A 56,825-nucleotide genomic window follows, 5' to 3' on the forward strand; every position below is an offset into this window, starting at 1 on the left:
GCAGGTACGCACGGGACCCAGGTGATCCAGGGGGCCCGAAGGTGACCCTCCGTGGCCTGATCGGGTCACTCCCTCTTCCCGCATCACGCTCCGTGCGGGACGCTCGCAGATGGCGGCACCGTTACGAGGAGGCATCAAGTGGTCGACGCGGATCAGACATTCGTCATCGTCGGAGGCGGTCTCGCCGGCGCGAAGGCGGCCGAGACCCTCCGCGCGGAGGGCTTCAGCGGCCGCGTCATCCTCATCTGCGACGAGCGCGACCACCCCTACGAACGCCCGCCGCTGTCCAAGGGTTACCTGCTCGGCAAGGACGAGCGCGACAGCGTCTTCGTCCACGAGCCCGCCTGGTACGCGCGCAACGACGTCGAGCTGCACCTCGGCCAGACGGTCGTGGCGATCGACCGCGCCGCGAAGACCGTCCACTACGGCGACGACGGCACCCATGTGCGCTACGACAAGCTGCTGCTGGCCACCGGCGCCGAGCCGCGCCGCCTGGACATCCCCGGCACCGGCCTCGCGGGCGTCCACCACCTGCGCCGCCTCGCGCACGCCGAGCGCCTCAAGGGCGTCCTCGCCCACCTCGGACGGGACAACGGCCACCTGGTCATCGCGGGCGCCGGCTGGATCGGTCTGGAGGTCGCCGCGGCCGCCCGCGAGTACGGCGCCGAGGTCACCGTCGTCGAGCCGTCCGCCACGCCCCTGCACGCCGTGCTCGGCCCCGAGCTCGGACAGCTCTTCGCCGAGCTGCACCGCGAGCGCGGCGTCCGCTTCCACTTCGGCGCCCGGCTCACCGAGATCGTCGGGCAGGACGGCATGGTGCTGGCCGTCCGCACCGACGACGGCGAGGAGCACCCCTGCCACGACGTGCTCGCCGCGATCGGCGCCGCGCCCCGCGTCTCGCTCGCCGAGGCCGCGGGCCTGGAGATCGCCGGCCGCGAGCACGGCGGCGGCATCGTCGTCGACGAGCGGCTGCGCACCTCCGACCCGGACATCCACGCCGCCGGGGACGTCGCCGCCTTCCCGCACGCCCTCTTCGACACCCGGATGCGCGTCGAGCACTGGGCCAACGCGCTCAACGGCGGACCGGCCGCGGCCCGCGCGATGCTCGGCGAGGACGTCACCTACGACCGCGTGCCCTACTTCTTCTCCGACCAGTACGACCTGGGCATGGAGTACTCCGGCTGGGCGCCCCCGGGGTCGTACGACGAGGTGGTGATCCGCGGCGACGCCGGGAAGCGCGAGTTCATCGCGTTCTGGGTGAAGGAGGGCCGGGTCCTCGCCGGGATGAACGTGAATGTGTGGGACGTCACAGAGACCGTGCAGCGGCTGATCCGTGCCAAGGCGCCCGTGGACACCGAGGCGCTCGCCGACCCGCACGTCCCGCTGGACAGCCTGGTCCCGTAGCGCGGGGAGTGTCCGTCCCGCCCCGTAGAATTCACGCGTGGCAGGACGGATCAACGACGAGGACGTGAAGGCGGTACGGGACGCGGTCCCGATCGACGCCGTGGTGTCCGAGTACCTCCAGCTGCGGAACGCGGGCGGCGGCAACCTGAAAGGCCTGTGCCCGTTCCACGACGAGAAGTCCCCGTCCTTCCAGGTCAGCCCGAGCAAGGGGCTCTTCCACTGCTTCGGCTGCCAGGAGGGCGGCGACACCATCACGTTCGTGATGAAGATCGACCACCTCTCCTTCTCGGAGGCGGTCGAGCGCCTGGCCGGCCAGGCCGGCATCACCCTGCGGTACGAGGAGGGCGGGTACAACCCCTCCCACCAGCGCGGCGAGCGCATCCGCCTGGTCGAGGCGCACAAACTGGCCGCCGAGTGGTACGCCGAGCAGCTCGCCACCGGCGCCGAGGCCGAGACCGGCCGGGTCTTCCTCGCCGAGCGCGGGTTCGACCAGGCCGCCGCCCAGCACTTCGGCGTCGGCTACAGCCCGCAGGGCTGGGACCACCTCACCCGCTTCCTGCGCGGCAAGGGCTTCACCGACAAGGAGCTCCTGCTCTCCGGCCTGTCCCAGGAGGGCCGCCGCGGCCCGATCGACCGCTTCCGCGGCCGCCTGATGTGGCCGATCCGCGACATCGGCGGCGAGGTGGTGGGCTTCGGCGCCCGCAAGCTCTACGAGGCCGACAGCGGCCCGAAGTACCTCAACACCCCCGAGACCGCGATCTACCGCAAGTCCCAGGTCCTCTACGGCATCGACCTGGCCAAGAAGGAGATCGCCAAGTCCAGCCGCGCCGTCGTCGTCGAGGGCTACACCGACGTCATGGCCTGCCACCTCGCCGGGGTGCCCACCGCGATCGCGACCTGCGGCACGGCCTTCGGCGGCGACCACATCAAGATCCTGCGCCGGCTGCTGATGGACAACGGCTCGGCCCGCGTGATCTTCACCTTCGACGGGGACGCGGCCGGCCAGAAGGCCGCCCTGCGCGCCTTCGAGGACGACCAGAAGTTCGCCGCCGAGACCTACATCGCGATCGCCCCGGACGGCATGGACCCCTGCGAACTGCGCCTGGCCAAGGGCGACGAGGCGGTCGCCGACCTGGCCGAGCCGCGCACCCCGCTGTTCGAGTTCGCGCTGCGTCAGATCGTGGCGCGCTACGACCTCGACACTCCCGCGGGCCGCGCGGCCGCGCTGGACGAGGCGGCGCCGATCGTGGCGCGGATCAAGAACAGCGGCGCCCAGCACGAGGTCGCGGTGCAGCTCGCCGGGATGCTCGGCATCCTCGACACCCAGTTCGTGGTCAAGCGGGTGGCCCAGCTCGCCCGTTGGGCCCGTGAGGGCGGCCGGGGCCAGGCGCCGGACCGGCAGCAGCAGCGCTCCCCGCAGCGGTACGCCGCCGCCGCGTCCCCGGCCCGCGGTCCCGCCCTGCACCTGCGCAACCCCGTGCACGCCACCGAGCGCGAGCTGCTGAAGCTCGCCCTCCAGCGCCCCGAGCTGGTCTCCCCGGCCTTCGACGCGTACGGCGTCGACGAGTTCACCGCCCCGCCCTACGCCGCCGTACGCCAGGCCGTCCTGGACGCGGGCGGCGCGGAGTACGGCGTCCAGGACCCCCAGGAGTACCTCGTGCGGGTCCGGGAGCTGGCCCCCGACGACAGCGTCCGCGCGATGGTCACGGAACTGGCCGTCGAGGCGATCATGATGCCCAGGGGAGCCAAGGGGGCGGACGAGGTCTACGCGGGCGCCCAGCTGGTCACCGTGCGCCGCCGCGCGGTGGAGCGCCGCGTCCGCGACATCCAGTCCCGGCTCACCCGGCTGGGCGCCGGCGGCGACCCGGCCGAACTGGCCGCCGTGCAGAACGAGTTGTGGGTGCTCCAGCAGTACGACCAGGCGCTGAGGGTGCACGGCACCGACGCCCTGTGACCCGCCCCCGAAGGGCGGGGCGACGGCACGGGCCAGCCGGTCGACGAACCTCTGCTCGTCGTCCCGGTACCGCGGGCACTCCACGACGACGTGCCTCCACTCGACGTACCGTCACATCGGCTTTCGTACCGGGAGGCGGGCGCCCGGGGGTCTCGCCGGATCAGTACGGGTCGGGGAATCCGGGTCGGCCGTCACCGTAACCGCGCGGTCACGGGCCGATCGCAAAAAGTCACCGCACGCCCCTCGTGGCAGTGATGTGTCGTACCCCACACTGGGTCCGGTGCCTGAGTCCTCGGAGCGCGGCCGATCCGTCCCCCACGGGTCCGACACCCCCGCGGTTCCACTCATCGCGTACGGGACGGACAGCGGCGTGGCCGCCGACTCCGCCCCCCGAGTACCGCTGCCGCTCCCCCTGGCAGCGATCATCCTGGAGGTCGCCCCCGTGCAGACCCAGACCCTCGCCCAGACCGACGCCGCCGGCGGCCTCGCGGTCGCCGCCGTACCCCCGCAGGACCGGGTCACGCTCCACCCGGATGCGGAGCCGGACGGCCCGGCAGCGGATCCCGCCGGACCCGCCGACCCCGGGGAACCGCCCGCCGGCGCGCTGGAGGAACCCCCCGCCGACGCCCTGGAGGGCGCCGGTGCCGCCGAGCCGGCCGAGCCCGCCGCACCGGCCCCGACCCGCACCGAGACCGGCGGCCCCTCCTCGGACCTCTTCCGCCAGTACCTGCGCGAGATCGGCCGGATTCCGCTGCTCACCGCGGCCGAGGAGGTCGAACTGGCCCGCCGGGTGGAAGCCGGGCTGTTCGCCGAGGAGAAGCTGGGCAGCACCCCGGACCTGGACAGCCGGCTCGCGCTCGACCTGGACCGGCTCGTGGTGCTGGGCCGAATGGCCAAGCGCCGCCTGATCGAGGCGAACCTGCGGCTCGTCGTCTCCGTCGCCAAGCGGTACATCGGCCGCGGGCTGACCATGCTCGACCTGGTGCAGGAGGGCAACCTCGGCCTGATCCGGGCGGTGGAGAAGTTCGACTACGCCCGCGGCTACAAGTTCTCCACCTACGCCACCTGGTGGATCCGCCAGGCGATGTCCCGCGCCCTCGCCGACCAGGCCCGCACCATCCGCGTCCCGGTCCACGTCGTCGAACTCATCAACCGTGTCGTCCGCGTCCAGCGCCGGATGCTCCAGGAGCGGGGCCACGAGCCCACCCCGGAGGAGGTCGCCGGCCAGCTCGACCTGCCGCCCGAGCGGGTCAGGGAGGTGCTGCGGCTGGCCCAGGAGCCGGTCTCCCTGCACGCGCCGGTCGGCGAGGAGGACGATGTCGCCCTCGGCGACCTCATCGAGGACGGCGACGCCGCCTCACCCGTGGAGTCGGCCGCGTTCCTGCTGCTCCGGGAGCACCTCGAGGCCGTCCTGTCGACCCTCGGCGAGCGGGAGCGGAAGGTGGTCCAGCTCCGCTACGGCCTCGTCGACGGCCGTCCGCGCACCCTGGAGGAGATAGGGCGCATCTTCGGCGTGACGCGGGAGCGCATCCGCCAGATCGAGTCCAAGACCCTCAGCAAGCTGCGCGACCACGCCTTCGCCGACCAGCTCCGCGGCTACCTGGACTGACCGGGGGGCCGCTCACCCCGGGCGAGCGGCCCCATGACGGCGTACGGACTCACGCGGCTAGTCGACCTCGGCGACCGCCTGCGCGAACTGGGCCTTGTACAGCCGTGCGTAGGCCCCGTCGGCGGCCAGCAGTTCGTCGTGCGCGCCCTGTTCGACGATGGACCCGTCCTCCATGACGAGGATCGTGTCCGCGTCCCGGATCGTGGAGAGCCGGTGCGCGATGACGAACGACGTCCTGCCGTGCTGGAGTTTGGCCATCGCCTTCTGGATGAGCACCTCGGTACGGGTGTCGACGGAACTGGTCGCCTCGTCGAGGACCAGGATCACCGGGTCGGACAGGAACGCCCGCGCGATGGTGATGAGCTGCTTCTCGCCCGCGCTCACCCCGGAGCCCTCGTCGTCGATCACGGTGTCGTAGCCGTCGGGCAGGGTGCGGATGAACCGGTCCGCGTGCGCGGCCCGCGCCGCCTCCTCCATCTCCCCGCGGGTGACCTCGCGGGAGGCGCCGTAGGCGATGTTCTCCGCGATCGTGCCGCCGAACAGCCAGGTGTCCTGGAGCACCATGCCGATCGCGGAGCGCAGTTCGTCCCGGGACATCCGCGCGACGTCGACGCCGTCGAGGGTGATGCGCCCGCCGGACACCTCGTAGAACCGCATGAGCAGGTTGACCAGCGTGGTCTTGCCCGCGCCGGTCGGGCCGACGATCGCGACGGTGTGGCCGGGCTCCGCCTTCAGGGACAGGTCCTCGATCAGCGGCTTGTCGGGGTCGTAGCGGAAGGAGACGTGCTCCAGCGCGACCCGTCCGCGCAGTTCCTCCGGCCGCGCGGCCGGCACCGGATCCGCCTCCTGCTCCTCCGCGTCCAGGAGTTCGAAGATCCGCTCGGCCGAGGCGACGCCCGACTGCACCAGGTTCGCCATGGAGGCGACCTGCGTCAGCGGCATCGAGAACTGCCGCGAGTACTGGATGAAGGCCTGCACGTCACCGATGGACAGGGCGCCCGAGGCGACCCGCAGCCCGCCGACCACCGCGACCAGCACGTAGTTCAGGTTCGACACGAACATCATCAGCGGCTGCATGATCCCGCTGTTGAACTGCGCCCGGAACCCGGCCTCGTACAGCGCCTCGTTCTGCTCGGCGAACTGCCGCGCCGACTCCGCCTGCCGCCCGAACACCTTCACCAGGGTGTGTCCCGTGTACATCTCCTCGATGTGCGCGTTCAGCGTGCCGGTGGAGCGCCACTGCTGCACGAACTGCGGCTGCGACCGCTTGCCGATACGGGTGGCGACGACGAACGACAGCGGCACCGTCACCAGGGCGACCAGCGCGAGCAGCCAGGAGACGTAGAACATCATCACGAGCACGCCGACGATGGTCAGAACCGAGTTGATGAGCTGCCCCATCGACTGCTGGAGCGTCTGCCCGATGTTGTCGATGTCGTTGGTGGCCCGGCTGAGCACCTCGCCGCGCTGTCGCTTGTCGAAGTACGACAGCGGCAGCCGCGACAGCTTCGCCTGGACGTCCTCGCGCATCCGGAACATGGTCCGGTTGACCGACCGGTTCACCAGCCGGGTCGCCACCGCCATCAGCAGGCCGGCGAGGAGGAACGTGCCGAGCGCGAGCAGCAGCACGTTCCCGACCGCGCCGAAGTCGATGCCCTTGCCGGGGGTGAAGTCCGTGCCCTTCAGCATGTCGGCGATGCCGCCCTGGCCCCGCTGCCGCATGGAGTCGAGGACCTGCTCCTTGGTCGGCCCGGACGGCATCCGCCGTCCGACGATCCCCGCGAAGACGAGGTCGGTCGCCCGGCCGAGGATCTTCGGGCCGATCACGCTCAGGGTGACGCTGAGGACCACGCACAGGACCAGCCCGTAGATCGTGACCCGTTCGGGTCGGAACCGGGCGACGAGCCGTGCGCCCGACTTCCTGAAGTCCATCGAGCGGTTGTCGGGGCCGCCCCCGGCCATCATGCGCCCCATCGGCCCGGCCATCAGGCAGCCTCCGCTTCCGTCAGCTGGGAGAGGACGATCTCCCGGTAGGTCTCGTTGTCCGCCATCAGTTCGTGGTGGCGGCCGGTGCCGACGACCCGTCCCTCGTCCAGGACGACGATCCGGTCGGCGTCCCGGATGGTGGCCACGCGCTGGGCGACGATGACGACGGTCGCCTCCGCCGTCTCCTCGGCCAGGGCCGCCCGCAGCGCCGCGTCGGTGGCGTAGTCGAGGGCGGAGAAGGAGTCGTCGAAGAGGTAGATCTCCGGGCGCTGCACCAGGGTGCGGGCGATGGCCAGGCGCTGGCGCTGGCCGCCGGAGACGTTGGTGCCGCCCTGCGCGATCGGCGCGTCGAGGCCGCCCTCCAGCGCGGTCACGAAGTCCTTGGCCTGCGCCACCTCCAGCGCGTGCCACAGTTCCTCGTCGGTGGCGTCCGGATTGCCGTAGCGCAGGTTGGTCGCCACGGTGCCGGCGAACAGGTACGGCTTCTGCGGCACCAGCCCGACGGTCCGGGCCAGCAGTTCGGGATCGACGGTCCGCACGTCCACCCCGTCGACGAGCACCTCGCCCTCGGTGGCGTCGAACAGGCGGGGCACCAGCCCCAGCAGCGTGGACTTGCCGCTGCCGGTCGAGCCGATGACGGCCGTCGTCTCACCGGGCCGGGCCACCAGGTCGACGGCCCTCAGCACGGGCTCCTCGGCCCCCGGATAGCGGAAGCCGCCCGCGCGGATCTCCAGATGGCCGTGCCGGCGCAGCTCGGTGACCGGGGCGAGCGGCGGCACCACGCTGGACTCCGTGCCGAGGACCTCCTGGATGCGCTCGGCGCACACCTCCGCGCGCGGCACCATCATGAACATGAAGGTCGCCATCATCACGGACATCACGATCTGCATCAGATAGGCGAGGAACGCGGTCAGGTCGCCGATCTGCATCCCGCCGCTGTCGATGCGGTGCGCGCCGAACCACACCACGGCGATGGACGACAGGTTCACCACCGTCATGACGATCGGGAACATCAGCGCGAGCAGCCGCCCCGTGGCCAGCGACATGTCGGTCAGGTCGGTGTTGGCCCGGCGGAAGCGGTCCTTCTCGTAGTCGTCGCGGACGAAGGCGCGGATCACCCGGTTGCCGGTGATCTGCTCGCGCAGCACCCGGTTCACCGTGTCCAGGCGCTTCTGCATGGAGCGGAACAGCGGGCGCAGCCGGCGCACGATCAGGGTGACGCAGACGCCGAGCACGGGAACGACCGCGACCAGCACGGCGGACAGCGGCACGTCCAGGCCGAGCGCCATCACGATGCCGCCCACGCACATGATGGGCGCCGACACCATCAGGGTGAACGTCATCAGCGCCAGCATCTGCACCTGCTGGACGTCGTTGGTGGTCCGGGTGATGAGGGAGGGCGCGCCGAAGTGGCCGACCTCGCGCGCGGAGAAGGACTGCACCCGGTCGAAGACGGCGGCGCGCACGTCCCGGCCGACCGCCGCCGCGGTCCGGGCGCCGTAGTAGACGGCACCGATGTTGCAGACGACCTGCGCCAGCGAGATGCCGATCATCAGGGCGCCGTACGTGAGGATGTAACCGGTGTCGCCCTTCACGACGCCCTCGTCGATGATGTGGGCGTTCAGGGTGGGCAGGTAGAGGGTGGCGCAGGTCTGCACGAACTGCAGCAGCACCAGCACGGCGATGGGTTTTCGGTACGGCCTGAGATAGGTCCGCAGAAGTCGTATGAGCACGCTGGGTCTCTCGGAGTCGGCGGTGGGGAGTGGTCGATGTCCCTTGGCCCCTATCGTCGGACACTCCACCCGTGTTACCTCAACCGATTAACCCGACAGCGTGCCGAGGACCGACGGCCCGTCAGCCATCGGTCCCGGGTCTCCGGTTTCCGCTTTGCCCCTGAACGGGTGACCGTAGCGGAGGGAAACGTCCCCGTAAGGGTGACCGCCCGCCCGGTCCGGGCCCCGGCGCTCAGCCCGAGGCTCGGCCCTTCGCCCCCGGGTTCACGACCGGAGCGCGCCCGGGTGGGTCTGCTCGCGCACCGACACGTACTGCTGGCGCACCGCCTGGCCCACCGCCAGGTCCTCGCCGGGCTCCAGCACCTGGGCGACCGCGCCCTGCCAGGCCGGCGGGGTGCGCGGGTCGAGGGCGCCCTGCGAGACGCCGAGCGCCCAGGCGGCCTGCCGGGCGGCGCCGATCGCGGCGTAGTCCGCGGGCTGCGGCACCACGACCTGCGTCCCGAACAGCGGGGGCGCCGCCGCCTGCACGGCGGACAGCTCGGCGGCCGGCCCGAGCAGGAAGATCCGGCGCACCTCCACGCCCCGGCCGCGCAGCACGTCGAGCGCGTCCGCGAGCCCGCACAACATGCCCTCGAAGGCGGCCCGCGCCAGGTGCTCCGGCTTCATCGACTCCCGTCTCAGGCCCGCCAGCGTGCCGGCCGTGTGCGGCAGGTTCGGCGTGCGCTCGCCCTCCAGATAGGGGAGCAGGACGAGCCCGTGGGACCCCGGCGTGGACTTCATCGCAAGGTCGGACAGGCTCTCCAGGTCGGGCAGGCCGAGCAGTTCGGCGGTGCCGCGCAGGGTCCGTACGGCGTTGAGCGTGGTGACGACCGGCAGGTGCATACCGGTGGCGTCGGCGAGCGAGGTGATCATTCCGCTCTGGTCGACGAGCGCCTCGGGATGCACGGCCATCACCGACCCGGAGGCGCCGAGCGACACCACCGCGTCGCCGAGTCCCAGCCCGAGCCCGAAGGCGGCGGCCATCGTCTCCCCGGTCCCGGCCGAGATCAGCAGGCCCTCCGGCGTCGTGCCGGCCGCCTCGGCGGGCCCGATCACCTCGGGCAGCGAGACCTGCTGACCGAGCGCCAGCTCGACCAGGTCGGCCCGGTAGGCGCCGGTCGCCGCGGACCAGTAGCCGGTCCCGGACGCGCCACCGCGGTCCGTGGTCCGGCGGGCCGGCCGCCCGAGCAGCTGCCACACCAGCCAGTCGTGCGCCTGCAGCAGGCCGGCGACGCGCCGGGCGGCGTCCGGCTCGTTCCTGGCGAGCCAGCGCAGCTTGGTCACCGGCTGCGCGGCCTGCGGCACCGACCCCACCGCCTGCGCCCACGCCTCGCGCCCGCCGAGCGCGTCGATCAGGTCGGCGGCCGCCACCTGGGCCCGCCGGTCGCCGCCGACCAGCGCGGGCCGCACGGTGTTGCCCTGCGCGTCCAGCGGGATCAGCGCGTTCTGCTGCGCGGACACGCCGATGGCCTGCACGCCCTCCAGCAGGCCGCCGCCGGCCGCCTCGCCGAGCGACAGCAGCCACGCCTGCGGATCGACGTCGGCGGGCCGTCCGCCCTCGGGGTTCTCCACCGGATGCGGTGCATAGCCCTGCCTGAGCACGGCCCCCGAGTCCGTGTCGCAGACCACGATGCGAGTGAAATCGGGCGAACTGTCCAACCCGGCGACTATCCCCATGGCGAAAATTCTGCCGCACCGCGAGGGGTGGCCGTGCCGGGGCGGTGCCGCCGGGAGCGCCGGGGCGCGGGGTGCACCTGTGACGTACGTCTCGACGGGCCGCCCCCGTGTGCCGGGAGCGGCCCGTCGGTCGAGGCGTCGTGGGCGCTACGTGTCGCTGGTGCCCCAGTCGTCGGGGCGGTTGCCGTTGGTGTGGCGCCCGCGCAGGGAGTGCACGCGCTGGGTCACCGACTCGGGCATGTGCTCGCCGACCTTCTCGCTCACCGCGTGGTACGCCTTGCCCGCGAACTGGCGGCCCTGCTGTGCCGCCGACTCCGCGGTGTTGCGCACCGCCGGGTTCTGCGCGACCTGGCGGGCGGACTTCTTCAGCTGCTCGTAGCGCTCACGTCCGGCCTTCGTGCCCAGGACGTAACCCAGAGCGAGCCCGGCGATGAACGTGAGCCGGTAACGCATGGCGGCCACCCTTCCCTTGCGTCGTGGTCCAAGCCCGGGGATACCGATTGGCGGAGCACCCCCCTGCTTGCGCTAATGTATGTGTCGCAGCGAGCGCGCGCCCTCTGGCGAATACCCAGGTGGGTGCGTTCGATGCAACGAGGCATTCCTCCGTAGCTCAATTGGCAGAGCAGCCGGCTGTTAACCGGCAGGTTACTGGTTCGAGTCCAGTCGGGGGAGCTCGGTCCTCCGTAGCTCAATTGGCAGAGCAGCCGGCTGTTAACCGGCAGGTTACTGGTTCGAGTCCAGTCGGGGGAGCATGTCGAACGAGGGCCCTTCGGGGTCCTTTTTCATGTCGTCCTCATGCCCGCGGGAACCGCCGGACCCACGGTGAAGTCCTCGAGGTCGTGAGGGGCCGCAGGAAGCCGACCATGGCGAAGCAGGAGATCGTATGAGCGGCTATGCTGCGGCAGACGGCGCGCACACATGTACGCGACGCGCCGTTACGGGGCGGTAGCTCAGCCGGTTAGAGCAGCGGACTCATAATCCGTCGGCCGTGGGTTCGAGTCCCACCCGCCCCACCGCACGCTACGCGTGCAGAAGCGTTTCTAGCTGCGGCGACGCAGAATCGGGGGGACGCCGCTCCGCAGGGCGTCCCCCATTCACCCGATGTGATTACCCCGCGTACGGCGGACGGGTGAACCGCCCGCGTCTCAGGGCCGGCAGGACTCGATCGCCCCGCGCAGCGCCGTGCGGATCTCCTCCGGCGGCGGGGGAGCGTCCGGCTGGGTCCCGGCGGTGATGATCGCGGCCACCGCGCGCAGCTTGGTGTTGGACCGCTGGGAGACCTCCCGCAGGATGTCCCAGGCCTGGCGGGACGTGCAGCCGTGGGCGGCCATCAGGATGCCCCGCGCCTGGTCGATCACCGGGCGGGTGGTGAGCGCCTCGCGCAACTGGTCGAGTTCCTGGCGCAACAGCAGGAGCTGCTCCGTCCGCTCCGCGGCCACCACCGAGGAGACCGGGGGCGTGGACCGCGGCCGGGCCGGGCGTTGCGCGGGGTTCAGCGGGTCGGTGGTGTCCAGGCCCGCCAGTTCGAGGATCCGGCGGGGCTGGCCGGTCCAGCCGGTGGCCGTCACCGGGATCGCGTGCCGGCGGCCGTACGCGTCGAGGGTGTCCAGGAACTGCAGCCCCGCGGTGTCCATGTAGGTCACTCGGGCCAGGTCCAGGTCGATCCGGGGCGAACCCGGCGACACCCCGGCCAGGGCTCTGCTCAGCATGCCCGCGCAGCCGTGGACCAGCTCCCCGCGCGGGGTGAGCACGGCCCGGCCGTCCGCCTCTCTGCGGACGTCGATGACCAGAGTGTCGACCAGGATGTGCGTCCGCCGCATGAGCGGTGGTGATGCCGTTGAGGCCATGTCCCCGCCTTGTCGTCTCCCCGAACGTCCTCCTCGCGCGTCCTCGTGACGCCGCGTCCCCCGCCGCCGCCGGGCGGTGGCGCATCTGTGCGCCTGCCCCTTTCCGGGGGGACTAATCACCATGAGGAGGACGCCATTCCGCACCGCGGACCGCGTCCCCGGCCCGCGACGGCAGGCACGAGGAGGCGGTCGCGCCGCTGACGCGCGCGGCGCGTGGGCGCGACGGCGGGAGAGGTCGCGTGGTGGCGGGAGAGGACGTGTGGTGGCGGGAGAGGACGTGCGAGGGCGGGGATGAGGACGCGCGAGGTCGGGGATGAGGCCGCGCGAGGGCGGGCGATCCTCACCACACCGGACCCGCGGGCCCCGCGGGTCCCCGCCGACGCACGCATACTGGGTCCCACCTCCAGGTGTCCAGGAACAGCTAGGGAGACGCATGGACATCCCGGACCCCGCTCGCCGTCCGCCGCCCCCGCCGCGCCGGACCCCGCGGACGTTCTGCCCGGATCCGCCGGAGACCGGGGTGGCGGCGCCATGACCGGCGCCCCGACCGCCACCGACCGCGCCGGCGCCTTCGTCCATCCCGCGCTGTTCTACCGCAGCGAGGGGGAGTACCTCGCCGGGACGGTGCCCTTCGTGCGGGCCGGGCTGGAGTCCGGCGAGCCGGTGGCGGTGGCCGTGCCCGGCGAGCGGCTGCGGCTGATCGAGGCGGAGCTGGGCGCGGACGCGGCCGAGGTGCGGCTGCTGGACATGCGGGAGGCCGGGCGCAACCCCGGCCGGATCCTCCCCGGCGTGCTGCACGCCTTCGCCGACGCCCATCGGCCCGGACGCCGGGTGCGCATCATCGGCGAGCCGGTCTGGGCCGGGCGCACGCCCGACGAGTACCCGGCCTGCGCCCAGCACGAGGCGCTGATCAACCTGGCCTTCCGGGGCCGCGAGGCGACCATCCTGTGCCCGTACGACGCCGTGCGCCTCGACGAGCGGGCCCTCGCCGACGCCCACGCCACCCACCCCGTCGTGATCCCGGCCGGCACCGACGAGTGGCGGGAGAGTGCCGCCTACGCCCCCGAACAGGTCGTCGCGCATCGCAACGAGCCGCTGCCGCCCGCGCCGGACGCGCCCGTCCTCGGCTTCGCCGCACCGACGCTGCCGCTGGCCCGGCACGTCGCCACCGCCGAGGGCGCGCGGCACGGTCTCGCGGGCACCCGGCTGGCGGACCTGGCCCTGGTCGTCGCCGAGCTGACCACCAACAGCGTGGTGCACGGCGGGGGTTCGGGGGAGCTGCGGGTGTGGGCGGAGGGCGGACGGGTGCTGTGCGAGGTGCGGGACCGCGGCCGCCTGACCGACCCGCTGGCCGGCCGCCGGCCCGCCTCCCGCGACCAGCGCGGCGGTCGCGGCCTGCTGCTGGTCAACCTCGTCGCCGACCTGGTCCGCGTCCACACCGGCGAGACGGGCACCACCATCCGCTGCTGGTTCGACGGCTGACCGAAACCGGGCGGCCTCAGGCGCTCAGGGGGTCCAGGACCAGGGGCTCGATCCTGCCCTCCAGCATCTCGCCCAGCCCCTGTACGGCGCACACGTCGGGGCGTTCGGCGATGTGCACCGGCACCCCGGTCGCCTCGCGCAGCATCTGGTCGAGGCCCGGGAGCAGGGCGGAGCCGCCGACCATCATGATCCCGCGGTCGGCGAGGTCGGCCACCAGGTCCGGCGGGCACTCCCGCAGCACCCTGCCGATGCCGTCGAGCACGGCCGTCAGCGGGGTCTGGATGGCGTCCCGCACGGCGGCGGTGTCCACCCGTACGGAGCGGGCGAGCCCCGTGGCGACGTCCCGCCCGTGGATCTCCGTGGACTGCGGGCCGTGCGGGGTGAGGCCGTTGCCGGACAGCGCCAGTTGCAGGGGCCGTACCGACTGGCTGGGCAGCATCAGCGCGTGCTCGTGGCGCAGGTGCTGCACGATCGCGTGGTCGACGGCCTCGCCGCCCACGGGGATGCGCTGGGCGGTGACGATCGAGCCGAGGGAGAGGACGGCCACCTGGGTGGCCGCGGCCCCGCACACCATGATCATGGTGGCCTCGGGCTGTTCCACGGGCAGCCCGCAGCCGACGGCGGCGGCGATCAGGGTGTCGACGAGCTCCACGCGCCGGGCGCCGAGCCCGACGAGCGTCTCGATCGTGGCCCGCTGGGCGAGCGGATCGGCGTCGTGCGGGGTGCAGGCCGCCGCCCGCAGCCGGGGCCGGCGGCGCAGCGACCGGCGCAGGCGGTCGCCGAGCAGCTGCCGCAACATGCGCTGCGCCATCTCGATGTCGACGACGGTGCCGCCGGAGACCGGGCGCATCACGCGGATGTAGTCGGGGGTGCGGCCCGTCATCTTCTCCGCGAACTCGCCCACGGCGATCAGCGCGCCGTTGCGGGTGTTCATCGCGGCGACCGAGGGCTGGTCCACGACCAGCCCCGCGCCCTTGACGTACACGCGGGTCCGGGCCGCTCCGAGATCGACGGCGAAGTGGCAGCGGCGCAACTGCTCCAGATTGGCGGTCATGGCGGATCCTCCCGAGAGCACGGACCGTGAGGGCCGCCGGCGGTCGGGGCCTCCCTGGCATCGTGCGGGGGAGCGGGGCCCTGGCGCCTTCTGGAGGGGGCCGGGCGGGGGCCGCCGAACGGGGGTGTTCGGCCGTTCCGGTGACGGTGGCCGTGGTGCTGCCGGGACGGCCGGGGTCACGGCGAGCGGCCCGTGTCCGGCCGCCGCGGCCGCAGCAGGGCCTGCCGCTCCGAGGTCAGCCGGACCGCGCACGTCACGGTGAGCCCCGGCACCGGCCAGTGGCGCACCCCGTGCTGCGCGGCGCGCTGGGCGGCGCTCGCGTGCCGGACGGGATAGCGGCGGGTGATGCGGGACGCCTCGTCGACGAAGCGGCGCAGCAGCCGGGCGCCGACGCCGGAGGGCCGGCCGTGGACCACGGCCACCGGATCGTCGACGTGCCAGGACAGTTCGACCGTCGCCCGGAAGGCGCCCTTGCCCGCACTCGGCAGGGACACCTCGTGGGTGGCCCGGTGGGTGGTGAGGTCCACCTCGTAGTACGTCGTGACCCGCTGCGCGCGGTCGCCGCGCGGCCGCGCCGGGTCCAGCAGCGCCGGCGGGCCGCTGGGCGGGGCCATCACGAGGGCCGTGCCACCGGGGACGCGGTGATGGAGCCGGGCGGGGTCGCCGGTGCCGAAGGGGCCGCGCACCAGGTCGCCGCCCTCCGGTCCGGCCGCCCCGCGTACCGGGAGGCACCAGGCGAGCGGCGGATCCTGGGGGGTGCCCCCGTACAGCGGCCGGAAGGACGGGAAGCCGGGCGCGGCGGAGCTGCGGGCGTACTCCTCGTACAGCGCCGGGCACACGACGACCACCGCGTCCTCGGTGACCCGCCGCACCGCCGACCGCGCCGAGCGGGACAGGACGGACAGGTCGGGATCGCCGGTCCAGGGGGCCCGCCAGAACGACACCCGCAGCCGCGGGACTCCGGCGGTCGGGCCGCCCGCGCCGGGGAGCAGGCGCAGTACGGCGACCAGCAGGGGCAGGACGGAGACGCCGGGCTCGGCGACGACCACACAGCCGTTGCGGCGGCCGAGGACCGCGCACCGGCCGGGGTCGAGATCGCCCCGGGCCACCAGCCCGGTGACGGTGCGGACGAGGGCGTCGCGCAGCAGCGGCCGGCCGGGCAGGGCGTCGGACTCGAACGCGATCACGGGGCGGACGCGGTCCCCGCCCGGCGGGCCGGTCTCCGCCGGTTCGAGGTCCTCGGGGCCGGCGGTGAGCGAGCGGTGCAGGGCGCGCAGCCGGGCGCGGGTGGACTGTGCGAAGGGGCCCGGGACCCCGTCGAGGGGGTCGCCGCGGAAGAGGCCGAGGGCCTCCTGGGTCAGGGCGCGCCGGGCCCGCAGGTCCTGCCACGGCGTACGGCGGCGGCGGGCGAGGAGTTCCTCGCAGTGCGCGACGTCGAGGTAGCCGCCGGCGGTGTGCAGGGCGTAGCCGTCGGGGAGCGCGGCGAGGGTGCCGGGGCCGAGGTGCCGCACCAGCTCCTCGGCGAGGCGGGCGACGCGTTCGCGGGTCGCGGGCCCGGTGGGCGCGGGCGGGTCGGACCAGATGCCGTGGGCCAGTTCGTGCCAGGTCACCCGCCGTCCGTGCCGCAGCAGCAGCACGCACAGCAGCGCCCAGGCCTCGGCGGACTCGGGGCGCGGACCGGCCGGGAGCCGTCCGCCGGAGAAGACGGCGGGCCGCCCGAGCAGGGTGAAGCGCAGCCGGTCGGCGTGCTGGGCCGAGTCCAGCAGGGCCGCCGCGGAGCGGGCGGTCAGCCGGCGGCCGTCGAGCTGGGCCAGCAGCGCGAACTCCCGGGGCGCCCGCACGGTGGGGAGCAGCCGGCGCAGCAGCCGGTCCAGGACACGGAAGTCCCGCGCCGGGCTCATGCCCTCGGACTCCTCGCCCAGCGCGAACCGGCTGAGCACCACGGTGCCGTCCGGCCGCAGCAGCAGCCCGTCCGCCCCCGCCTGACCGCGTACCAGACCGCGCGCGTGCAGCGCCTGGAGTCCCGCGACGGTCTGGCACGCCAGCCGGGCGAAGACCCGGAAGCAGACCCCGGGCCCGCTGCCGGCCTCCAGCTCCGTCAGCGTCACCCCGTCCACGAACTCCGCGACGAGATAAGGGGTTTCACCCTCGACGCCGTACGCCGTCACCGGCACCACGTGCGGGCTGTGGACCGCGGCCAGCTCCCGGGCCTGGCGCAGGAACCGCTCCGCGGACGCCTGCTCCGGGTACAGGTGCACCACCACCGGGCGGCCGGTCCGCTCGTCCACCGCCTCCCACACCCGCTCGCCGGCGCCCCGCCGGTCGACCAGCCGGTACCGCCCCCCGATCAGCTCGCGGGAGTCGTCCGCGTCCGTACCGCCGAGCCGCCGTACGCTTCGCCGCCGCACGGCGGCGATCGGGTCCCCGGCCGCGTCCTGCCCGCCGCCCGGCGCCAGCACCCGCAGTTCACCGGCCCGCACCCCCGCGCGCGCGTCGATCACCGCGCCCACCCGGGCCAGCAGTTCCGTCGTACGGGAGCGGTCCGTGCGCGGCAGGGTGCGCAGCAGGACCTCGCGCACGCCGGGGCGGAAGGCGTACGACCCCGGCGGGCCGTCCGCGGTGGTCAGGACCCCGCTGAGGATCACCTCGGCCAGGTGCTGCGGGTGCGGGGCGTCCTCGATGGCCGCCTGGACCAGCCGCATGACCGGCAACTCCGGCCTGCCCACGGCCAGATGGCCGGCGAGCCGGAAGGCCTGCGGCGAGGCGATGGAGCGGAAGCGCAGCACCAGCTCCTCCGGGGACAGCCGGGCCACGTCGCCGCGGCCCTCCTCGTCGACCGGGGCGGGCGGCGGCGCGCCGCCCAACAGCCCCACCGCACCCGGCAGCGCGGCCCGAGAGGCGGACCCCACCAGCTCCGCCCAGTGCGCCAGCCAGGGCGCCGACGCCTCCAGGACGGGCAGCGGCAGGACCCCGTCGGGCAGCTCCCCGGACCCGTAGGCGTCCACGGCGCAGGCCGAGTTGGGGGCCGCGCGCCCGGGTGCCGACAGCAGGGCCGGCACGGTCGGCAGGGCGGTCGTCCGCCACAGGCGCTCCGGCAGCGGCTGGACCACCGCGACCGGCATCGCGGCCGCCCAGCGGCGCAGGGTGCGGTACCAGCGGCTCCCCTCCGGGCCCTCCCGCCACTGCGCGCCCATGCAGTCGCTGACCACGAGGGCGGCGCTGCGCCCCGCGGTGTGCAGCGGCGGCGCGTTGCCGTGCCGGACGGTGCCGTCGGCCGCCAGCCGGTGCAGTTCCACCGTGCGGAACACCCCGGACTGGCCGAGAGCGGTGTGCAGTTCGCGGATCAGCGGGCGCCACACGGGCATCGTCGGCCCGGCGTCGTACACGAGGTGCAGGGTGAGCCAGCGTTCGGTGGCGGGGCGCAGCACGGGCAGCCAGCAGCGGGGGTGGGCGCCGAGCCGGGCGATGCGGTGGGCGGTCGCCTCCTCGTCGACCTCCCGGCCGTGGGGGGCGGGCACCAGGCGCTTGAGCGGACGCAGGGCGCGCTGGAGCGCCAGCGGGTGGGACAGCATCGGGGGAGCGGGGGCGAGCAGCGCCCGGTGGGCGCCGGGCCGGTCCAGGGCGCCGGGCAGGCTGAGCGGTACGCGCCGGCCGGGCTGCCGGTGCGGACGGTCGGCGGGCGGCCGCGGGGGGCCGTCCGGCGGGAGCGCAGGCCCCGGTCCGTCCTCGGGAGGGGGCGGGAACGGTCCGCGCTCCGCGGGCCGTTCGGCCTCCGCCGTCGGCTCGGGCGTCCCGGGGCCCCGCAGATGTCCCGCCAGCCACAGGACCTCCGCCAGTTCCACCGATGTCGGCCGGTGGCCGCCGCTCGTCTCGGCGAGCAGGTCGGCCAGCCGGGCCACACCCCCCGGCGCCCCCTCCTCAGAAGGCATCCGCGTCGTCCCGGGTACGGCTCAGATACGGCATGACCCGCTCCGCCAGCTCGTCCAGCGAGCCCGCTTCGGCACCGGCGGCGCCGGTCAGGTAGATCGCGTTGAGCAACTGGTCCGTGGCCAGCTCGCCCTCCGTCCCGCGGGCCAGGAAGCGGTCGATGAGCTCACGGGCGTACGGGCCGGGCTCGCCCAGGTGGGCGCGGACGATGCTCTCCAGGTGGGCGTCGCGCGGCTGGTGCAGCTCCAGCCGGACGCAGCGGCGCAGGAAGGCCGGCGGGAACTCGCGTTCGCCGTTGCTGGTGAGCACCACGAACGGGAACGCCCGGCAGCGGACGCGGCCCCTGGAGACCGTCACCCGGTCGTCGGTGCCGTCGACCATCACCTCCGCGGCCGGGGTGTGGCGGGCGGCGCGGACCAGCTCCGGGATCTCGTACTGGCCCTCCTCCAGCACGTTCAGCAGGTCGTTGGGCAGGTCGAGGTCGCTCTTGTCGATCTCGTCGATGAGCAGGGCGCGCGGGCGGCCGTAGGGCAGCAGCGCGGTGCCCAGCGGGCCGAGGCGCAGATGGTCCTGGAGGTCGCCGTCCGGGGGCAGTTCGCGGGCGGCCGCGCGGCCGGCGGCGTACAGGCGGGAGAGCGGGTCGTACTGGTAGAGGCCGTCGCGCAGGGTGGTGCGGCTGGTGACGTTCCAGCGCAGCACCGGGCCGAGCCGCAGCTCCCGGGCCACCGCGTAGGCCAGGCTCGACTTGCCGCTGCCCGGCGGGCCGGTGACCAGCAGCGGACGGCGCAGGTAGAGCGCGGCGTTGACGAGCTGCACCGTCTCGTCGCCGGGGCGGTAGGAGCGGGCCCGGTGGCGGCGGTCGGGCGAGGCGGCCGCACGGTCGGCGTCCTCGGTGGGCGTGGGCAGGACCGGACCGCCGTCGAAGTCCCGCCAGGGCGGCGGCGCGGGAAGCCGGCCGATGCCGTCGTGGGGCGCGCTCGCGCCGGTGTACACGGGCCACAAGGACATGCGTTCTCCCTAGGGTCGCCGTGGCTCAGCCGACGGGCGAGTGCTGGTAGGCGACGGGGTCGGGCAGGCAGCGGGGGTCCTCCCACAGCAGTGCCAGGTCGTGCGCCCAGTGCGGTTCGGGGCCGTCGGAGGCGTACGCGGCCTCCCGCAGCTCGTGGACGTACGAGGGCAGTTCGCTCGGCGGCAGGTCCGCCAGGTGCTCGGCCAGGCGGTCGAGGAACTCCGCGCCCCGGCAGTCCTCGTGCGCCGGGCCGCCGCGGCAGCCGGAGCGGGGCCACAGCAGCACCGGCACGGCGGCGTTCAGGCTCGCGGTGAACAGCCGCCGGGTGCCGTCGGCGCGCGGCGGGGTGCCGAACCCGACGATGTCGGCGTCGTGCCGGCGCAGCCCCACGGTCAGCTTCACCGGGTCCTGGCCGAGCGCGCCGCAGCCGACCCGGTGCAGCCGGGCCGACCGCCGGTCGTCGAGCTGCCGCCACTTGCGCACCAGCTTGTGCTGGAGCCCGCCGCTGCGCCGCCGCTCCAGGTCCAGCACGACGACCGGCGCGAAGGAGCCGAGCGGGCTGTCGTCGTCGGCGCTGCGCTGCCAGTGCGCCACGTCCGTGTTGAGCCAGCGGCGCGGCAGTACGAAGGCGATCAGCTCCCGTGCGTCCGGGTCCAGTTCACGGTAGGCCTCGTCGATGCGCTCCAGCGCGTAGCCGCGCACGCCCCGCATCGGCAGGGTGCGCGAGCCCACCACGCGGCGGTGCCGGTCGGTGTAGGCGGACACCTCGACCAGGAAGCGGTCGTCGCCCAGACCGCTGGGCGCGATCTCGACGAGGATGGGGGACCACCCGGGCCGTGCGGCGGGCCGCGCCGCCGGGGCCGGGGCGCGGTCGGTGTGCGGCCAGGCGCGCAGCGCGTACCGGGTCGGCGCGTCCTCGGCGAAGTCGGCCAGGCGCAGGGCGAACCGGGTCACCGCGGCCGGGTCGGGCACCTCGGACAGCATGTACCAGGCCGCGTCCCACAGCGAGCGGAAGCCGTGCGCGGGCAGCTCCGGGCCGAGCGCGCCGACGGCCTCGCGGTAGAGCCGCTCCGGGGGGCAGGCCGGGGCGTCCTGCCGGGACACCGCGTCGATGAGCGCGCGCAGCCGCTCCTTGTCCGCACGGCCGAAATGCGGCGTCGGGATCAGCTCGCCCAGCCGCGGCCAGTAGCGGGCCATGACCTGCGCGGGCAGCATCCGGCCGTTGCGGACGTCGGGGCCGCGCGCGGCGGCGGACACCATGCCGACGACCTGGCCGGTGTCGGCGAGCGTCACCGCCGCGCCGCTGAAGCCGGGCGCCAGCGGCTGGCCGTGCGCGGCCCACGCCTCCAGCTGCACCCACTCCCCGGCGATCAACTGGGTGGCGGTGGCGCGGTATTCGGCGAGGGTGCCCTCGTCGTAGCGCTTGGGGAAGCCGTACGCGACCAGCCGGCGCGGGGGGTCGCCGTACGCGTCGCAGGGCGCGGCGAACTCGGCCGGCTTCATGGGCACGGGGCGGTCGAGTTCCAGTACGGCGAGGTCGCCGGGGTCGGTGGCGCGCCCGGCCCAGCCGCCGTGCCCCACCACCCGGGCCGTCCGCTTTTCGGCGCCGGCCGAGCCGTGGGCGAAGGTCACGCTGACCGCGTCCGTGTCCTCGTGCGCCACCACATGGGCGCAGGTCAGCACATGGCAGTCGGTGACGAGGAATCCGGCGCCCGTCTCCCGTCCGCAGCCGATCCTGGCGTGCCAGGCAGCGCTCGTCATGAGCCGGGCGGGGTCTCCGGGGAGCCGTCGGACCGCCCGGGGGACCAGGAGAGCTTGACCACGAGCTGCCCCTCGACCGCGCTCTTCGCGATCAGGGCGCCCGCCTCCGCCGTGAGTTTCACGCCGAACTCGATGTCGACCGAGTCCGGTTTGAGCGAGCCGTCCCGGAAGACGCGCAGCGCGGACTCGGCGGCCGCCCGCACCCCGTCCAGCGCGCCCTCGAAGGTGCGGGTCGCCTGGAGCGCGCCGTCGTCGCCTCGGGCCACCAGGCGGGAGCCGTACTCGTCTTCCGGGGTCTCGACCCGGACCACCGTGCCGTCGGCGGTCCTGAAGTCGACCAAGCCTTCCATCGTGCCCCCGTCGTGCTGTCTGTGAGCGTCTCCACCGTTACGGACGGTGCGGGTGTCGTCCGGGAGCAGATGATCCCGCAGATACGCCGCCCGCAAAAACGCGCCACGGCGTCGACCCGCCGGTTTCGGCCAACTCGCCCGCCTCACCGGCTCGTGGGCGGCGCGGGGACGCGGGCCCGCCGGGCGGGGAGCCGCTCAGCCCTGGGTCAGCGCCCGCTTCATGATCTTCCCCATGTCGTTGCGGGGCAGGGAGTCGAGCAGGCGCACCACCCGCGGCCGCTTGTGCGGGGCGAGCCGGCCCGCCACGTGGTCCGCCAACTCCCGTGCGGCGGGCGGGGCCTGAGGGTCGGCCGGGACGATCCAGGCGACGATCCGCTCACCGAGGTCGGCGTCGGGCTCCCCGGTGACGGCGGCCTCGCGGACCCCGGGGTGCTCGAGCAGCGCGTTCTCGATCTCGCCCGCGCCGATCTTGTACCCGCCGCTCTTGATGAGGTCCGTGGCCCTGCGGCCGACGATGCGGACGTAGCCGTCCGGATCGCGCACCGCCATGTCCCCGGTGCGGAACCAGCCGTCGGCGGTGAAGGCGGCGGCCGTCGCGTCCGGCCGGTTGAGGTACTCGGTGAACAGGTTCGGACCGCGCACCTGGATCTCGCCGACGCTCTCCCCGTCGTACGACGCGAGAGGCGTGCCGTCGTCCTCGACGAGCCGCAGCTCCACCCCCGGCAGCGGCACCCCGACGGTGCCCGCCCGGGGCTCCCCGTCCGCCCGGACGCTGGGCCGGGGGTCCGGGGGTGTCCACCGGGATGAGCACAGCATGAGGGTCTCGGTCATGCCGTACCGCTCGACGACCCGCCGTCCGGTCGCGGCGGCGATCCGCTCGTGGTCGTGCACGGGCAGCGCGGCGGACCCGGAGACCAGCAGCCGCGCCCCGGCGAGCGCCCGGGCGAGTTCCGGGTCGCCGGGCAGCGCCTCCGCGATGCGGTGGTACATGGTCGGCACGCCGAAGAGCATGGTCGCCCCGTCGCCCAGCTCCCGCGCCACGCCCTCCGTGGTGAACCGGCCCAGGTGCCGCACGGCCCCGCCGCGGCGCAGCGGTCCGAGGACGCCGAGCACCAGCCCGTGCACGTGGAACAGCGGCAGCGCGTGCACCAGCACGTCCGCGCCGGTCCACTGCCAGGCGTCGGCGAGGGCGTCCAGGGTGACGGCGACGGCCCGGCGGGAGAGGACGGCGCCCTTGGGCGGGCCGGTGGTGCCGGAGGTGTAGACGACGAGGGCGGGGTCGCCGTCGGCCGCACGGTCCTCCGGGACGGACCCGCCGCCGTGGCCCAGGGCGCCGTCGATGTCGACGTCGAGGCGCGCCAGGCCGGCGAGGGCGGCGGGCAGGTCGTCACCGGCCGCCGCCAGCACCGCCGTGGGCGCGCTGTCGGACACGATGTGCCCGAGTTCCTTCTCCCCGGATCTCGGGTTGAGCGGTACGGCGGGCACCCCGGCGAGCAGCGCGCCCACGACCGCGACCGCGGTCTCCGGCGCCGGGGTCGCCCACACGGCGACCCGGCCGGCTTCCCGGATCCGGGCGGCCGTGGCCCCCGCGGCGGACGCGAGGTCCCGGTACGTCAGCGTCCGGTCGCCGAACCGCAGGGCGACCCGTTCGCCCGGACCGTCCGTCAGGGCCGGAAAGAGGGAGGACACGCGAGGACTCCTCACACGCTCGAGGACGGCACCACCAGGCACCACCAGGCACCACCAGGCACCGTCAGGACCACACCGCGGCGCACCGCGAGTCGGGCGCCCACCCCCGTTCCTACACCAGACCCCGCCCCCTCGACCGCCCGGCACCCTCGCCCGGCGCCCACCGCCCACCGCCCGCTGCCCCCGCCCCGCCGGTTGTTAGCCTGCGAGGCGGTCAGCACCGCACCGGACCGCACGGGACGGACCGCACGGACCGGCCGCACCGGACCGCACCCGGCCGCACCCGGCCGCACCGCACCGCCGTACGAAAAGAGGGGGAGCCCGTCGTGCCCCGCATCGCGCTCGTGACCTGCCGGCCCGGACCCGAGGTCAGCGCCGACCCCGACCTGCCCACCCTGGTGGAGGCGTTCGCGGCGGCCGGGGCGCAGGCGGCGGCCGTGGAGTGGGACGACCCGGAGGCCGACTGGGCCGGATTCGACCTCGCCCTCATCCGGTCGACCTGGGACTACAGCTGGCGGGCCGCCGAGTTCCTGGCCTGGGCCGAGCGGTGCGGCACGCTCACCCGGCTCGCCAATCCGCCGGAGGTCGTGCGGTGGAACACCGACAAGCGCTACCTGGGGCAGCTCGCCGCGGCCGGGGTGCCCACCGTCCCCACCCGGTACCTGGCCCCCGGAGAGGCGGCCGGCCTCCCGGACGGCCACGAGTACGTCGTCAAGCCCACCTCCGGGGCCGGCGCCCGGTTCGCCGCCCGCTACACGCCCGCCGAGCGGGACACCGCCGTACGGCACCTCGCGCGGATGCACGCCGAGGGGTTCACCGCGATGGTGCAGCCCTACCTCCGGGGCATCGACGTCACCGGCGAGCGGGCGCTGCAGTTCTTCGGCGGCCGGCTGCTGCACGCCAGCCGCAAGGGCGCCGTCCTCGCCCCCGGCACGCCCTACGACCACAAGAAGGTGGCCCACCCCGAGCTCCGGCCCTGGACTCCGACCCCGGCCGAACTCGCCACCGCCGAACGCGCGCTGGCCGCCGTGCCCGGCGCGCCCGACCTGCTCTACGCCCGCGTCGACCTGGTGGACGGGGAGGACGGCGAGCCCCGGGTGATGGAGCTGGAGCTGGTCGAGCCGAACCTGTTCCTGTTCCTGCACCCGGACTCGCGGCCGCGGGTGGTGCGGGCGACGCTGGCGGCCGCTACCCGCCGACCCGGGTCCGCTGCATCAGCCCCCAGGTAAACTCCGCCACCACCTCGTGGGGCGCGCCCTCCGCGTCCGGGGCGGTGAACGCCAGCCCCCAGCGCGTGGGGGCGGTGCCCTCCAGGGGGCGGGCGGGGGCGAAGGCGCGGGCCGCCTCGTCGACCGTACAGGACCAGGGGGCGAGGTCCTCCACCGTGCGCAGGCGGGGTGCCGGGGCGTCCGGGGCGCGCACCAGCCACTCGTTCCAGACCCGGCCGTCCGGCCCGGACAGCACCTCGAAGCGCAGGTCCGGCCAGAGCGGTACGGGCCAGCGCCGGGCCTCGCAGTCCAGGTCGCCGATCCGGCGGGCCGCCACCGACTCGGGGCTCCCGAGGACCGAGCGGTACCGGGCGGCGGCGGACCTCGACCGCGGTGAACGGACCATGGCCTGCCACCGCTTGTTGGCCTCGCGCATCTCGGTGAGGGACACGCCGAGCCGGTGGCGGGCGTCCTCGACCAGGTCCGGATTGTGGTCGGCCATGCGGCGCAGCAGCACGAGCTGAAAACCGAGCGGGCCGAAGGAGCCGGCGGGGCCGGCGGGGCGCGTTCCGGAGGACATGCCCCCATCGTCGCCCACGCCGCCCCCGCCCGGGTCCGGGCCCTCCGGCCCATTGCCCGGGTCCCCCACGGTGACTAGCCTGTGTTCGTCATGCCGATCGCCTGTTGATATTTCGAACATAGGCCTAGACGCAAGGGAGGGGGCCGGTCGTGGGACGTCTCGTACCTGCTGTGACCCGGGCTCTCGACATCCTCGAGCTCTTCCTCGACGGGGACGGCACGCTCTCCGCCCCCGACATCGTGCGCAGGCTCCAGCTCCCGCGCACCACCGTGCACGAGCTGGTCACGACGCTCGCCGCCCGCCAGTACATCGTCCCGCTGGCCGGGCAGCCGGGACGCTACCGCCTCGGCGTGCGCCCGTATCAGCTCGGCAGCCGCTACGCCGAGCAGCTCGACCTCGCCGCCGAGGGCCAGCAGGTCGCCCGCTCCGTCGCCGAGACGTGCGACGAGACGGTGCACGTGGCGATCCTGGAGGACACCGACGTCATCTACATCGCCAAGGTGGACTCCACGCACGCGGTGCGCATGGTGTCGGCGGCCGGCCGCAGGCTGCCCGCGCACTGCACCTCGGTCGGCAAGATGCTGCTCGCCTCCCTTCCCGAGCAGGAGCTGGCCGCCCGCGTCCCCGACGACGCCGACCTGGCCGCCATGACCCCCAACAGCATCACCGACCCGGCCGCCCTGCGCGAGGCCCTGGGCGAGATCCGGCGGCGGGGCATCGCCGTGGAGAGCCGCGAATCCAACCCGGACGTCAGCTGCGTGGCCGCCCCGGTGCGCGACCGCACCGGCCAGGTGGTGGCCGCCCTGTCCATCTCCGTGCCCATGATCCGCTGGAGCGAGGAGCGCCGCGCGGAGCTGGAGCAGCTCGCCGCGAAGGGGGCCGCCGAGCTGTCGGAGCGCCTCGGCCACCGGGGCGCCGCGTGACCTGGGAGGCGGCGGTGCGCGCCGAGGCCCTGCTCGGCGAGGGGCCGACCTGGGACCCGGCGGCCGGGCGGCTGATCTGGGTGGACATCCTCGGCTCCCGGGTGCACACCTACGACCCCGGGTCGGGCCGGCGCTCGGTGCGCACGACCGGGCAGCACGTGGGCGCGGCCAAGCCGCGCGCCGCGGGCGGGCTGGTGCTGAACCTGCGGGACGGCGTGGGCCTGCTGGACCCCGACGGCTCCTTCCGCTGGCTGCACCGCGACCCGGTCCCGGGCCGCCGCGGCAACGACGCCGCCGTCGCGCCCGACGGCTCCCTGTGGGCGGGCACCATGCGCTACGACGAGGCCCCGGGCGGCGGCACGCTGTCCCGCCTCACCGGTGACGGCTCCGCCGAGGTGGTGCTCGACGACGTCACGGTGAGCAACGGCACCGGCTGGAGCCCCGACGGGCGGCTGATGTACTACGTCGACTCGCCGACCCGCCGGATCGACGTCTTCGACCACGACGGTGAACGGGTCGCGGGACGGCGGCGGTTCGCGGTGGTGGAGGAGGGCGCCGGGTTCCCGGACGGCCTCACCGTCGACGCCGACGGCTGTGTCTGGGTGGCCCTGTGGGACGGCGGCGCGGTCCGCCGCTACGCGCCCGACGGCACGCTGGACCGCGTGGTCGAACTGCCCGTCCCCCGTCCGACCGCCTGCGCCTTCGGCGGCACCGGCCTGACCGACCTCTACGTCACCACGGCCCGCACGGGCCTGTCCGCGCCCCCCGCCCTGGCGGGCTCGCTCCTGGTCCTCCCGGGCGCGGGCGAGGGCCTGCCCCAGCCCCCGTTCAGGGGCTGACGGCCCGGTCGTCCCCCCGCTCGTGTGCCGACCGCGCGGGGCCGCCCGTTCCCGGTTCCCCGGCCGCCGCGCCGGGGGCGGCGGGTTGGGCCGGTGCCGGGGCTGGGGCGGCGGCGCGGGCGCGGACGCGCGCCAGGCGGTCGGGGTCGCCGAGGGCGCGGGAGACCGGGCCGATCTCCCGGAGCAGGTCGGTCGGGTCGGGGCCCGCGGCGCCGTCGCCCTCCGGGCCCCGGGCGCGGGCGTCGGCGGCGTCCAGGATCGCGACCGCGGCGGCGGCCGCGCGTGCCGCGTCGGGCGCGTACCCGAGGGCGAGTGCGGCGTCGTACGCCCGGCGGCGCAGATCCTCGTCGATACGGCGGGCGAGCGGCAGCAGCACGTCCCGGATGAACGTCTCGCGCCGGGTCAGCCGCAGCTCCGGGCTGGCCCACAGCCCCACCGGCACCCCGCCGCCGCCCACGGTCCGGGTCAGCGCGTACAGGTGCCGCAGTTCGTGGTGGGCGAGCCGGACGCGCCAGCGTTGCTGCAGGAACTGCCCGGCGTGCGGCAGGATGAAGCCGACCGCGATCAGGATGGCCGACAGGCAGGCGACCGGCGGCGCGAGGGCGGTGCTGAGCCAGTCCAGGTCGTGTCCGGTCCAGCGGGTCACGACGGCGGTGAGCTTGGAGGCGTCGAAGATCAGGTTCAGTCCGTAGCCGACACCGAGGGACTTCAGCCCCCACCGCAGCCAGGCGTCGAGCCCGTCCGTGCGCACCCAGTTCCAGATCAGCCGCCCGGTGATGAGGACCGCCACCGCGTGCGCGACGAGGTAGAGCAGGATCTCCTCGCGCATGAACGGCGTGTCGGCGTAGTAGGTGTCCAGGTCCCGCAGCCGTTCCACGGGGGTGTCGGCGAGGGCGAACAGCACCCACAGCGCGACGATCACGCCCGCGTAGGCCGAGACGACCCAGCGCCGGGCGCGGCGGGTCGCGGCCGAGCGGTCCGACAGGCCGTTGCGCCAGGCGATGATCAGCAGCAGACACGAGCCGCAGAACGCGGTGAGCAGCGAATACACCCAGGGCGCGGCGATGTTGGGCACCCCGGTGACCCGGTTGGTCCAGGCGATCGTCGGCGGCGCCACGAACACGAACACCGCGCAGGCGAGCAGCAGCAGCCCGCCGACCGCCCGCAGCAGCGGGTCCTTCCACAGCCGGATGATGGTGGGCAGCTTGATCGCCAGGGCCGCGGTCAGCACCGCCGTGGGGATCCAGAAGGAGATGGAGAACCGTCCGGCCAGCGCGGCCGGGTCGAGTCCGGCCAGCGCGGACACGGGCGTCACCGGGGGCCACCTCCCCGCACGCCGCCGGTCTCGCGCACGGCGTCGCCGCCGCGCCCGCCGCCGGTGCCGAGCCGGGCGTCGAAGATCCCCCGTCCGCCGGCCGGGCGGCCGCGGTACCCGAGGGTGCGCTGGAGGGGGTCGAGGGTCCGGCCGGCGTCCGGCGCGGTGAGGTAGGGACGGAAGGCGGTCGCCAGGCGGTGGCCGAAGTCGTCGGCCTCGGCCTCGTCCCGCTCGCGCGAGCCGTCGCGGGCGGCCACGGGCGTGCCGCCCTGCTCCAGCGCGGCCGAGAGTCTCGGCCAGAGCCCGGGGCCGCGCCCGCCGCGCTCTGCGGCCAGTGCCCGGGCGGCCGCGGCGCGCGTGGGGTGGAGATGCCGGTGCCCGGCGTGCAGATGCCACAACTCATGGCCCAGGATCACCAGTTGCTGCACGGATTCGGCCCGCTCCTCGACGATGACCAGGTCGAACTCCTGGAACTCCACCCACAGCCCGGTGACGTCGAAGTCGTCCGGGATGCGCTCGAAGCGCAGCTCCACGGGACGGCCGCCCCGGCGGGCGGTCATCTCCTCGCACAGGGCGTGGCACAACTCGCGTGCTCCGGACGGAGGGTGGGGGCGGGATGCCAGCGCGGTGACGAGGTGGGCCGTCAGGGCCCGCATGCCCGAGGTCTCCCGGGCGCGGAGGGACCGCCGTCGCCGCAGCGCCCCGGCGAGCCGGGCCGCCGTACCGCGCGCGCCCGCGAACGCCATCACCGTCACCCCTTCCGCTGCCCGTGCCGAGGCAGGTCGTCCGAGCCTACGCGGCCGGAAGTGTTCGCGTCATGCGATCCGGCGACCGTTGTTCAACCCGGAACGACCGTTGTGCTCGACTCCGCCCGTCCGCTGTCTGTGCACCGAAGTTCACATGTTGCACACTTGCGACCGAAGGTGAGCGCCGTCACACCTGTACGGCCGCCGCCCCGTCCCGTGGGGGGATCCCGTCATGAACCATCCCGGCAGACGCGCGGGCGGACACCGGATCGGCACCGCCGTGCGGTGGGCGGGGCGCCTGCTGTGCTGGACGCTGGCCGTCGCCATGGCGGCCGCGGCGGTCGACGCCGTCTTCGCTCCGGCGGCCGGCTGGTGGCGGGCCGGGTGGCCGCTGCCCTGGTGCCTGGTCCCGGTGTGGGCGCTGCTGTGGGCGGTACTGCGGGCCCGGGAGAAGCGGGTGCGCGGAGACGGCCGGTGCACCGGTGAGGGCGTACCGGCCGACTTCGGCCGCGCCGCCTGACGCGGCCGCGTCCCGCCCGCCTCAGCGTCCGGGCGAGGCCACCGGTGTCACGGGCACCCCGCCCGCCGCGGCGCCGAGCAGCGTCAGCCGCACCCGGCCCGGTCCCGACAGCGTGGTGGACTCGGACAGGACCGCCAGGGCCAGCGTGTTGGCGCCCCGGGTGCGCAGGATTCCGTTCGGCAGTACGAAGGTGTGCTGCGGGCCCACGTCGTTGACGTACTGGCCCATGTTCCAGCCGTTCAGGAAGATCTGCGCGCGGTAGGCGCGGGACGGTTCGTCCTCCAGGACCAGCCCGACGGAGGCGTCGACCCCCGGCGGCACGGCCAGCGGGAAGGTGGTCCGGTACCAGGTCACGCCCTGGCGCCGCTCGGCCCGCGGGAGGTCCACCGGCTCCCAGTCGCGGTCCGGGAAGCCCGGCAGGTGCCAGCCCTCCCGCTCCCCGAACAGCCCGCCGTTGTTCATCGGCCCGCGCACCGGGTCGGGCGCGGCCTCGCCCTGGATGCGCCACCGCACCGCCGGGGACGCGCCGGTGAAGGAGGCCGCGGTCAGGCCGCGCGCCGCCTTGTGCGTGTCCTGGGCCCCGCCGTCCTGGTCGTGCTGCATCCGCCGGACCAGGACCGACAGCACGTGCCGGCCGGGCGTGCGCCGTTCCGGCCGGACCGGGAGGACCGCCGTGCCGGCCCAACTGCCCTTGCGCATCGTCCCGCTGTCCGGCACGGGCATCCGGTGCGTGCCGAGCGGCTCCCCGTCCAGCCAGGCCATCAGCAGGCCCTGGGTACCCGTGCTGTAGGCGAGTTCGACCGCCTCGACGCCGGTGGAGTCGGTGAAGGTGCCCCGGTACCAGACGTCCCCGTAGTGGAAGCCGTAGTCGTCGGCGAAGAGCACCGGCCGGCCCTTCGGGACCTCAGTGGTGCTGTACGAGGCCGACTTGTCGGCGAGCCGCCACGCCGAGTCGTCGAAGTCGGGTTCGGACTCCGGGTTCTCGGTGCGCGCCCGCCAGCCGCCCAGCGCGGGCAGCTCCACCTTCGGCACCCCGGGCAGCGGCGCGGCGGTGCACAGGCTCGCGGAGCCGCTGACCGAGGTCCGCAGCGCGCCGCCGTTCCACACCACCCGCTCGACGCCGCGCGGCCCCCACACCTCCAGGCCGGCGGCCTCGACGGTGTCGCCGGTGAGGTGCACCGCGGAGTCGCGCAGCGCGGCGGTGCGCAGCAGTTCGGGGCCGTACACCAGCAGGGAGCCCGACGGGGTGTCGCGCGGCCACAGGCGCACGGAGGCCGCCTCGTCGGCGAAGAGCAGCAGCAGCGGCCGGTTCTGTTCGTCGCCCTGTACCAGCATCCGCAGCAGCCGGCCGCCGCCGAGGGGAGCGGTCACCCGCATCAGACCCCGGTCGTAGACGTAGGCGACGTCCGGGTCCAGCCGGGTGGCCAGCGGCTCCTCGGCGGCCTCCAGGGCCAGGCTCACCATCTCCCCGCTCCGCCCGGTGAACACGGCGATGTCCTGCCGTCCGGCGGACATCAGCAGCATCGGCTGCGCGGTGGAGTAGCGCAGCCTGCGCTGCCCCAGCGGCAGCCCGGCCACCATCAGCCGGGCGTCCCGGGCGGGCACGGTGACCGGCAGGTCGGTGCCGCCCACGGGCAGCGTCGAGGTGACGTCCTTGTCGTGGTCGTTGCGCAGGACGTGGACGTGGGCGCCGGTGTCCGGGTTGGTCAGGTGGTACGTGGTGAGTCCGGCCGCCTTCACCTCGGGCGCCCGGTCCAGCTTGGCGAAGTCGGGGACGCGCTGCAGCATGTGCCCGATCTGGTGCAGCGGCACCAGCTTGTCGGTGGGCTGCCGCCCCTCGTCGAGGGCCGCCCCGTAGTCGTACGACGTGTAGACGACCGGCGCGGGCAGCCAGCCCCAGGAGGTGCCGCCGAAGGCCATGTAGACGTTGTGCAGGGTGATGCCGTTGGCGAGGTCGGTCAGGTGGCAGCGGCGCTCGTAGGCCGCGTCCCGGGTGCGCCGTGCCTCGGCGTACCCCTTGCCCTGGAAGAGGACGCCGCCCCACGGGTCGAACCAGCCGCCGCCGGACTCGGGCATGAAGCCGGGCGTGTGCGGACTGGCGGTCGCCCCGCCGGTCCTGCCGCCGGTTCCGAAGTGCCCCCAGTCGGGCGGGGTCCGGGAGGGCGAGGGGGATCCGTCGAAGCCGTACAGCCAACGCCCCTTCTCCCCGCCGGTGTCGAAGGAGCCGGGGACCCAGTGGCCGTTGCGACCCTTGTCGTTGTGGAAGAGCGGCACGTCGATGCCGTCGCGGCGCACCTTCCGGTACAGGTGCGCCATGTAGGCGCGGCCGGTCGGCTCGTCGACGTGGGAGTCGTACTCGTTCTCGATCTGGTAGAGCAGCACCGTGCCGGTGCCCCGGGTGTACAGGTGCCGGGACACGATGGCGTCGACGTGGGTCAGCCAGGTGTCGACGTGCCGCAGATAGTCCGGGTCGGCGGTCCGGGCGGTGCCCGGCGCGACCGTCAGCCAGCCGGGGAAGCCGCCCCCGTCGACCTCGGCGCCGATGTAGGGGCCGGGGCGCACGACGACGTAGAGGCCGGTCTCCGCGGCCGTGCGCAGGAACAGGTCCAGGTCGCGCACGCCGGTGAAGTCGTACCGGTCCGGCGCGGGGGAGTGGTAGTTCCACGCCACGTGGATGCTGACGGCGTTGTGGCCGTGCGCCCGCATCTTCTGGAGCACGTCCCGCCACAGGGACGGGCTCGGCAGCCGGAAGGGGTGCATCTCGCCGGACCACAGCACCAGCCGCCTGCCGTCCACCAGCAGGGAGTAGTGGTCGAAGCCGACGGTGTGCCGCCGCCCGTCCGCGTGCGGCTCGGGGGGCGGGGGGCCCGTGGGGACGGAGCGCGCGGCGTAGGCCGCGGGTGCCCCCGGGCCGCCGCTGCCGCCCAGGGCCAGTCCGAGCGCGGCGGTGCCGGCGAGGGCGCTGAAAGAACGTCTGCTGAGCGCCAAAGGTGTGCCTCCCGGGCGGCGATCTTACGGGGCGCGGGCCCGGCCATTCTCCACGGGTCCGGGACCCGCCACGGGCACACGGGGTCGCCGCGCGGCCGGACGGCCGCGGGGCACGGGGGTGTGAATGGCCGGACAGCGACCTACGCGCCCCCTGACCGGATGCGTACGATGCGACCGCTCCCCGCCTTCACCGCGCATCCATGGTTTCTCCATGGGCGGGGGCACGCCCGTGCCTGCGCTTGGCATGGACACGCTAGTTCACGTCCCAGCACCCCCCACGGACCGAACGGATGGGAGAACCATGGCTGGTGGACTGCTCTTGAGCGGCGCGGTAGCCGCGCTCCTGACCTCCGCGCTGCCCGCGCAGCCCTCGTCCCCGGTGGTCACCGACCCGCCGCCGGACAAGATCGTCATCGACGTCGCCACCGTGAACGGCTCCGGCTGTCCGCAGGGCACGGCCGCCGTCGCCGTGTCCCCGGACAACACCGCCTTCACGGTCACCTACAGCGAGTACCTCGCCCAGGCCGGGGGCAACTCCGACCCCACCGCGTTCCGCAAGAACTGCCAGCTCAACCTGGTCGTGCACGTCCCGCAGGGCTTCACCTACGCCATCGCCAGCGCCGACTACCGCGGCTTCGCCTCGCTCCAGTCCGGCGCGAGCGCCACCCAGAAGGCCTCGTACTACTTCCAGGGGTCCCCGAACACCGCGGTCGAGACCCACCCGTTCAGCGGCCCGTACAACGACGACTGGCAGGCCACCGACAGCACCGACTGGGCCCAACTGGTGTGGGCACCCTGCGGAGTGCTGCGCAACTTCAACATCAACACCGAGCTGAGAGTCAACGCGGGCACCAGCGCGCCCGGCAAGGTCAGCTTCATGACCATGGACTCCACGGACGGCGACATCAGCACGGTCTACCACCTGGCGTGGAAGGAGTGCCCGAAGGCCTGACCCGGCGGCCGGAAGGGGCGGCCCGCGGCCGGACCGCCCCCTCCGGCAGGCAACCCTGCCGCGTCCCCGGGCATCTCCCTTCATATGGGCGGCCGGTGGAGAACGAGGACGTGGTGGTACACGGCGGTGGTGTGCGCCGTGGCACTGGTGGCGGCCGGGGCGGGGCTTCTCGCCGCACTGCGGCCCGATTCCGGCCGGTCCGCCGCACCGGCCGGGGAAGCCGCCGGAGTCCTGAGCATCCGGTCCGCGCCGAACACCTACTACGTGCCGCGGGACACCCGCTCCGGCCCGGAGACCCTGCCGATCCAGTACCAGGTCGACCTGGGTGCCACGGCGGCCTCACCCGGCACGGCCCGAGGAGCGGTCCGGGGCATCCGGGTCACCTTCGGTCTGGCCGCCCTCCTCGGGAGGACGGAGATCTGGGGCGTCAACAAGGGCTACGGCTGCGTCCGTTCGGGCGCCCGCGTCACCTGCTCGCTGCGTGACATCGACTTCGGGGAGGGTGCGCTCCTCGTTCCCTTCAACGTGAAGCCCGTACCCGCGGCGGAACGCGGTCCGGCCGGAGACGTCACGATCACCGTGCGCAGCGCCAACGCTCCCACCGTCCACCACACCACCCGCGTGATCGTGGGATCGCCGTTCCTGACCGCGCGGCAGAACTCCGGGACGGTGACCGGGGTGCGACCCGGCGGCGAGGTGCGGCTCACCCCGGCCTTCGGCAACAAGGGGGACACCGACGTCGACGGCGGCGTCAGCGTCCTGGTGTCGGTTTCGGACGCCACGCTGCTGCCCCGGTACGGCAACTGCCGCTACGACAAGCCGAAGGGCGCGACCGAGGCCCAGTGCGACTTCCCCGGGCCGCTGCGGGCGGGGACGGCGTACGAGGCCACCGGGCCGTTCACCGCCGTGGCCGGCCGGACGGCGCGCAACGGCAGCGTCGGCTACGGCGTGTGGCGCACCGGCGACCTCGACCACCGGTCACGGCTGCCCGCGTCGGCTCCCCGCGGCAGCGGTGCCCCGTTGCGGCTGCGCCCCGTCGACGGGACCCGGTTCACCGGCGTCCGGCTGGACGCCGCCCAAGTGGGCACCGCCTCACTGGACTTCGAGACCACCCAGCTCAACGACCTCGAACCCGTCGGCTTCGCCATCAAGGGCAGGATGGGCCAGGTGGTCGACACCCAGGTGCCGTACCCGAGGAGCTACGGGCGCGCCGGGGTCGGCAACCCGACGATGTGGGTGACCCTCCCGGAGGGCGTCAGCCTGGTCCCCGTGGACCCGGAGAGTCACTCCGGCGACTTCCTCTACTGCGTGCCCGGCCCGAAGAAGGGCGGCCCCGTCGCCTGCCCCGGGCCGGAGGTCGGCGGCACCTTCCTGCGGGTGCGCATCGACAGGCGCGTCGAGGGAGCGCGCGGCAGCATCTCGGTCGCGTCCGATCCGGCCGTCGACCCGGACCAGGAGAACAACACGGCCCCGGTGACGGTGGAGTACGCGGGCTGATCGACCGGACGAACCTCCGTGCGGACGGTTCACGGCCCTTGCCGGGGCCGGTCCGGCATCCGGTCCGGTCGTCCGCGGGAGCGGCCCGTGCGCGGCGCGCACGGGCCGTCGCGGCTGTCAGTGGTCGTTGACGAAACTCACGAAGTAGGAGCCGTTGTTGGCCCCGCCCTCGAAGTTGAGGCCGATCCGGTCGTACTCGATCATGTTGTATCGGTAGCCCTCACTGGCGAGGTGCGAGGCGCACGACCCCTTTCCGCCGCGGGCCGTGAGCTTGTAGCCCGCGAGGTTGGCGTCCATGTCGGTGACCGTCACCCAGGCCGCGTGCCCGTTCGCGGACGTGTCGCACACGGAGACGATGTCCCCGCGCTCCTTCACGTAGACCTTGACGCCCGCGCCGGAGTAGACGTGGTCCCACGAGGTGCCGCTGGGCGGCGCGACGGCGGCGACGGCGGACGGCGCGGTGACGGTGGTCAGCGTGGCCAGGGCGGCCGCGCCGAACAGGGCGGCGACGGTGCGGGATGCGCTGGTGTGAGGCATGGGCCCTCTCGGATCGTTCTTCTGCTGAAGTGATCACTCTACGATCCCGGCGATACCGAGTCATCCGCATAAGTGCCGTACGGCCGACGTGTGTTGGATTTCTCCTTTCGGGTGTCCTGGAGCAACCGCGGGGGCGTGTGGGCCGTCTTACGGCGTATGAGCCGATGGCGGGGGAACGGGTTGTGGCGGCACCTGGCTGCGGGAGGTGCCGCGCTCGTCGTGCTCGTGGTGGTCCTGGCGCTCGTGGTGAACGGCGGCGACGGGCAGCGCGCGGGCGGCGCCGACGCCGGTCGCACGAGTCCCGCACCCTCGAGTCCCGCCCCGATACGGATCGCGTCCGCGCCCGCGGCCCCGAGCACGTCCGGCCCGGCCGTACTCACCCTCCGGTCCGCGCCGAACGTCTACTACCTCCCCCGCTACGGGACCAACCGGAAGCCGCCCTACGCCGCCGAGTTCGGGATCGACCTGGAGTCGTCCACCGCGCCGCCCGCCTCGGCCCCGGGCCCGAGCCTCAGTCCCGAGGTGACGATCGACCTGTCGTCCCTGGCCGGAAAGGCCGAGATCGACTGGGTGGCCAAGGGGTGGGGATGCGTCCGTACGGGTCTCCGCGTGCGGTGCAGGCCGCCCGGCGGAACGGATTGGACGTTCACTCCCTTCAATCTTCGGCCCGCTCCCGGCGCGGTCCGGGGCGCCACCGCGACGGTCACGATGACCGCGCGGGCCGCGCACACGCCCACCGTCCGGCACACCACCCGAGTGATCGTCGGCGATCCCGTCCTGACGGCGCGGCCGCGCTATCCCGCGCTCACCGGTGTGCGTCCTGGAGCGAAGGTGGGGATCGTCCCGGCCTTCGGCAACAAGGGGGACATCGCCGTCCGGGGCGGTGTCAGCGTCTTGGTGATCGCCGAGGGGGCCACCTTCGCCGAGCGGTACCGGAACTGCCGCTACGACACGGTCGGCGATCGCATCAGCGCCCAGTGCGACTTCCCGGGGCCGCTGGCGGCGGGGACGGCCTTCGAGACGGACGCCCCGGTGGTCGCCACGGTCGACGACGACGCGCACAGCGGACACCTGGGCTTCAGCGTGTACCGCACCACCGACGTGTTCGCCCTGGCCGCCGTCCCCGCCTCGGCCCCGCACGGCACCGGCCGGCCGCTGCGGCTGCGGCCGGTCGACGGCCGCGCTTTCGAGGAGATCGGCGACCCGCGGCACAGCGAGTATGCCGACAGTGACGGGGTGCGCTTCGCGACCACCCGGGTGCACGACGTGGAGGCCGTCGGCTTCACCGTCCGCGGCCGGGTCGGCCAGGTGGTCGACCTCACCGTGCCCTACCCCAAGGGCGACGACTGGGGGGCCGGCGGCCGCACCACGATGCGCGTGGTCCTCCCGCGTGGCCTGACCCTGGTCGAGGTGGGCCCGGGGGAGCACGAGAGCGACATCCCCTACTGCTACCGGAACCCGTCGGGGGACGGCTCCGTGCTGTGTCCCGGCCCGGCGGCGCCCGGCACCGTGATGCGGGTGCGCATCGACCGGCGGGTGGACGGCGCCCGCGGCAGCGTCACGGTGACCTCGAACCCGGCCACCGACCCCAACCAGACGGACAACACGGCGCCGGTGACGGTGGAGTACCTCAGCTAGCGGCGGCCAGGGCGAGGAAGTCGCCCCAGGCGGTGGGGGAGACGGCGAACCGAGGACCCTGCCGGTCCTTGGAGTCACGGACGTGGACGCTGGCGGGGGTGAGGGCGACTTCTACGCAGTCGTCACCGGAGCCGCTGCTGTAGCTCGACTTGAACCACTTAAGTTCACTCGTGCTCATAACGCTCCTCGCATCCGCTGCAACAGGCTCACGGAGTCATCGAGAGTGAGAGCCTGTGCACGCATCCTGGCATAACGCCTCTGGAGCACGCTGGCCACCTTCGCGTCGGAGACGAGCTGGCCGCTTTCCTGGCCCTCGTTGTACGCGAACCAGCGATTCTCCGGAGTCTCCAGCAAGCGAATGGGCCCGTGCAGCCCCGCGTGCGACCAGCGCACCAACGGCATCACCTGAAGCTCGACGTTCCTCAGCTGACACATCGCCAGAACATGATCGATGAGGCCGCGAGTCACCTCCGCCCCGCCCGTGCGCCGCAGGAACAACTGCTCCTCCAGGATGAATCCGAAGGCCGTGTTCGGACGTTCCCGGAGCAGTCGTTGCCGCTCCGCCCGCGCGGTCCACTGAGCCTCGATCTGCTCGTCGCTCAGCGGGGGCAACTGGTCCACGAACAACTGCCGTGCGTACGCCTCCGTCTGCAACAGCCCCGGAATCAACCGGCACTCGTACGTGTACAGGGTGATCGCCGCCTGTTCCAGCCGCGCCCACTGCCGGAACCAAGCCGCCAGTCCCGGCTGCCGGGCCAGATGCCCCGCCGCCCGTCGTAACGCCCCCGTGTTCCCCAAAGCCTCCTCCGCCCGTTCCACGAAGGCGGGGTCCGGCATCCGCCGACCCAACTCCACCGACGCCACCGTGTGTTTGGAGAAGCGCACCAGCTCGCCGAACTCCTCCCGGCTCAGCCCGGCGTGCTCCCGCAGCCCCTGGACCACCGCGCCGAACGTCCGCAGACTGTCCGAGGACACCGGCTCGCCCCCCGTGCCCGTACCCGTTCCCACGCCACCATCGACCACTGTCGGTCACCTCCCGCACTCATGGTCACGTCGGGTCACCGGTACTGTCCATTCCGTGACCGCGTACGCTGCCCCCGCGTACGCGGCTCCGACCTGGTGAAGTGCCCCGCGCGGCCGCCAGATTGGGCGCATGGCACCGCACATCGCCGCCCAAGGGCCGGTCACCGTACGTATGTTCAGCCAGCGCCTCAGCCCGACTCCGCGAGGCGCCCGCCTGGCTCGGCACCTCGTGCTCGCCCAGCTCGACGAGTGGGGCGTCCCGCGCGACTCGGAGGCGGCGGACGCCGTCGCCGTGATCGTCGCGGAGCTGGCCGCCAACGCCGTGACCCACGGGCGCGTACCGGGCCGCGACTTCGAACTGCTGCTCGCCCTCCTCCCGGGAAGCGTCCGCATCGAGGTGACCGACACCCGCGACGATCGGCGCCCGCCCGGCGCCCGGGACGTACGCGAGCCCGCGCCCCTCGCGGAGGCGGGACGCGGCCTCGTACTGGTCGACGCGCTGGCCGACCGCTGGGAGGTGGTCGACCGCGACCCGCCGGGCAAGACCGTACGGGCCGAGGTGGATCTGCGGAGCGGGTGCCGCCGCGACTGACCGGGGTCACCTGAGCGGCGGGGGTGTGGGGCGCGCGTTCCGCTCCCCGGAGGGCCGGGCCGCGAACGCGACGCGGCGGTGCGCCCGGCGGAGTGCGCGGCGGGCCATGTAGGGGTGGAGGCGGCGCACCACCGCGAAGTAGAGCCGGCCGCGCGTGTTGTGCAGCCGCACGGCGGTGGCCAGCGTCACGGAGTCGCCGTCGACCAGGATCGAGGCGCGGAAGTCCAGGTGGGACGCGTCCTCGCCGAGCATGAGCTCGTGGTCCCCGGCGCCCCGCTCGGTGAAGGGCAGGACGTGCCGCCAGGCCCGCGGGTCGCGGGGCATGCCGGGGGCGAGCGGCATGCGCCAGGCGTCGGTGAAGTCGGCCCGTTCGAAGGCGCCGTGGAGCAGCCGGGCGCTCGCCGGGACCGGCGACCCGGTCGCGCGGACCCACAGGAGCCGGTTGACCAGCAGGGCGCGCCGCGGCCGCCGGGCCGGCGGCCGCGGCAGGGCGCCGAGGGCGGCCCGCTCGGCGTTGTCGAGGATCTCCTCGACCATGGTGTCGTGCACCGGCTCGATCGCCAGCTTGCAGAAGGCGAACTTGCCCGCGCTCATGGACACTTCGAGGACGTGGGAGATCCGGCAGCGGTGGGGTCCGAGGGGTTCGACGTCGAACCGGTGGTAGCCGGTGCCGAGGCCGTCCTCGGTCGTGTCGAAGCGGACGGACCGCCCGGGTTCGTAGGCGGTGACCCGGTAACGGATCCTGCCGTGGCCGCCGTCGGCGCCGACCCCGAGGGGGCGGTCGAGGACCATCGCGGGCCAGACCGGAGTGGGGAACAGGGGGTCGTCCGGTGCGGAGAGCCGGTCGACGAGGGCGCCGACGGTCTCGGCCGGGGCCTGGACGATCCGCTCGTGGACGTTGCGTAGCGTGGGCATGCCACACCTCCATACGGGAGCGTATGTTGAACCGTACGGTAGCGTATGGAAGATGCACGAGCAGCCGTCCCCGCCGAAGCGGTCCCCCCGCAAGCGCCTCACCGCCGACGACTGGGCGGACGCGGCCCTGACCGCGCTCGCCGAGCGCGGTCTCGCCGGGGTCGCCGTGGAACCGCTCGCGGTCCGTCTGGGCACCACCAAGGGCAGCTTCTACTGGCACTTCGCCAACCGGGACGCGCTCGTCGCGGCGGCCCTCGCCCGCTGGGAGGAGTTGTCCACCGAGCGGATCATCCAGGGCATGGAGGCCGCCGAGCCCGACCCCGCCGCCCGGCTCGGCGCGCTCCTGCGCGGCGCCACCGCCTCGGCCGCCGAGGACCCCCTGGAGGTGCGGCTGCTCGCCGCCGCCGACCACCCCGAGGTCGCGGCGGCGCTGGCCCGCGTCACCGAGCGCCGGGTCGGCTACCTCGCCCACCTCTTCGAACTGCTCGGCTTCCCGACGTCAGAGGCCCGCCGGCGCGGTCTCCTCGCCTACACCAGCTACGTGGGCCATGCTCAACTGGCCCACGCCGTCCCGGGTTCCGTGCAGGCCGATCCCGCGTACCTGGCGACCGTGACGGCCGCGCTGCTCAGGACGTGACCGGCCGGGGGCCCGGCCTTCCCACCGGGACTCGCACCGTCGCGGCGCGCCCGTCACCAGGCGCCCACCGTCGTCGGCGCACCTACTAGCCCGCCTGCCCCATCCCCGCCGCGTTCGGCCAGTTCTGCGGGCTGGGCCAGCCGGTGGCGGGGGCCGGGGTCAGGCCGGGGGCAGGAGCGGTCATGCCGCGTACCTGGGCCGCGGTGAGGCCGCCGCGGGCCGGGACGCCCGGCGGAGTGGGGCCGGTCGCGGCGGGCAGCGGAGCCGGCACCGGGGCCGGCTGCATCGGCGGCGGGACCGGCATCGGTGGCGGGACCGGCATCGGCGGCGGCACCGGCACGCCCATCGGGCCCGGCATCTGCTGGGCCGCCGCGGGGGCCAGGGGCTGCATCGGAGCCGGAGCCGGCATCGGGGCGGGGGCAGGAGCCGGAGCCGGCATCGGGGCGGGGACAGGGGCCGGAGTCGGCATCGGTGCCGGGGCCGTCGGCTGGGGAGCGGGGCGGGCCGCCGGCATCGGCATCCCGCCGGGCGTCTGCGCGGCGGACGCGGCGGCGGGGAGCGGCATGCCGGGGCCGGGGGCCGGGGCGGCGGCGATCCCCGGGGAGGCGCCGGCGGCGGCCTGATCGGCCGGCTCCCGCACACCGGCCCCGTTGGTCTCGTTCATCAGGCGGTCCACCGCCGCCGTACCCGAGCTGTAGGTGGTCCCGGTACCCAGCTCGGATACGGCGGCTTCCCTCCTGGCCCCGTAGAGCACCGACTCCAGGCCGGACACCAGGCGACGCACGTCCACCTGGGGGCGCACCACGAGACGCAGGAAGCGGCTGGACGAACCGATCTTGTTGCCGCACTCGCGGACCAGGATCCGGTGCTCGGTGAGCAGCCGGTCGCGGACCACGGTGCCCTCGGCGCCCACGGGCAGGCGCACGAAGAGGAAGTTGCCCTGCGACGGGTAGACCGTCAGACCGGGCAGGGCGGAGAGGTGGCTGGCCATCTCCAGGCGGTCGCGGCGCACCTGCTGGAGGCTCTGCTGGTACTCCGCGCCGTTCTCCCGCAGCATGAACACCACGTGCTCGGCGAAGGCGTTGAGGTTCCACTTCGGCAGCATGGCGCGGACCCGGCCCGCCAGCGCTGGGTTGGCGACCAGGTAGCCGAAGCGGACGCCGTGCAGCCCGAAGTTCTTGCCGAGGCTGCGCAGCACGACGACGTTCGGGCGCAGCATCGCCTCCTGGACCACACTGGGTTCGGCCTCGGCGTCCGCGAACTCCAGGAACGACTCGTCGACGACGACCAGGTCGAGATCGGCCATGGCGTCCATGAACTGCACCACGTCGTGCCGGTGCAGGAAGCCGCCGTCGGGGTTGTTCGGGTTGCAGATCACGGCGACCCGGGTGCCCCGCTTGCGGATGAACTCGGCGTACTGCGCGAGGTCCAGGGCGAACCCGCTGGACTCCTGGAGCGGGAACATGTCCACCCGCTTGCCGGTCTCCATGGGCTGGTCGGTCCAGCGGCCGAAGGTGGGCACGGGGATCGCGAGGGACTCGCGGACCATCAGGTGGTCGAGCCAGGTGATCAGCTCGGTCGAGCCGTTGCCCATGGCCACGCACTGGGGCGGCAGTTGGAGCAGACCGCACAGCTCGGCCGCGATGGTGTCCGCGCCGCTCGGGTAGTACGTGATGATGTCCCGCAGCCGGGCCGCCATCTCCTCGAACATCTCGGGGGTGGGGAAGTACGGGTTGCACGGGATGCAGAAGTCCACCGGTCCGGCTCCGTCGCCCTCTCGCGCCAGCGCCGCCATCGACGGGCTGTGGGCCGCGTTGCCGCGGAACAGCGAGGTGACGTTGCCGGTCATGGAGCCTCCGTATGGGGCGGGCCCGGCCGGGGGACAGCCGGGCCCGTCGTCTTCGGGTGGCCCGTGCGGGGGAGCACGGGCCGCCCTTACATACGCGGGGGCGGGGGACGCCGTTCAACACGGGTGCGGAAGGCCGGGCCCGCCCTCCGGCGGGGCCCGCGCCGCTCACGCACCGGACTTGCGCTTGTTCCACACGTCGAAGCCCATCGCCACCAGCAGGGCCAGGCCCTTGATGACCAGCTGCCAGTCGGTGCCGACGCTGAGGAGGTTCATGCCGTTGTTGAGGACACCGAGCACGAGACCACCGATGATCGCGCCGAGGACGGTGCCCACACCGCCGCTCATGGACGCGCCGCCGATGAACGAGGAGGCGATCGCCTCGAGTTCGAAGTTGACGCCCGCCTTCGGCGAGGCCGCGTTCAGCCGGGCGGCGACCACCAGACCCGCGAGGGCCGCGAGCACACCCATGTTCAGGAAGACCTGGAAGGTGACCCGCCTGTCCTTGACGCCGGACAGCTTCGCCGCCGGCAGGTTGCCGCCGATGGCGTAGATGTGGCGGCCGAAGACGGCGTTGCGCATCACGTAGCCGTACCCCACCACCAGCGCGCCCAGGACGATGAGGACGATCGGCGCACCCTTGTAGCTGGCGAGCAGGAGGGTGAGGGTGAGAATCGCGGCGACCAGGGCGACCAGCTTCAGCGCGAACAGCCGTCCGGGCAGCACGTCGAGGGAGAACTCCTGCTGCCTGCGCCGGTCGCGCACCTCCTGCCACACCACGGCCGCGATCAGCACCAGGCCGAGGAGCAGCGTGAGGTTGTGGTAGTTGGTGGTCGGGCCGACCTCCGGCAGGAAGCCGTTGCCGAGGTTCTGCAGGCCGTCCGGGAACGGGCCGAGCGTCTGCCCCTTGAGCAGGATCTCCGTCAGACCGCGGAAGATCAGCATCCCGGCGAGGGTGACGATGAACGACGGTATGCCGAGATACGCGATCAGGAAGCCCTGCACGGAGCCCGCGACCGCGCCCACCAGCAGGCACAGCACCAGGGCGAGCGGCCAGGACATCCCGTGCTGCACCGTCAGCACGGCGGCGAACGCGCCCACGAACGCCGTGAGCGAGCCGACCGACAGGTCGATGTGCCCGGCGATGATCACCAGCATCATGCCGATCGCGAGGATCAGGATGTAGCTGTTCTGCAGCACCAGGTTGGAGACGTTGCGCGGCAGCAGCAGGTCCCCGTCCGTCCAGACCGCGAAGATGACGACGATCAGACCGAGCGCGATCAGCATCCCGTACTGGCGCATGTTGCGGCGCAGGCCGTCCAGCATCAGCCGGAGCAGGCCCCCGCCCCCGGCCGGTCCGCTGCCGCCCGGCGGCGCCGGGGCCGGGCTCTTGGCGGTGACATCCGTGCTCATCGCGATACCTCTTTGTCCTGGGTGTCCTTCGTCATCCGACGCATCAGCGCTTCCTGCGTGGCCTCGGCCCGCGGCACCTCACCGGTCAGCCGTCCCGCGGCCATCGTGTAGATGCGGTCGCACATGCCGAGCAGTTCGGGCAGCTCGGAGGAGATGAAAACGACCGCCTTGCCCTGGGCGGCCAGCTGGTCGATGACCGTGTAGATCTCGTACTTGGCGCCCACGTCGATGCCGCGCGTGGGCTCGTCCAGGATCAGCACGTCCGGACCCGCGAAGATCCACTTGCTGAGGACGACCTTCTGCTGGTTGCCGCCGGACAGCTTGCCCACCGGCTCGAAGACGGTCGGCGCCTTGATGTTCATGGAGGCGCGGTAGCCCTCGGCGACCTGCCGCTCCTCGTGCTCGTCGACCACGCCCCGCCGGGCGACCTTCCGCAGCGCGGTCAGCGAGATGTTCCGGTGGATGGTGTCCATGAGGTTGAGGCCGTAGTGCTTGCGGTCCTCGGTGACGTAGGCGATCCCGTGGCCGACCGCCTCGGCGACGGACTTCGTACGGATCTCCCTGCCGTCCTTGAGGACCGTGCCGCCCGCGTAGCGGCCGTAGGCGCGCCCGAAGACGTTCATCGCCAGCTCGGTGCGGCCGGCGCCCATCAGCCCCGCGATGCCGACGATCTCCCCGCGCCGCACCTCGATCGACACGTCGTCGACGACCCTGCGCTGCTGGTCGATCGGGTGGAGCACGGTCCAGTTGCGGATCTCGAGCGCCGGGGCCGCGCCCTCCTCCGGATGGTGCGGGGTGCGCTCGGGGAACCGGTGGTCGAGGTCGCGGCCGACCATGCCGGAGATGATCCGCTCCTCGGTGGTCTCCGGCGCCTTCACGTCCAGCGTCTCGACGGTCCGGCCGTCGCGCAGGATGGTCACCGAGTCGGCGACCCTGCGGATCTCGTTGAGCTTGTGGGAGATGATGATCGAGGTGATGCCCTGCTTCTTCAGCTCCAGGATGAGATCGAGGAGCTTCCCGCTGTCCTCGTCGTTGAGGGCCGCGGTCGGCTCGTCCAGGACCAGCAGCTTCACCTGCTTCGACAGCGCCTTGGCGATCTCCACCAGCTGCTGCTTGCCCACGCCGATGTCGGCGACCCGGGTCTCCGGGTGCTCGTCCAGGCCGACGCGGCGCAGCAGTTCGGTCGCGTGCCTGAGGGTGTCGTTCCAGTTGATGAACCCGCGCGTGGCGTGTTCGTTGCCGAGGAAGATGTTCTCGGCGATGGAGAGATACGGCACCAGCGCCAGCTCCTGGTGGATGATGACGATGCCGCGGTGCTCGCTGGCCCGGATGTCCTTGAAGCGGCAGACCTCCGAGTCGAAGAGGATCTCACCCTCGTAGGTGCCGTGCGGATGGACGCCGGAGAGCACCTTCATCAAGGTGGACTTCCCGGCGCCGTTCTCCCCGCAGATGGCGTGGACCTCGCCCTGACGGACCGTCAACGTGACGTCCGACAGTGCCTTGACACCGGGAAAGGTCTTGACGATCGAGCGCATTTCCAGGACGGGTCCCGCCATGGTCGTGCCTTCCAGTCGTGTGCGGTCGGTGGGCTGCGGCGGGGTTACCTGAGCTCGGCCTCGGTGTAGTAGCCGCCCTTGACCAGGACCTCCTTGTAGTTGGCCTTGTCGACGCTCACCGGCTGGAGCAGGTAGGCGGGCACGACCTTGGTGCCGTTGTCGTAGGTCTTGGTGTCGTTGACCTGCGGCTTCTTGCCGTTCAGCACGTCGTCCACCATCGTCGAGGCGACCTCGGCGAGTTTGCGGGTGTCCTTGTAGACGGTCTGCGTCTGCTGGCCGGCCATGATCGACTTCACCGAGGCCAGCTCGGCGTCCTGACCGGTGAGGACCGGCAGCGGCTTGCCCTTGGAGCCGTAGCCGTCCGACTTCAGCGCGGACAGGATGCCGATGGAGATGCCGTCGTAGGGCGACAGGACCGCGTCGACCCGCTGGCTCTTGTAGGCGGAGGTGAGGATGTCGTCCATGCGCTTCTGGGCGGTGGCGCCGTCCCAGCGCAGGGTGGTGACCTGGTTCAGCGCGGTCTGGCCGGAGCGGACGACCAGCTTCTTGCCGTCGATGTACGGCTTGAGGACGCTCATCGCGCCGTTGAAGAAGTACTTGGTGTTGTTGTCGTCGTTGGAACCGGCGAACAGCTCGATGTTGAAGGGGCCCTTGCCGTTCTTCAGGCCGAGCTTGTCGACGATGTAGCCGGCCTGGAGGCGTCCGACCTTCTCGTTGTCGAAGGAGGCGTAGTAGTCGACGTTCTTGCTGCCGAGGATCAGCCGGTCGTAGGAGATGACCGGGATGTGGGCGTCCGCGGCCTCCTGCAGCACGTTGTTGAGGGACTTGTTGTCGATGGCCGCGACGATCAGGCCCTTGACGCCCTGGGTGATCAGGTTCTCGATCTGGGAGACCTGGGTGTCCGGGTCGTCCTCGCCGTAGACCAGCTTGGTCTTGTACCCCTTGGACTGCAGGTCCTTGACGACGTTCCTGCCGTCGGCGATCCAGCGCTCGGAGGACTTGGTCGGCATCGCGATGCCGATGGTGCCCCCCTTGGCGCTCCCCTTGTCCTCCTTGCTGCCGCCCTGGCTGTTCTGCCCGCAGGCGGACAGGGTCAGGGCGAGGGAGGCGGCTGCGGCTGTCGCGGCGAGGGCGGCTCTGCGGTTGCGCATGATCATCATCCTTGATGTGTGTGCACGGCTCGGTCTGCGGGGCGAGGGCGCTCCGGGGGCAGTGCGGGGATGGGCGACCGAGAAGGGTTGTGTGGGATTGTGCGCGGCTCTGTGGGCTTGTGTGAAGCCGCGTGTCCGGAACGTTATGACGGGGTGTCAAACCGCTTCAGGACGCCCGGCAGCCGCGAGCCGAGCGGCGCCATGCCGCCGTCCGCGCCGTGCCGGGCGAGCAGGTCCAGGGCGAGCCGGCCGCGCCGCACCCGCTCCCGGGCGGTGGCCAGGGTCAGCTCCCGCAGATGGTGTCCGTAGGGGTAGATCCCGGGCGCCTTGGAGAGCCCGAACTTCAGGTAGAGCGGTGCGCCGCGCCGGATGAGCTCGGCGACCTCGTACATCCGCACATAGCCGCCGAGATCGTCGGGGGCCTCGATGTACATGTCCATGGGCGCGGCGGAGACCCGGCGGATCTCCGTGAGGTGATGGAGCGTCAGATCGCTGGGCACGTTGACGGAGTCCGCGCCCAGCCGCTCGAAGACCGCGTACGACGCCGGGTTCACCGGTCCGATCAGCGCGGACACCTTGAGCGTGGTGTCGGCCGGGATGACGCCCGTCGCGCGCGCCCGGTGCAGCGTCCACAGCACGCCCTCGTCGGCCACCAGCAGGCACTTCACGCCCAGTTCCGTGGCCCGTACGGCGTCCTCGACGCACCCGGCGACGGCGTCGTGGCCGCGCGCCCTGAGGCCCGCGCCGCGCGAGTCGGAGCGCACCGAGCCGCCGATGTCCCAGGTGCCGCGCGGGCCGGTGAACAGGCACAGCTCGATGTCGCGTTCGGCGGTGGCCTCGACCATCTCGGTGATCTCGGTGTCGGTCAGCATCCACACGCCGCTGCCCTGGCTGATCCGGTGGATCGGCACGTCCAGCCGCGAGGACTCCTTCAGGACCACCGCCAGCGCCTCGGGCCCCTCGCACGAGGGGACCTCGGTGCGCCAGCGGCCCCCGCCGGGGAAGGTGTGGGGCGAGGCGTCGGCGGGGTCGGGGACGGGGGCGCCCAGGCCGAGCGCGGCAAGCGCCGGCTCACCGGGCCTGCGGGCTGCCGTGGCGGAAGCGTCGGTCACGAGTCGTCCTTCACGTTCGATATTTCGTACAAGGTTCGCGTCTCTGGGTGTGCGTCGAGCGGGGTGCGTACGCCGGTCACGCCGCCGTCAGGTCGCGCCGTGACCGGCGCACGGCCAGGGGCGGAGAAGGGCTTGAGGGGGAGAGGCCTAGGGACGGAGCAGGACCTTGCCGACCTTCGGGTCGCCGGACCCGACCAGCTCGACGGCCTGCGAGAACTCGGCGAGCGGCAGCTCGTGGGTGACGAGCGGCAGCGGATCGAGCAGTCCGGCCCCGAACACCCGCACCGCGTGCGCCCAGGCGGCCGGCGGCGCCCCGAAGACGGTGTGCACCTCCAGTTGCCGCACCACCAGGTCGGTCGGGTCGAGCCCCTCGGCGCCCGGCGCCGGGATGCCCGTCAGGACCAGTCGCCCGCCCCGCCTGAGCAGGGAGGCGGCCAGCCGTGCCGCGTCCGCCGACCCGGCGCTCTCGATCACGACGTCCATGTCGTCCGGGAGTTCCCGGTCCCTGGTGCGGAAGTCGGTGGCCCCGAACCGCCGCGACAGCGCCTCCCGGTCGGTACGGGTGCCCACGACCAGCAACTCGGCGGGCGAGCCGGCCCTCAGGAACTGCACGGCGAACATCCCGAGGGTGCCGGTGCCGACCACGGCCACCCGCTCGCCGGGCCGGGCGTTCGCCCTGATCGCGGCGGCCGCGACACAGGCGGCCGGCTCCAGGAGGGCGGCGGCGGTCAGGTCGGCGTCCCCGGGCAGGACGTGCAGCAGCCGGGCCGGCAGGGTGAGGGTGCCGGCCATCGCGCCCGGCTGGGTGAAGCCCGTCTCCTCGTACCCGGCCGTGCACAGGGTCGTCTCGCCCGCGTGGCAGCGGTCGCAGACCTGGCAGTTGCGGAAGCCCTCGCCGACGACCTTGCGGCCCACCAGGCCCGCCGGCACCCCGGCACCGACCGCGCGCACCGTGCCGGACCACTCGTGGCCCGGGGTCAGCGGGTAACGGACGTACCCCTCGGGCCGGTTGCCCTGGTACACCTCGCGGTCGCTGCCGCAGATCCCGACGGCGTGCACGGCGACCAGCGCCTCGCCCGGTCCGGGGTCGCGCGGGGTGTGGTCCGCGAGCCGGTGCTCGCCCGGCCCCTCGACGACGACCGCGGTGCCCACCGCGTCCCCTGTGCTCACCGCGCCCCCTTCGGCCTGCGCTGCTCCCAGCCCTCGGCCCACAGGTCGAACCGGGCCTGCTGCTGCGGGAACTCGGCGGCGGCGTCGGTGTCCAGCTCGACGCCGAGGCCCGGCGCGTCGGAGAGGTGGAAGTAGCCGTCGACGACCTGCGGGGCGCCCTTGACCACCTTCTTGATCTCCGCGTCCGCGAAGTCGTTGAAGTGCTCCAGGACCTTGAAGTTCGGTGAGGTGAAGCCGACTTGCAGCGAGGCGGCGGTGAGCACCGGGCCGCCCACGTTGTGCGGGGCCACCAGCATGTAGTGGGTCTCGGCGGTGGCGGCCAGCTTCCGGGTCTCCCAGATGCCGCCGATGTGGCCGACGTCGGGCTGGACGATGTCCACGGACTGGCTCTCGAACAGCTCGCGGAACTCGATGCGGTCGTGGATGCGCTCGCCGGTGGCGACCGGGATGTCCACCTTGGCGGCGACCTTCTCCAGGGCCTTGAGGTTCTCCGGCGGGACCGGCTCCTCCAGCCAGGCCGGCTCGAAGGGGGCCATCTCCCTGGCCAGCCGGACGGCGGTGGAGGGGGAGAAGCGGCCGTGCATCTCCAGCATCAGCTCCGCCTCGGGGCCGATGGCGTCCCGGACGGCCTCGATGAGCGAGACGGAGTACAGGGTCTGCGCGTGGTCGAGCTCGAAGTGCCCGGTGCCGAAGGGGTCGATCTTCAGGGCCCGGTAGCCGCGGGCGACGACCTCCTGGGCGGCCTTGTGGTAGGCCTCCGGGGTCCGCTCGGTGGTGTACCAGCCGTTGGCGTACGCCTTCACCCGGTCGGTGACGCTGCCGCCGAGCAGCTGCCAGACGGGGACGCCGAGCGCCTTGCCCTTGATGTCCCAGCACGCCATCTCCACGACCGCGATGCCGGACATCACGATCTCACCCGCACGGCCGTAGTCGCCGTACTTCATCCGGCGGACGAGGTCCTCGACGGCGAACGGGTCGGAGCCGAGAACGTGATTGGCCTCGGCCTCCCGCAGGTAGCCGATCAGCGCGTCGGTGTGGCCCAGCATCCGGGTCTCGCCGACTCCCGTGATCCCCTCGTCGGTGTGCACCTGCACGTACGTCAGGTTGCGCCACGGCGTCCCGACCACGTGTGTGCTGATTCCGGTGATACGCACGGCGGTTGCCTCTCGCTGTTCGATATTTCGTCACCTGTTCGAAATGTTGGCGTGACAGTAAGGAGGGGGCGAGGGGGGTGTCAATGGGTCGTGCCGGTAACGGTTTCGGCAACCGCGTCGAGAGCCCTTCCGGTCTCCCACAGAACCTTCACAGAGGTGCCTAGGAACGTTACCTACCGCCAACTTAGTCTTCCCGCGTCATGGACTACTGCCACCCGTGCCGACGGCACCTGAACGGCGCCCTCGCCTGCCCGGGGTGCGGCGCACCCGCCCAGAGCCTCGCCGCGTACGCGCCGGCGGCGGACGCGCGCCCGGCGGCTCGCACCCCCGAACAGCCGCACGCGAACGGTGGCTTCGCGCACCCCGGGGGCGATGCCGGGGTCCACGCCGGGGGCGACCGCGACGATGCCGGAAACGACGCCGACGACGGCTACGGCGACGACGGCCATGACGACGACTACGACGACGGCCACGACGGCGACGGCCGGGGCGAGCCGCGAGGGCGGGCGGCCCGGCGCCGGGAACAGGGCCGGACGGGGCGCGGGGCGCGCGGGCGCGACGACGAGGGCCCGGCCGGCGCGGCCGCGAGCCGCCGCGACCGCAAGGCCGCCGCGCACCGCAGGCGCAGGCGGAGGACCGTGGTGATCACCGCCGGTCTCGTGCTGGCCGCGAGCGGGCTGGGGCTGGCCGAACTCGGCGTCGACGCGCCGGACCTGCCGGGCTTCTCCCACACGGAACCGGCGGCGGCCGGGGGCGACGCGGCGGACGGCGGCGCGTCCGACGGCAAGGGCGAGAGCGCCCGGCCGACGGGCGGAGCGGGCGCCGGGGCGGTTACGGGCACGGCGTCGCCGGACGCATCGGCCTCGCCGTCGTCGTCGAAGTCGGCCAGGTCCGAGAAGCCGAAGCCCGAGGCGAGTGCGACGGGCGACCCGCGGCGGTCGGCCACGGCGACGTCCGGCACCGGCGCGACGGCGGCCCCGGCGACCACGTCGGCGCCGCGGCCCACGGCGACCCCGACCAGCCAGCCGACCGCGTCGGATCCGAGCCCGCAGCCGTCGCCGACGAAGACGTGCCAGCGGTTCCTGTGGTGGTGTTCCTGAGGGGCCTCGGTCCCGGTTGTTCCTGCGGCATGAAGCCCGAGGCCGGGCCTGAAGCGGCTTCCGCGGCCCGGCCCGGCCCGGCCCGGCCCGGCCCGGCCCGGCTCAGGCCGGCTCAGGCCGGCTCAGGCCGGCTCAGGCCGGCTCAGGCCGGCTCAGGCCGGCTCAGGCCTCCAGCATCCGGCGCAGCAGGTTCCGCAGCGACAGGCGCTCCTCGTCGGAGAGGCCGGCCAGCGGCTCGCGCGCGAAACGCAGCCCCTCGCGCAGGTCACGGGCGACCCGGTGGCCCTCCTCCGTCGCCGCCGCCACCTTCACCCGCCGGTCGGCCGGGTCCGGCCGCCGCTCGGCCAGCCCCCGGGCCTCCAGCCGGTCCACGATCCCGGTGACGTTGGACGGCTCGCACTTCAGCTTCTGGGCCAGCCTGCGCATCGGCAGCGGCTCCAGCGACAGCAGGCTCAGCAGCCGCGCCTGGGGCCCCGTCAGCGCGTGCTCCCCGGCGGCTTCCTCGTAGTCCTCGTAGAACCGGGCCACGACGTCCCCGATGAGCTCGACGACCTCCATGGTCAGCGCGTCGGGGCGGCGGGTCTTGGGTGGTGTGGCCATGGTCGGGAGAATACCCCCTTGCTTGACATCCTGAAATATCAAGGAGCATGGTTGTTTCAGGTACTGAAGCATTTGCCGTCCCGCACCGAGGAGAGGCGCACCATGTCCGACACCCCCACGCTCCCCGCCGTCAGCCGTGAATGGCACCTGCTCAGCCGCCCGGTCGGGTGGCCGAAGCCGGAGGACTTCGCCCTGGTCGAGGCCGAGCTCCCGCAGCCGCGCGAGGGCCAGGTCCTCGTACGGAACGAGTACCTCTCCGTGGACCCCTATATGCGCGGCAGGATGTCGGCGGCCAAGTCGTACGTCGCCCCGTTCGAGCTGGGCAAGGTCATGCAGGGCGGCGCGGTCGGCGAGGTCGTCGCCTCCCGCGCCGAGGGGATCGCCGTCGGCGACCACGTGCTGCACTTCGGCGGCTGGCGCGAGTACGCCGCCGTGGACGCCCAGCACGCCGTCAAGGTCGACCCCGAGGCCGCGCCCCTGTCGACGTATCTCGGCGTGCTCGGCATGACCGGCCTCACCGCCTACGCGGGCCTGCTGCGCACCGCCGCCTTCAAGGAGGGCGACGTCGTGTTCGTCTCGGGCGCGGCGGGCGCCGTGGGCAGCCAGGTCGGCCAGATCGCCCGCCTCAAGGGCGCCTCCCGCGTGATCGGCTCCGCCGGTTCCGACGACAAGGTCAAGCTCCTGGTCGAGGAGTACGGCTTCGACGCGGCCTTCAACTACAAGAACGGCCCGGTCGCCGAGCAGCTGCGCGCCGCCGCCCCCGACGGGATCGACGTCTACTTCGACAACGTCGGCGGCGACCACCTGGAGGCCGCCATCGGCTCCCTCAACCAGGGCGGCCGGATCGCGGTCTGCGGGATGATCTCGGTCTACAACAACACCGAGCCCGCCCCCGGCCCGCGCAACCTCGCCCGCCTGATCCAGACCCGCGGCCGCATCGAGGGCTTCCTCGTCGGCGACCACTACGACCTCCAGCCCGAGTTCGTGGGAGAGGTGGGTCCCTGGGTCCGCTCCGGCGAGCTGAAGTACCGCGAGACGGTGGTCGAGGGCGTCGAGAACACCCTGGAGGCCTTCCTCGGCGTCCTGCGCGGCGACAACACCGGAAAGATGATCGTCAAGCTCTGACGCTCGCCGGGCCCTGGACGGGCGCCGGGCGCCGACGTGGCGGCGCGGCCCTTACCCGGTGAGGGCCGCCCGCTGCACCGCGCGGGCCAGCCTGTCGTTCTCCGGGGCCGCGTCGCCGGGGAAGGCGGACCGGCGGCGGGTGTAGCCGTAGGCGAGGCCGCTCGCCGGGTCGGCGAAGGCCTGTGAGCCGGCCGCGCCGCCGTGCCCGACGGCGCCGGCGCCAAGGAACGGATGCCAGGTGTCCGCCGTCGCCTGGAAGCCCAGCCCGTACGACCTGTGGCACCGCGCCACCAGGTCGTACCCGGCGGAGTGGATCTGCCCGAACTCCGCGACCGTGTCCGGCTTCAGCAGCGGCGCCTTCCCGTCGACCTCGCTGATCGCCGCCGCGTACAGCCCGGCCAGCCCGCGCGCGGAGGCCACCCCGCCGATCGAGGCGGGGCCCCGGGAGCGGATCACGCGCTCGTTGGGCAGGGTCCCCAGGTCGGTCGGTTCGGGGCCCTGGCGGTTGAAGGCTATGGAGGAGAGCGAGTGCGGCCCGCCGGGCGGCTCCTCCAGCAGCGCCCGCTGCTTCGGGGTCGGCGCCGTCGGCTGCGTGGTGCGGAAGCGGAGTTCCTGCGAGGCGGGCAGGCCGAGGAAGAAGTCCAGGCCGTACGGGGCGCGGACCCGTTCCTCGTGCAGCTCCTGGATCGTCCGGCCGGTCGCGCGCCGCACGACCTCACCGGTGAGCGCGCCGATGACCAGGGCGTGGCAGCCGAACGCGGTGCCGGGCCGCCAGAACGGCCGCTGGTCGGCGAGGCGTTCGGCCACCACCCGGTCGTCGGCCAGCTCGGCGAGCGTGAACCCGGTGTCGGTGCCGACCAGTCCCGCCCGGTGCGTGATCAGGTCACGCAGGGTCACCGACCCCTTGCCCTCGGACGCGAACTCCGGCCAGTAGTACGTCACTTTGCGGTCCAGCTCCAGCGTGCCGTCCTGCACGAGCAGGGCGGCCACGAGATGGGCGGCGCCCTTGGTCGACGAGTGCACCCCGTACAGCGAGCCGCCGCCGTCCGCCGTCCCGGCCCACAGGTCGACGACCTTGCGTCCGTGCACGTAGGCGCACAACTGCCCTTCGTAGTCCGGACGTTCCTCCGCCACGAAGGCGGCGAACTCCTCCCGCACCGGCTCGTAGCCGTCGGCGACGGCGCCGTGGATCTCCTGGGTCATCCGCTCTCCTCAACCTGACCGCTGCCGTTGCTGACACCGTGGGGGGGTTCCCTGTTCCGGTACGGCGAGGCGGCCCCGATCGACTCAACCGCGCCGCCGGACGCGGTGTCGGGGCAGTGGCCGGGCACGGGGCGGATACGGCCGGCCACGGACCGGAGACGGTTGGGCGACGGTCGTGACACCGGCCCGCCCGGTGCCGGAGCGCCTCGGTAAAGTTCCGCCCATGCGCGATCTTGGGGCGGGTTTCCGGTATCTCTTGGACGGCCAGCGCTGGATGGCCCGGCACGGAAAGTCGTACGGCTTCGGCCTGCTTCCGGGCCTGATCACCCTGGTCCTCTACGCGGCGGCGCTCATCGCGCTCGCCCTGTGGGGCGAGGACGCCGTCACCTGGGCCACCCCCTTCGCCGACGGCTGGCCGGGCCCGTGGCTCGGCCTCTTCCGCGGCTTCCTCACCGCCGTGCTCTTCGCCCTCGGCCTGCTCCTCGCGGTGGTCACCTTCACCGCGGTCACGCTGCTGGTCGGCCAGCCCTTCTACGAGAACCTCTCCGAGACGGTCGACCGCGACGTCTCGCCCGACGGCACCGCGCCGGAGTCGGGCCTGCCGCTCTGGCGCGAACTGTGGATCTCGGCCCGCGACAGCCTCCGCATCGTCGTCCGCGCCGCGGTGTGGGGGATCCTGCTGTTCGCCCTCGGCTTCCTGCCCTTCGTCGGCCAGACCGTGATCCCGGTGCTCGGCTTCTTCGTCACCGGCTTCTTCCTCACCGAGGAACTGGCCTCCGTCGCCCTCCAGCGCCGGGGCGTCGACCTGCGCGCCCGCCTCGCCCTGCTGCGCTCCCGCCGCACCCTGGTCTGGGGCTTCGGCACACCGCTGGCCCTCGCCTTCCTGGTCCCGTTCGTCGCGGTGCTGCTGATGCCGGGCGCGGTCGCGGGCGCGACCCTGCTCGCCCGCGACCTGCTGGGGGAGGAGATCACCGACGGCGCCGCGCGGGAGCGGGAGGCCGCCGCCGACAGCGAGGCGGAGGCCGGGACGGACCGCTGAGACCGCGTCACCCGCAAAACGGCGCGGAGGCCGACTCCGCCGTCGCGTCCCTCGGTCCGCCGCGTCCACCGCCTGTTCCCTCGTCGCGTCCGCTGCGCCCGGCCCGGGCGTCGGCCCCCGGCCCGCCCGGCCCGGGGCGGGGAGGCGAACTCGTGGGCGTGTGTGAAGGGTTCGTACGAGGTTGCCGCGCCGCGCCCGATCACCGTCCGCCGGGCCGGTGCGGCGATTAACGTCTGATCCGGGACAAGTCCGCCCGCGGGCAGCCCCGGTCCGGCACCTGACACCCGGACCGCGGCTGCTCGTGGGTCGGGCGCTCGTGGGTCAGGCGCGGGCGCCCGCGCGTACCCCGAAGCCGTACACCGTCTCCGAGCGGTACACCTCGCCGGGCCGCAGCTCGGTGCTCGGGAACTCCGGCCGGTTCGGGGAGTCCGGGAAGTGCTGGGTCTCCAGGGCGATGCCCGCGCCCGGGGCGAAGGGGGCGCCGAGGTGGTCGGCGGTGTAGACCTGGACGCCGGGCTCGGTCGTCGCCACCGTCAGGACCCGCCCGGACGCCGGGTCGTGCAGCTCCGCGACCTCCTCGGGCGCCTTGGTGACGCCCTTGTCGAGGACGAAGTTGTGGTCGATGCCGGCGCCGGCCGCGCGGGGCCGCCGGAAGTCGAAGCGCGTCCCCGCCACCTCCCGGGGTCCGCCGGCCGGGATCAGCCCGGCGCCGACCGGCGTGTAGCGGGAGGCGGCGAGCCGCAGCACGTGGCCGGCGGTGTCGCCCGAGCCGCTCAGGTTCCAGTAGGAGTGGTTCGTCAGGTTGACGACGGTCGGCGCGTCCGTGACCGCCTCGTAGGCGATGCGCAGCGCGCCCGCCTCGTCGAGTGTGTACGTCGCCGTGACCTCCAGCCGGCCCGGGAATCCCCCCTCACCGTGCGGGCTGACCCGGCTCAGGCGCACGCCGTGCGCGACCGGGGTCACCTCCCACACGTGCTTGTCGAAACCGCGCTCGCCGCCGTGCAGCGAGTTGTCCCCGTCGTTGCGGGCGAGCGTGTGGGTGCGCCCGTCCAGGGCGAAGCGGCCCCCGGCGATCCGGTTCGCGTACCGGCCGACCAGGGCGCCGAAGTACGGCCCGGGGTGCTCCAGATAGCCGTCGAGACCGGCGAAGCCCAGCACCACGTCCGCCCGGCGGCCGTCCCGGTCCGGGATCTCGACTGACTGCACGATCCCCCCGTACGACAGCACCCGCACCCGCACCCCGCCCCGCTCCAGGGTCCAGCGGTGCACCGGGGTGCCGTCGGAAAGTGTGCCGAAAAGTTCAGTCATCTGGAAAACCCTAGGCCACAGGCTCCCTCGCGGTGACCGTGCGATAGGCGATCTCGGCCAGCCGGGCCTGGCCGTTCCGGCTCGGGTGGAACCAGTCCCACTGGCTGAGCTGCTCCGTGCCGAAGCGGAACTCGAAGACCGCGTTGCCGTCGAAGCGGCACCGGCGGTCCTTGGCGCAGACGTCCCGCAGCACCTCGTTGTACGCCTCCACCCGGGCCTGCACCCGGTCCCGCCGCCGCACCGCCGCCGCGTCCAGCGCGTCCGCGTCGCCCAGCATCGACGGGCAGACGCCCAGCCTCCACACCTGCTTGCCCAGCGGGTTGGTCCGCCCCTCCGACCACAGCCGCTTCAGGTTCGGCACACTGGCGACGTACACCTGCGTCTTCGGCAGCGCCGCGCGCAGGCGGTCCATCGCCTCCTGGAACGAGGCCCGGAAGTCCGCGACCGGCGTCATCGCGGCGGTGGAGACCCGGCAGGCGTCGTTCGCCCCGGCCATCACGGTCAGCAGCTGGGGCCTGCGCCGCACCGCCTCGCTGACCTGGCCGGGCAGGTCGGACATCCGGGCGCCCGTCACCGCGTAGTTCCAGCTCCGCCGCGCCGCCCCGGTCACCCCGAGC

At 73.6% G+C, this 56,825-nt stretch carries 46 protein-coding genes and 3 tRNA genes (1 of these 49 cut by a window edge); 19 read left to right on the top strand and 30 right to left on the bottom strand.

Annotated features, from left to right (window positions below):
• Window positions 1–138 precede the first annotated feature (138 nt).
• The 3 genes from ACIPM1_RS00750 to ACIPM1_RS00760 all read left to right on the top strand — a co-directional run bounded on the left by ACIPM1_RS00750 (window position 139) and on the right by ACIPM1_RS00760 (window position 4,967).
• A complete protein-coding gene (locus ACIPM1_RS00750) occupies window positions 139–1,404 on the top strand; it encodes an NAD(P)/FAD-dependent oxidoreductase (RefSeq protein ID WP_402427054.1) in 1,266 nt (421 codons plus the stop codon).
• Between the two features lie 37 nt (window positions 1,405–1,441).
• Window positions 1,442–3,358, top strand: a complete 1,917-nt coding sequence (gene dnaG / locus ACIPM1_RS00755) for a DNA primase (RefSeq protein ID WP_402427057.1) — start codon at window positions 1,442–1,444, stop codon at window positions 3,356–3,358.
• Between the two features lie 280 nt (window positions 3,359–3,638).
• On the top strand, window positions 3,639–4,967 hold the full coding sequence (locus ACIPM1_RS00760; RefSeq protein ID WP_402427060.1) for an RNA polymerase sigma factor: 1,329 nt from the start codon (window positions 3,639–3,641) through the stop codon (window positions 4,965–4,967).
• 57 nt (window positions 4,968–5,024) lie between these two features.
• Here ACIPM1_RS00760 and ACIPM1_RS00765 read toward each other — a convergent pair whose 3' ends face one another.
• The 4 genes from ACIPM1_RS00765 to ACIPM1_RS00780 all read right to left on the bottom strand — a co-directional run bounded on the left by ACIPM1_RS00765 (window position 5,025) and on the right by ACIPM1_RS00780 (window position 10,855).
• Window positions 5,025–6,953 carry an ABC transporter ATP-binding protein gene (locus tag ACIPM1_RS00765; protein WP_402427063.1) on the bottom strand — a complete coding sequence of 643 codons (1,929 nt, stop codon included), beginning with the start codon at window positions 6,951–6,953 and terminating at the stop codon, window positions 5,025–5,027.
• On the bottom strand, window positions 6,953–8,686 hold the full coding sequence (locus ACIPM1_RS00770) for an ABC transporter ATP-binding protein (RefSeq protein WP_402427066.1): 1,734 nt from the start codon (window positions 8,684–8,686) through the stop codon (window positions 6,953–6,955). The genes ACIPM1_RS00765 and ACIPM1_RS00770 overlap by 1 nt, the downstream gene beginning before the upstream one ends.
• 264 nt (window positions 8,687–8,950) lie before the next feature.
• A complete protein-coding gene (locus ACIPM1_RS00775; protein WP_356185395.1) occupies window positions 8,951–10,402 on the bottom strand; it encodes an FGGY family carbohydrate kinase in 1,452 nt (483 codons plus the stop codon).
• A gap of 147 nt (window positions 10,403–10,549) precedes the next feature.
• Window positions 10,550–10,855, bottom strand: coding sequence for a YtxH domain-containing protein (locus tag ACIPM1_RS00780; RefSeq protein WP_402427069.1), 306 nt, complete (start codon window positions 10,853–10,855; stop codon window positions 10,550–10,552).
• A gap of 146 nt (window positions 10,856–11,001) precedes the next feature.
• On the opposite strand from ACIPM1_RS00780, the gene ACIPM1_RS00785 reads away from it, so the two are divergent.
• From ACIPM1_RS00785 to ACIPM1_RS00795, 3 genes are all read left to right on the top strand, one after another.
• Window positions 11,002–11,074 (top strand) — tRNA-Asn (locus tag ACIPM1_RS00785).
• A gap of 5 nt (window positions 11,075–11,079) precedes the next feature.
• Window positions 11,080–11,152, top strand: a tRNA-Asn gene (locus ACIPM1_RS00790).
• Between the two features lie 189 nt (window positions 11,153–11,341).
• Window positions 11,342–11,415 (top strand) — tRNA-Ile (locus tag ACIPM1_RS00795).
• Window positions 11,416–11,547: 132 nt separating this feature from the next.
• On the opposite strand, the gene ACIPM1_RS00800 is transcribed toward ACIPM1_RS00795, so the two are convergent.
• Complete coding sequence (locus ACIPM1_RS00800) at window positions 11,548–12,222, bottom strand: ANTAR domain-containing protein (protein ID WP_402427072.1); 675 nt, start codon at window positions 12,220–12,222, stop codon at window positions 11,548–11,550.
• A gap of 558 nt (window positions 12,223–12,780) precedes the next feature.
• Between ACIPM1_RS00800 and ACIPM1_RS00805 the strand changes: the two genes are divergently transcribed.
• Window positions 12,781–13,731: an anti-sigma factor RsbA family regulatory protein gene (locus tag ACIPM1_RS00805; protein WP_402427074.1), complete on the top strand. Its 951-nt coding sequence runs from the start codon at window positions 12,781–12,783 to the stop codon at window positions 13,729–13,731.
• Window positions 13,732–13,747: 16 nt separating this feature from the next.
• Here the strand turns inward: ACIPM1_RS00805 and ACIPM1_RS00810 are convergent, their stop codons facing one another.
• From ACIPM1_RS00810 to ACIPM1_RS00835, 6 genes are all read right to left on the bottom strand, one after another.
• Window positions 13,748–14,785, bottom strand: coding sequence for a rod shape-determining protein (locus ACIPM1_RS00810; RefSeq protein ID WP_356185403.1), 1,038 nt, complete (start codon window positions 14,783–14,785; stop codon window positions 13,748–13,750).
• Window positions 14,786–14,961: 176 nt separating this feature from the next.
• On the bottom strand, window positions 14,962–18,714 hold the full coding sequence (locus ACIPM1_RS00815; RefSeq protein WP_402427077.1) for an SAV_2336 N-terminal domain-related protein: 3,753 nt from the start codon (window positions 18,712–18,714) through the stop codon (window positions 14,962–14,964).
• Window positions 18,704–19,720 carry a MoxR family ATPase gene (locus ACIPM1_RS00820; RefSeq protein ID WP_356185407.1) on the bottom strand — a complete coding sequence of 339 codons (1,017 nt, stop codon included), beginning with the start codon at window positions 19,718–19,720 and terminating at the stop codon, window positions 18,704–18,706. Before ACIPM1_RS00820 ends, ACIPM1_RS00815 begins: the two co-directional genes overlap by 11 nt.
• A gap of 25 nt (window positions 19,721–19,745) precedes the next feature.
• Window positions 19,746–21,482 carry a trypsin-like peptidase domain-containing protein gene (locus tag ACIPM1_RS00825; RefSeq protein WP_402427080.1) on the bottom strand — a complete coding sequence of 579 codons (1,737 nt, stop codon included), beginning with the start codon at window positions 21,480–21,482 and terminating at the stop codon, window positions 19,746–19,748.
• Window positions 21,479–21,832: a CU044_2847 family protein gene (locus tag ACIPM1_RS00830; protein ID WP_356185413.1), complete on the bottom strand. Its 354-nt coding sequence runs from the start codon at window positions 21,830–21,832 to the stop codon at window positions 21,479–21,481. The genes ACIPM1_RS00825 and ACIPM1_RS00830 overlap by 4 nt, the downstream gene beginning before the upstream one ends.
• 195 nt (window positions 21,833–22,027) lie before the next feature.
• Window positions 22,028–23,521, bottom strand: a complete 1,494-nt coding sequence (locus ACIPM1_RS00835) for an acyl-CoA synthetase (RefSeq protein WP_402427083.1) — start codon at window positions 23,519–23,521, stop codon at window positions 22,028–22,030.
• A gap of 326 nt (window positions 23,522–23,847) precedes the next feature.
• Here ACIPM1_RS00835 and ACIPM1_RS00840 point away from each other — a divergent pair, with 326 nt between their 5' ends.
• Window positions 23,848–24,750, top strand: a complete 903-nt coding sequence (locus tag ACIPM1_RS00840) for a RimK family alpha-L-glutamate ligase (RefSeq protein ID WP_402427086.1) — start codon at window positions 23,848–23,850, stop codon at window positions 24,748–24,750.
• Here the strand turns inward: ACIPM1_RS00840 and ACIPM1_RS00845 are convergent.
• Window positions 24,710–25,309 carry a hypothetical protein gene (locus ACIPM1_RS00845; RefSeq protein WP_402427089.1) on the bottom strand — a complete coding sequence of 200 codons (600 nt, stop codon included), beginning with the start codon at window positions 25,307–25,309 and terminating at the stop codon, window positions 24,710–24,712. The genes ACIPM1_RS00840 and ACIPM1_RS00845 overlap by 41 nt on opposite strands.
• Window positions 25,310–25,458: 149 nt before the next feature.
• Between ACIPM1_RS00845 and ACIPM1_RS00850 the strand changes: the two genes are divergently transcribed.
• Window positions 25,459–26,232 carry an IclR family transcriptional regulator gene (locus ACIPM1_RS00850; protein WP_356185424.1) on the top strand — a complete coding sequence of 258 codons (774 nt, stop codon included), beginning with the start codon at window positions 25,459–25,461 and terminating at the stop codon, window positions 26,230–26,232.
• Window positions 26,229–27,071: an SMP-30/gluconolactonase/LRE family protein gene (locus ACIPM1_RS00855; protein ID WP_402427092.1), complete on the top strand. Its 843-nt coding sequence runs from the start codon at window positions 26,229–26,231 to the stop codon at window positions 27,069–27,071. Before ACIPM1_RS00850 ends, ACIPM1_RS00855 begins: the two co-directional genes overlap by 4 nt.
• On the opposite strand, the gene ACIPM1_RS00860 is transcribed toward ACIPM1_RS00855, so the two are convergent.
• Together ACIPM1_RS00860 and ACIPM1_RS00865 are read right to left on the bottom strand one after the other, a co-directional pair.
• The gene (locus tag ACIPM1_RS00860) at window positions 27,061–28,377 is read right to left on the bottom strand and encodes an MAB_1171c family putative transporter (RefSeq protein WP_402428129.1); all 1,317 of its coding nucleotides are present in this window, start codon (window positions 28,375–28,377) and stop codon (window positions 27,061–27,063) included. The genes ACIPM1_RS00855 and ACIPM1_RS00860 overlap by 11 nt on opposite strands.
• Before the next feature lie 5 nt (window positions 28,378–28,382).
• Window positions 28,383–29,132: a toxin-antitoxin system, toxin component family protein gene (locus ACIPM1_RS00865; RefSeq protein ID WP_402427095.1), complete on the bottom strand. Its 750-nt coding sequence runs from the start codon at window positions 29,130–29,132 to the stop codon at window positions 28,383–28,385.
• Window positions 29,133–29,364: 232 nt separating this feature from the next.
• Between ACIPM1_RS00865 and ACIPM1_RS00870 the strand changes: the two genes are divergently transcribed.
• Complete coding sequence (locus tag ACIPM1_RS00870; protein ID WP_402427098.1) at window positions 29,365–29,652, top strand: hypothetical protein; 288 nt, start codon at window positions 29,365–29,367, stop codon at window positions 29,650–29,652.
• A 21-nt stretch (window positions 29,653–29,673) separates the two neighbouring features.
• Here ACIPM1_RS00870 and ACIPM1_RS00875 read toward each other — a convergent pair whose 3' ends face one another.
• Entirely contained in the window at window positions 29,674–32,640 is a 2,967-nt protein-coding gene (locus ACIPM1_RS00875; RefSeq protein ID WP_402427100.1) for a beta-galactosidase, read from the bottom strand.
• Between the two features lie 301 nt (window positions 32,641–32,941).
• Here ACIPM1_RS00875 and ACIPM1_RS00880 point away from each other — a divergent pair, with 301 nt between their 5' ends.
• On the top strand, window positions 32,942–33,592 hold the full coding sequence (locus ACIPM1_RS00880) for a DUF4360 domain-containing protein (protein WP_402427103.1): 651 nt from the start codon (window positions 32,942–32,944) through the stop codon (window positions 33,590–33,592).
• Window positions 33,593–33,730: 138 nt separating this feature from the next.
• Entirely contained in the window at window positions 33,731–35,089 is a 1,359-nt protein-coding gene (locus ACIPM1_RS00885) for a hypothetical protein (RefSeq protein ID WP_402427106.1), read from the top strand.
• A 117-nt stretch (window positions 35,090–35,206) separates the two neighbouring features.
• Here the strand turns inward: ACIPM1_RS00885 and ACIPM1_RS00890 are convergent, their stop codons facing one another.
• Entirely contained in the window at window positions 35,207–35,626 is a 420-nt protein-coding gene (locus tag ACIPM1_RS00890) for a hypothetical protein (protein WP_402427109.1), read from the bottom strand.
• A gap of 219 nt (window positions 35,627–35,845) precedes the next feature.
• Here ACIPM1_RS00890 and ACIPM1_RS00895 point away from each other — a divergent pair, with 219 nt between their 5' ends.
• Entirely contained in the window at window positions 35,846–37,264 is a 1,419-nt protein-coding gene (locus ACIPM1_RS00895) for a hypothetical protein (protein ID WP_402427112.1), read from the top strand.
• Here the strand turns inward: ACIPM1_RS00895 and ACIPM1_RS00900 are convergent.
• Window positions 37,257–37,442: a DUF397 domain-containing protein gene (locus ACIPM1_RS00900; protein WP_402427114.1), complete on the bottom strand. Its 186-nt coding sequence runs from the start codon at window positions 37,440–37,442 to the stop codon at window positions 37,257–37,259. The two genes, ACIPM1_RS00895 and ACIPM1_RS00900, sit on opposite strands and share 8 nt — an antisense overlap.
• Entirely contained in the window at window positions 37,439–38,287 is an 849-nt protein-coding gene (locus ACIPM1_RS00905) for a Scr1 family TA system antitoxin-like transcriptional regulator (RefSeq protein WP_402427117.1), read from the bottom strand. The genes ACIPM1_RS00900 and ACIPM1_RS00905 overlap by 4 nt, the downstream gene beginning before the upstream one ends.
• Window positions 38,288–38,417: 130 nt before the next feature.
• Between ACIPM1_RS00905 and ACIPM1_RS00910 the strand changes: the two genes are divergently transcribed.
• Window positions 38,418–38,879 (top strand): ATP-binding protein, encoded by a 462-nt coding sequence (locus ACIPM1_RS00910; protein WP_402427120.1) that lies wholly within the window; start codon window positions 38,418–38,420, stop codon window positions 38,877–38,879.
• Window positions 38,880–38,885: 6 nt separating this feature from the next.
• On the opposite strand, the gene ACIPM1_RS00915 is transcribed toward ACIPM1_RS00910, so the two are convergent.
• A complete protein-coding gene (locus tag ACIPM1_RS00915) occupies window positions 38,886–39,794 on the bottom strand; it encodes a DUF2867 domain-containing protein (protein ID WP_402427122.1) in 909 nt (302 codons plus the stop codon).
• Between the two features lie 52 nt (window positions 39,795–39,846).
• Between ACIPM1_RS00915 and ACIPM1_RS00920 the strand changes: the two genes are divergently transcribed.
• Window positions 39,847–40,431, top strand: coding sequence for a TetR/AcrR family transcriptional regulator (locus ACIPM1_RS00920; protein WP_402427124.1), 585 nt, complete (start codon window positions 39,847–39,849; stop codon window positions 40,429–40,431).
• A gap of 85 nt (window positions 40,432–40,516) precedes the next feature.
• Here ACIPM1_RS00920 and ACIPM1_RS00925 read toward each other — a convergent pair whose 3' ends face one another.
• The 7 genes from ACIPM1_RS00925 to ACIPM1_RS00955 form a co-directional block, all read right to left on the bottom strand.
• Window positions 40,517–42,280 carry a pyridoxal phosphate-dependent aminotransferase gene (locus ACIPM1_RS00925; RefSeq protein ID WP_402427127.1) on the bottom strand — a complete coding sequence of 588 codons (1,764 nt, stop codon included), beginning with the start codon at window positions 42,278–42,280 and terminating at the stop codon, window positions 40,517–40,519.
• A 165-nt stretch (window positions 42,281–42,445) separates the two neighbouring features.
• Window positions 42,446–43,690, bottom strand: a complete 1,245-nt coding sequence (gene mmsB / locus ACIPM1_RS00930) for a multiple monosaccharide ABC transporter permease (RefSeq protein WP_402427130.1) — start codon at window positions 43,688–43,690, stop codon at window positions 42,446–42,448.
• Window positions 43,687–45,246 carry a multiple monosaccharide ABC transporter ATP-binding protein gene (gene mmsA, locus ACIPM1_RS00935; RefSeq protein ID WP_402427133.1) on the bottom strand — a complete coding sequence of 520 codons (1,560 nt, stop codon included), beginning with the start codon at window positions 45,244–45,246 and terminating at the stop codon, window positions 43,687–43,689. The genes mmsB and mmsA overlap by 4 nt, the downstream gene beginning before the upstream one ends.
• 44 nt (window positions 45,247–45,290) lie before the next feature.
• Window positions 45,291–46,397, bottom strand: coding sequence for a multiple monosaccharide ABC transporter substrate-binding protein (chvE, locus tag ACIPM1_RS00940; RefSeq protein ID WP_402427135.1), 1,107 nt, complete (start codon window positions 46,395–46,397; stop codon window positions 45,291–45,293).
• Window positions 46,398–46,540: 143 nt separating this feature from the next.
• Window positions 46,541–47,509, bottom strand: coding sequence for a hypothetical protein (locus ACIPM1_RS00945; protein ID WP_402427138.1), 969 nt, complete (start codon window positions 47,507–47,509; stop codon window positions 46,541–46,543).
• Window positions 47,510–47,656: 147 nt separating this feature from the next.
• Window positions 47,657–48,661, bottom strand: coding sequence for a zinc-binding dehydrogenase (locus ACIPM1_RS00950; protein WP_402428132.1), 1,005 nt, complete (start codon window positions 48,659–48,661; stop codon window positions 47,657–47,659).
• 14 nt (window positions 48,662–48,675) lie between these two features.
• A complete protein-coding gene (locus ACIPM1_RS00955) occupies window positions 48,676–49,833 on the bottom strand; it encodes a mandelate racemase/muconate lactonizing enzyme family protein (protein WP_402427140.1) in 1,158 nt (385 codons plus the stop codon).
• Between the two features lie 200 nt (window positions 49,834–50,033).
• On the opposite strand from ACIPM1_RS00955, the gene ACIPM1_RS00960 reads away from it, so the two are divergent.
• The gene (locus ACIPM1_RS00960; protein WP_402427143.1) at window positions 50,034–50,933 is read left to right on the top strand and encodes a hypothetical protein; all 900 of its coding nucleotides are present in this window, start codon (window positions 50,034–50,036) and stop codon (window positions 50,931–50,933) included.
• 162 nt (window positions 50,934–51,095) lie between these two features.
• Here the strand turns inward: ACIPM1_RS00960 and ACIPM1_RS00965 are convergent, their stop codons facing one another.
• The gene (locus tag ACIPM1_RS00965) at window positions 51,096–51,533 is read right to left on the bottom strand and encodes a MarR family winged helix-turn-helix transcriptional regulator (protein ID WP_402427145.1); all 438 of its coding nucleotides are present in this window, start codon (window positions 51,531–51,533) and stop codon (window positions 51,096–51,098) included.
• A gap of 102 nt (window positions 51,534–51,635) precedes the next feature.
• Between ACIPM1_RS00965 and ACIPM1_RS00970 the strand changes: the two genes are divergently transcribed.
• On the top strand, window positions 51,636–52,658 hold the full coding sequence (locus tag ACIPM1_RS00970; RefSeq protein WP_402427148.1) for an NADP-dependent oxidoreductase: 1,023 nt from the start codon (window positions 51,636–51,638) through the stop codon (window positions 52,656–52,658).
• Between the two features lie 51 nt (window positions 52,659–52,709).
• On the opposite strand, the gene ACIPM1_RS00975 is transcribed toward ACIPM1_RS00970, so the two are convergent.
• On the bottom strand, window positions 52,710–53,861 hold the full coding sequence (locus ACIPM1_RS00975) for a serine hydrolase domain-containing protein (RefSeq protein ID WP_402427151.1): 1,152 nt from the start codon (window positions 53,859–53,861) through the stop codon (window positions 52,710–52,712).
• Window positions 53,862–54,084: 223 nt separating this feature from the next.
• Here ACIPM1_RS00975 and ACIPM1_RS00980 point away from each other — a divergent pair, with 223 nt between their 5' ends.
• Window positions 54,085–54,900 (top strand): EI24 domain-containing protein, encoded by an 816-nt coding sequence (locus ACIPM1_RS00980; protein WP_402427154.1) that lies wholly within the window; start codon window positions 54,085–54,087, stop codon window positions 54,898–54,900.
• A 321-nt stretch (window positions 54,901–55,221) separates the two neighbouring features.
• Here the strand turns inward: ACIPM1_RS00980 and ACIPM1_RS00985 are convergent, their stop codons facing one another.
• Window positions 55,222–56,208, bottom strand: coding sequence for an aldose epimerase family protein (locus ACIPM1_RS00985; protein ID WP_402427157.1), 987 nt, complete (start codon window positions 56,206–56,208; stop codon window positions 55,222–55,224).
• A 10-nt stretch (window positions 56,209–56,218) separates the two neighbouring features.
• Window positions 56,219–56,825: the 3' portion of an SGNH/GDSL hydrolase family protein gene (locus tag ACIPM1_RS00990; protein WP_402427160.1), read on the bottom strand. Its footprint extends 290 nt past the window's final position; 607 of the gene's 897 nt are visible here — the last part of the coding sequence; its start codon lies off the right edge, out of view; it ends in the stop codon at window positions 56,219–56,221.

This window comes from Streptomyces sp. NPDC086766, assembly GCF_044746005.1.
Classification (GTDB): Bacteria; Actinomycetota; Actinomycetes; order Streptomycetales; family Streptomycetaceae; genus Streptomyces.

Excerpts from the sequence above, each read along its gene's own strand:
- ACIPM1_RS00765 (WP_402427063.1), bottom strand. The coding sequence starts at position 6,953 with ATGGCCGGGCCGATGGGGCGCATGATGGCCGGGGGCGGCCCCGACAAC.
- ACIPM1_RS00775 (WP_356185395.1), bottom strand. The coding sequence starts at position 10,402 with ATGGGGATAGTCGCCGGGTTGGACAGTTCGCCCGATTTCACTCGCATC.
- ACIPM1_RS00780 (WP_402427069.1), bottom strand. The coding sequence starts at position 10,855 with ATGCGTTACCGGCTCACGTTCATCGCCGGGCTCGCTCTGGGTTACGTC.
- ACIPM1_RS00800 (WP_402427072.1), bottom strand. The coding sequence starts at position 12,222 with ATGCGGCGGACGCACATCCTGGTCGACACTCTGGTCATCGACGTCCGC.
- ACIPM1_RS00805 (WP_402427074.1), top strand. The coding sequence starts at position 12,781 with ATGACCGGCGCCCCGACCGCCACCGACCGCGCCGGCGCCTTCGTCCAT.
- ACIPM1_RS00810 (WP_356185403.1), bottom strand. The coding sequence starts at position 14,785 with ATGACCGCCAATCTGGAGCAGTTGCGCCGCTGCCACTTCGCCGTCGAT.
- ACIPM1_RS00815 (WP_402427077.1), bottom strand. The coding sequence starts at position 18,714 with ATGCCTTCTGAGGAGGGGGCGCCGGGGGGTGTGGCCCGGCTGGCCGAC.
- ACIPM1_RS00820 (WP_356185407.1), bottom strand. The coding sequence starts at position 19,720 with ATGTCCTTGTGGCCCGTGTACACCGGCGCGAGCGCGCCCCACGACGGC.
- ACIPM1_RS00825 (WP_402427080.1), bottom strand. The coding sequence starts at position 21,482 with ATGACGAGCGCTGCCTGGCACGCCAGGATCGGCTGCGGACGGGAGACG.
- ACIPM1_RS00830 (WP_356185413.1), bottom strand. The coding sequence starts at position 21,832 with ATGGAAGGCTTGGTCGACTTCAGGACCGCCGACGGCACGGTGGTCCGG.
- ACIPM1_RS00845 (WP_402427089.1), bottom strand. The coding sequence starts at position 25,309 with ATGTCCTCCGGAACGCGCCCCGCCGGCCCCGCCGGCTCCTTCGGCCCG.
- ACIPM1_RS00865 (WP_402427095.1), bottom strand. The coding sequence starts at position 29,132 with ATGGCGTTCGCGGGCGCGCGCGGTACGGCGGCCCGGCTCGCCGGGGCG.
- ACIPM1_RS00870 (WP_402427098.1), top strand. The coding sequence starts at position 29,365 with ATGAACCATCCCGGCAGACGCGCGGGCGGACACCGGATCGGCACCGCC.
- ACIPM1_RS00880 (WP_402427103.1), top strand. The coding sequence starts at position 32,942 with ATGGCTGGTGGACTGCTCTTGAGCGGCGCGGTAGCCGCGCTCCTGACC.
- ACIPM1_RS00890 (WP_402427109.1), bottom strand. The coding sequence starts at position 35,626 with ATGCCTCACACCAGCGCATCCCGCACCGTCGCCGCCCTGTTCGGCGCG.
- ACIPM1_RS00900 (WP_402427114.1), bottom strand. The coding sequence starts at position 37,442 with ATGAGCACGAGTGAACTTAAGTGGTTCAAGTCGAGCTACAGCAGCGGC.
- ACIPM1_RS00910 (WP_402427120.1), top strand. The coding sequence starts at position 38,418 with ATGGCACCGCACATCGCCGCCCAAGGGCCGGTCACCGTACGTATGTTC.
- ACIPM1_RS00915 (WP_402427122.1), bottom strand. The coding sequence starts at position 39,794 with ATGCCCACGCTACGCAACGTCCACGAGCGGATCGTCCAGGCCCCGGCC.
- ACIPM1_RS00920 (WP_402427124.1), top strand. The coding sequence starts at position 39,847 with ATGCACGAGCAGCCGTCCCCGCCGAAGCGGTCCCCCCGCAAGCGCCTC.
- ACIPM1_RS00925 (WP_402427127.1), bottom strand. The coding sequence starts at position 42,280 with ATGACCGGCAACGTCACCTCGCTGTTCCGCGGCAACGCGGCCCACAGC.
- mmsB (WP_402427130.1), bottom strand. The coding sequence starts at position 43,690 with ATGAGCACGGATGTCACCGCCAAGAGCCCGGCCCCGGCGCCGCCGGGC.
- mmsA (WP_402427133.1), bottom strand. The coding sequence starts at position 45,246 with ATGGCGGGACCCGTCCTGGAAATGCGCTCGATCGTCAAGACCTTTCCC.
- chvE (WP_402427135.1), bottom strand. The coding sequence starts at position 46,397 with ATGCGCAACCGCAGAGCCGCCCTCGCCGCGACAGCCGCAGCCGCCTCC.
- ACIPM1_RS00960 (WP_402427143.1), top strand. The coding sequence starts at position 50,034 with ATGGACTACTGCCACCCGTGCCGACGGCACCTGAACGGCGCCCTCGCC.
- ACIPM1_RS00965 (WP_402427145.1), bottom strand. The coding sequence starts at position 51,533 with ATGGCCACACCACCCAAGACCCGCCGCCCCGACGCGCTGACCATGGAG.
- ACIPM1_RS00970 (WP_402427148.1), top strand. The coding sequence starts at position 51,636 with ATGTCCGACACCCCCACGCTCCCCGCCGTCAGCCGTGAATGGCACCTG.
- ACIPM1_RS00975 (WP_402427151.1), bottom strand. The coding sequence starts at position 53,861 with ATGACCCAGGAGATCCACGGCGCCGTCGCCGACGGCTACGAGCCGGTG.
- ACIPM1_RS00980 (WP_402427154.1), top strand. The coding sequence starts at position 54,085 with ATGCGCGATCTTGGGGCGGGTTTCCGGTATCTCTTGGACGGCCAGCGC.
- ACIPM1_RS00985 (WP_402427157.1), bottom strand. The coding sequence starts at position 56,208 with ATGACTGAACTTTTCGGCACACTTTCCGACGGCACCCCGGTGCACCGC.